The organism is Amycolatopsis acididurans (assembly GCF_012328925.1).
Lineage (GTDB): Bacteria > Actinomycetota > Actinomycetes > Mycobacteriales > Pseudonocardiaceae > Amycolatopsis_E > Amycolatopsis_E acididurans.
The window spans coordinates 55,216-107,054 of sequence record NZ_JAAXLS010000022.1; the positions used below are offsets into that span (position 1 = coordinate 55,216).

Sequence of the window (51,839 nt, forward strand, 5' to 3'; positions counted from 1 at the left end):
AGCACGTGCTCGCGGGTCTGCGGCATCGGGCCGTCGGTCGCGGCGACCACCAGGATCGCGCCGTCCATCTGGGCGGCACCGGTGATCATGTTCTTGATGTAGTCCGCGTGACCGGGGGCGTCCACGTGCGCGTAGTGACGCTTCTCGGTCTGGTACTCGACGTGCGAGATGTTGATCGTGATGCCGCGCTGCTTCTCTTCCGGCGCGTTGTCGATCTGGTCGAACGCCCGGGACTCGTTCAGCTCCGGCCACTTGTCGTGCAGAACCTTGGTGATCGCCGCGGTCAGAGTGGTCTTCCCGTGGTCGACGTGACCGATGGTTCCGATGTTGACGTGCGGCTTGCTCCGCTCGAACTTCGCCTTCGCCACTGGAATGTCCTCCTGGACTCTTGCTTGCTCACCGGCCGACGTGGCTCAAAGTCGGACAGCGACTGATCTGGTTCGTTGTGCGGACCTTAGGGGAGTCCCCTGTCGGCGCCCGCGTTGGGTGCTTAAGGGATTACTCCCCCGTCGCCTTCGCGATGATCTCCTTCGCGACGTTCGCCGGAACCTCGGCGTAGGAGTCGAACTGCATGGAGTAGTTCGCCCGGCCCTGGGTACGAGACCGCAGGTCACCGACGTAGCCGAACATCTCCGAGAGCGGAACCAGCGCCTTCACGACGCGGGTGCCCGCCCGCTCCTCCATGGCCTGGATCTGGCCACGGCGGGAGTTGAGGTCGCCGATGACGTCACCCATGTAGTCCTCGGGCGTGGTCACCTCGACCGCCATCATCGGCTCCAGCAGTACCGGGCTCGCCTTCCTCGCGGCTTCCTTGAGCGCCATCGAACCGGCGACCTTGAACGCCATTTCCGAAGAGTCGACCTCGTGGTACGCACCGTCCAACAGGGTCACCTTCAGACCGACGAGCGGGTAGCCCGCCAGCACGCCGTACTGCATGGCGTCCTGAGCGCCCGCGTCCACCGAAGGGATGTACTCCCGGGGGATACGGCCACCGGTGACCTTGTTGTCGAACTCGTAGAGAGCACCGTCCGTAGTCGCGAGCGGCTCCAGCTGGATGATCACCTTGGCGAACTGACCGGAGCCACCGGTCTGCTTCTTGTGCGTGTACTCGTGCTTCTCGACCGTCTTGCGGATCGTCTCGCGGTAGGCGACCTGCGGCTTACCGATGTTCGCCTCGACCTTGTAGTCGGACTTCATGCGGTTCACCAGCACCTCGAGGTGCAGCTCGCCCATGCCCGCGATGATCGTCTGACCGGTCTCCTCGTCGAGCTGGACCTGGAAGGTCGGGTCCTCCTCGGCGAGCTTCTGGATCGCGGTCGACAGCTTCTCCTGGTCGGCCTTCGTCTTCGGCTCGATCGCCACGCGGATGACCGGCTCGGGGAAGGTCATCGACTCGAGCACGATCGGGTGCTGCGGGTCGCACAAGGTGTCACCGGTGGTGGTGTCCTTCAGGCCGATCACCGCGTAGATGTGCCCGGCCTGGGCGTCGTCCATCGGATTTTCCTTGTTGGAGTGCATCTGGAAGATCTTCCCGATGCGCTCCTTGCGCTCCTTGGTGGAGTTGATGACCTGAGCGCCGGAAGCGACCTTGCCCGAGTACACCCGGATGTAGGTCAGCTTGCCGAAGAACGGGTGAGCGGCGATCTTGAACGCCAGTGCCGAGAACGGCTCGTCGGTGGAGGCCTTGCGCGAAGCGGGAGTCTCACCATCGGGCAGGAGGCCCTCGACCGGCGGAACGTCCAGCGGCGAGGGCAGGTAGTCGATCACCGCGTCGAGCATGGGCTGCACGCCCTTGTTCTTGAACGCGGAGCCGGCCAGCACCGGGAACGCCTCGCGGGTGACGACCAGCTTGCGGATACCCGACTTGATCTCGTCCTGGGTCAGCTCCTCGCCCTCGAGGAACTTCTCCATCAGGGTGTCGTCGGTCTCGGCGACGGCCTCGATGAGCGCCTCGCGGTACTCCGCGGCCTTCTCGGCGAGCTCGGCCGGGATGTCCTCGACCGCGTAGTCCTCGCCCTTCTTGACCTCACCGCGCCAGACCAGAGCCTTCATCCGGACCAGGTCGACGACGCCCTCGAAGTCGCTCTCGGCGCCGATCGGCAGCTGGATGGGCAGCGGGCGGACACCGAGACGCTCGGAGATGGTCTTCACCGTGTAGTAGAAGTCCGCACCCAGCTTGTCCATCTTGTTGACGAAGCAGATGCGCGGGACCTCGTACTTGTCGGCCTGGCGCCAGACCTGCTCGGACTGGGGCTCGACACCCTCCTTGCCGTCGAACACCGCGACGGCACCGTCGAGCACGCGCAGGTTGCGCTCCACCTCGACGGTGAAGTCGACGTGACCCGGCGTGTCGATCAGGTTGATCTGGTAGTCGCCCCAGAAGGTGGTGGTAGCAGCCGAGGTGATGGTGATACCCCGCTTCTGCTCCTCCTCCATCCAGTCCATCGTCGCGGCGCCGTCGTGCACCTCGCCGATCTTGTAGTTGATCCCGGTGTAGAACAGGATCCGCTCGGTCGTCGTGGTTTTACCGGCGTCGATGTGGGCCATGATGCCGATGTTGCGGACCTTGTTCAGGTCGGTCAGCACGTCGCGTGCCACAGCAATGTTCCCCTGTCTAGAAGCGTGGGGCCCGGCCTGGCTTGTCTCGGCAGCCGGGCTACGTTCACCACCGGTAGTGGGCGAACGCCTTGTTCGATTCGGCCATCTTGTGGGTGTCCTCGCGGCGCTTCACGCTCGCCCCGAGGCCGTTGCTCGCATCGAGCAGCTCGTTCTGCAGACGCTCGATCATGGTCTTCTCGCGGCGCTGCTGCGCGAAGCTGACGATCCAGCGGAGCGCAAGGGTGGTCGAGCGGCCGGGCTTGACCTCGATCGGGACCTGATAGGTGGCACCACCGACGCGGCGGCTCTTCACCTCGATCGTGGGCTTGACGTTGTCCAGCGCACGCTTGAGGGTGACGACCGGGTCGGTGCCCGTCTTCTCCCGGGCGCCTTCCAACGCGCCGTAGACGATGCGCTCGGCCAGGGAGCGCTTGCCGTCCTTGAGCACCTTGTTCACCAGCTGGGTGACCAGCGGCGAGGCATAGACCGGGTCGGAGATCAGCGGCCGCTTCGGGGCCGGACCCTTGCGGGGCATTAGCTCTTCTCCTTCTTCGCGCCGTACCGGCTGCGCGCCTGCTTGCGGTTCTTCACACCCTGGGTGTCCAGCGAACCGCGGATGATCTTGTAGCGAACGCCGGGCAGGTCCTTAACACGACCACCACGCACGAGCACCATCGAGTGCTCCTGCAGGTTGTGGCCCTCGCCCGGAATGTAGGCGGTGACCTCGATGCCGCTGGTCAGCTTCACACGCGCGACCTTGCGCAGCGCCGAGTTCGGCTTCTTGGGAGTGGTGGTGTACACGCGGGTGCACACGCCACGGCGCTGCGGGCTCCCCTTGAGCGCCGCGGTCTTCTGCTTGGCAGCCTTGTCCTGGCGGCCCTTGCGGACCAGCTGCTGGATCGTGGGCAATGGACCAGCTTTCTGTCGCGTCTTGCTTGTTCGTCTCTTCTGTCCCCGGCCCCCGAGGTCGGGCGTGTCGGCCCGCGTCTAGGCCTCTCGGCCGGTAACGTTCCCTCGGATTTTCCGCGGAGCTCCGCCTCGCCGGGGCGGCTAGCCGGAGTGTCGAAACACCCTGACGAGGCCTGACGGCGCGCAGAGCGGCCCAGCATGTGCCGGGCACAGTCGTCAAAGATACCCGCCCACTCCGGAACCGGTCACAGCGGGGGTGGCTTCGGGGTGCGTGCGCGGGCACGGATGCTCGTCGTCCCACCTTAGCCGATCCACCAAGGAAGTGGAGGCGGTCGATGATCATGGACGGCGTTCACCCGCATCAGCTACAACGCACCGCCCTCCGTTCTGATTCCCCACGTCGTTGCCCGCTCGGGTGACCTCTATGGTCATTTCGGCCGAACCGCCCATCAGCGTCGATCTTTCGGTCATCATTGACGAGCGCCTGCGGCGCCGGGCGTGTCGCCAACAGTTCCACATCTCGGGGAGGTCCAGACGTGTCGGCCGAGTTCGATCAGCTCGTCGCTCAGTTCGAGCAGTTCCAGTCCAGGCTCAAGCGGGTCGATGAACAGTTCGCCAACATTGGCCAGATGCAGCAGGAACTGGCGGAGATGGAGGCCGTGGCCGTCTCCCCCGACCGTTCCGTGACCGTCGTCGCGGGCCCGTCCGGAGCCATCAAGGACATCCGGCTCACCGACCTCGCCATGCGGCAGTCCCCGCAGGCGCTGTCCTCGGCACTGATGAACACCGTGCGGCAGGCCGTCGCCGAGGCCGCACGCCGGCAGGCGGGGATCGTGGAGAACGCGGTCGGCGACGACATGCACCTCACCGACCAGGTGCTGGAGACGCAGGCACAGCTGTTCGGCACCACGCCCGAGGAGCTGCGCGCAACCATGGAGCAGCAGGACGACCAGCCGCCATCGGCTCCGCCGCCGATGGCGCCGCCTCCGGCGGGCCCCGGCCCGCACCCGCCGATGCCACCCGCCGGCGGTCCTCGGCCCCCGATGCCTCCGGCTCCCTCGTCCGGCCCGGTTCGCAGGCCCGCCCCGCCGCGGCGCCCCACGCAGGAGGAGCCGGACGACTTCTCGCAGGAGAACTTCCTGCGCGGTGACCAGCGGCCGACCGCTCCCCCGCCACGCCCGCAGCAGCAACGCCGCGACGAGGGCAACTACCTCAACCTCTACAACGACGAGGACCAGTGATGGGCGCCAAGGACGGCTACGCGGTCGACATCCCGGCGCTGACGAAGTACTCCGACGACCTGAAGGCCAACAAGGAATCGGTCTCCCAGGTCACCGGCAAGGTCGCCGAGGCCGACGTCGGCGACAAGTCGTGGGGCATCGTCGGGCTGTTCGTGAAGCAGAAGTACACGGACATGCTCAATGACCTCAAGGAGCTGCTGAAGGAGATGGAAAACGGCCTCGGCTCGGCTTCGGAGAAGATCGGCGGCGCGGCGAAGGCCTACAAGGACAAGGACGACGAGCACAAGCAGAAGCTCGCCGACATCGTCAAGCAACTCGACGACGTCGTCGTCCGCGATCTGAACGCCTGAGGGGGCAGACGTGTCGGACCCGTTGGGATCCATCGAAATCGAGGGTGAGAAGAGCTACGGCGAGAAGGTCGTAGAAGCCATCCCGTTCGCCGGCGACGCCAAGAAGGTGTTCGACGCGGGCCAGAAAGCGCTGTCCGACGGCAGCGTCGGCTTCGACGACATCCGCAGCGTCGCGGCCGAGGGCGGCAGCCTGGTGCAGGACTGCATGGATGTCACCGACATCGCCAGCGACCCGATCGGCTGGCTGGTCGGCAAGGGCCTGGACTTCCTGCTCGCGATCTGTCAGCCGTTGCAGGACGCCATCCAGTTCGTCAGCGGCGACGGGGAGGCACTGGGCACCGCCGCGGACAACTTCAGCGCGATCGGCCAGGGCATCTCCGATTTCGGCGAGCAGTTCGGTCAGCACGCCCAGGACGCGCTGGCCAAGTGGGAGGGCCAGGCCGCCGAGACCGCCGCGGACAAGCTCGGCCAGTTCGCGGGAGGCATCGGCCAGGTCGCCGGGAAAGCGGGCGACATCTCGCAGTTGCTGCAGATCTCCAGCATGGTCATGACGGTCATCGAGGAGTTCATCAAGGGACTGCTCACCGAGTTGATCACCTGGCTGATCATGATCTGGATCCCGGCGCTGGCGGCCGCGGTTCCCAGTTGCGGGGCCTCGACCGCCGCGGCGGGCACGGCGACGGGCGTCCGCGCCGCGCAGACCGGTTCGCGGGCGACTCGCACGGTCAGCAAGCTGCAGAAGCTGCTGGACAAGATCCGCGAGGTGCTGGCGAAGATGAAGAACTTCATGAAGGACCTGCGCACCAACGTCAGCCGGGTCATGGACACCAAGAAGATGCAGTCGGGCCTGGCAGATCTCGAGATCGACGCGGGCACAGCGACCAAGCGCATGCGGATGTACGGCTCGGAGGACGGCCTGATCGGCAAGCGGGTCAGCGACGGCCTCGGCGAGTCGCTCAAGGGCAACGTCAAGGACACCTTCGACGACCAGGTCAAGATGACCAAGGTGCCGGAGTACTTCGACAAGGTGAGCAAGATCGTCGAGGCCGGCGACACCGGCGAGGACGGAACGACCGAGGACACCAAAGAGAAGCTGGACTTCTAGCAGATGAACTGGGATGCCAGCGGGATCACCAGCTTTGTCGTGGTGGTCGCGGTGCTGGGGTGGTTGTGCTGGGCCGGGCTGTACCCGGTGCTGTTCCGGCTTTTCCTGCTGCCTTCGATCGGGCGGCGGCGCGGCTGGCGTGCGCGTGGTTCGCTGGTGCCGTCCGAGAGCTACGACGATCTGCCGGGCGACGGCAGCCAGGGCTGGGACACTCCCCTGCCCGGCATGGTGTGCGAGTTCGTCGGGACCTACAACGGCCGTCCCGTGCACGGCGTCGAAGTGTCGATCACGCATTGGCGCAGGCGCATTCCGGGGCACACGCCTCGGAAGTACCACCGGTACTACACGGTGCTGACCGTGGCGACCTCCGACCGTCCTTTCGCGAACTTCAACGCCGGGCGCCGGGGTGCGGTGGTCAACGGCGATCCGATGGCGTTCTACCCCGATTTCGTGGAGTGGGCACGGAACCGGAGGCTGCACGACTCCAAGCACGTGCTGCAGGAGGACCACGGGATGCGGTCGATCAGCTGGTTCGGGCACCTGACCCGTGGGCGGCTGTTCCGGTCGCTGGATCGCCTCACGCAGGATCCGCGATGAGCGTGCTCGACCACTTCCTCGTCGCGGTCGTCGGCTACGTGCTGGCCGCGGTGCTCCAGACCGCCGGAATCCAGCTCTCGCACGGAGAAACGCGCCCGCGCCGGCGCACCGGGGTTGGGCTGCGCATCGCCGCCGGGGTGGTCACCACCGTCGTCACCACGTCGTGGCTGCTGCCTGCCTCGCTCTCCGGTGGCGTGATCGGCGGCGTGTTCATGTTCGTCTTCCTGTTCATGTTCGTGCCGTTCGTGGTGATCTACGTCGGCCAGCTGCTGGGGCGGATGCGGCAGCGCCGTGGCGCGGCTCCGATCTGGCCCGCCGTGCTTATCGGCGCGTTCGCCCTCGTCTGCCTGGTCCCGGGCACGAAGGTGGCCGCGGATGGGCTGATGCACCTGACGGGCCTCGCGCAACCGGTCGAGCTGCACGTCACCAAGGTCGTCGACCGCAATGTGCGGCCAGGCAAACGCGCCTTCCTCGACGACGTCAGCGGCGACTACGTGCTCGACGGCCGCGGCGAGCACGTCCAGGATTCCGTCTGGTTGTCGTGGCACCAGCTACCGAAGGAGGGCGCCACCATCCCGGTCACGATCTCGCGTCTGTGGCCCTCGATGATGATCGAGGACGACGCTGCGGCGTGGTGGCTGGCCGGGCTGGGCGGCTTCGGCATCGCCGCCGGAGGGGTGCTGATGGCTTGGGCCGTGCGCGAGAAGACGGCCGAGCAAGAGGAAACAGCAGGGCCCTGAACCAAGCGGTCCAGGGCCCATGCGAACTATTCGTCGTCCGGCTTCGCGTGATCCGGCTTTCCGGGGTTGGGGTCTCGTGAGAGGTCGATCGCCGGGTGCCGGGGCGCCCCCTCGGGTGCCGCGTGCCGGCCCGACGACTGAGCTTCCTGCTCGTTGGTGTTCTCTTCGGCGTTCACAGCGCCCTCCTCGTTCCGCATCGTGTGAACCGCTCGACACGCTACCTACCGTCGATCCGGCGCCAACTTTGGGCAGGTGTCAAGACGACGAAGCCCCCGGCTCCGAGAAAGGAGCCGGGGGCTTCGTGGGACTACCGGATCAGCGGAAGTCGCGACCGAAGTCGTAGTCGTCCAGCGGGACGGCGGCACCGGTGCCCGTACCGAACACATCCGGCGTGTAGTAGCCGTCGTCGTAGGACGGGATCGCGTACGCCGCCACCCGCGCCTCCTCGGTCGGCTGGACCTGGATGTTGCGGTACCGGTTGATGCCCGTACCGGCCGGGATCAGCTTACCGATGATCACGTTCTCCTTGAGGCCCACGAGCTTGTCGCTGCGGCCGTTGATCGCCGCGTCGGTCAGGACACGCGTGGTCTCCTGGAACGACGCCGCCGACAGCCACGAGTCCGTGGTCAGCGAGGCCTTCGTGATACCCATCAGCACCGGGCGACCCGAAGCCGGCTCGCCGCCCTCGGCCACCGACGCGCGGTTCGTCGCCTCGAACTTGGTGCGCTCGGGGAGCTCACCAGGCAGGAAGTCGGTCGAACCGGAGTCGATGATCGTGACCCGGCGCAGCATCTGCCGGACGATGACCTCGATGTGCTTGTCGTGGATCGACACACCCTGCGCCCGGTACACCTTCTGGACCTCGTCCACCAGGTGCATCTGCGCCTCGCGCGGGCCCATGACACGCAGCACCTCGTGCGGGTCCGGCGTGCCCTCGAGCAGCAGCTGGCCGACGGACACGTGGTCGCCGTCCTGCAGCGGCCCGGTCGGCGTGTTGGCCAGGCGCTGACGCTTCGACAGCTTGTCGAAGACGATCTCCTCGCCACCGTCGTCCGGGGTGAGCGTGATCTTCCAGAACCGCTCGCTCTCCTCGATGCGCACGCGGCCATCGACGTCGGCGATCGGCGCCTTGCCCTTCGGGACACGGGCCTCGAACAGCTCCGTGACACGCGGCAGACCCGTGGTGATGTCGTCACCGGCGACACCACCCTGGTGGAAGGTACGCATCGTCAGCTGCGTGCCGGGCTCACCGATGGACTGGGCGGCGACGATGCCGACGGCCTCGCCGACGTCCACCAGCTTGCCGGTCGCCATCGAGCGGCCGTAGCACATCGCGCAGACACCGACCGCGGACTCACAGGTCAGGACGCTGCGGACCTTGACCTTGGTGATGCCGCTGGTGATCAGCTTCTCGATGGCCGGGTCGCCGAGGTCGTCGCCGGCGTTGAGCAGCACGTTGCCCTCGCTGTCGGTGACCTCGGAGGCCAGGGTGCGGGCGTAGGCGGCGGTCTCGACGTGCTGCGTGCGCACGACCCGGCCGTCACCGAGGTCCTCACCGATGACCATGTTGATGCCGCGGCTGGTGCCACAGTCGGTCTCGCGGACGATGACGTCCTGGGAGACGTCCACCAGACGACGGGTCAGGTAACCCGAGTCGGCGGTACGCAGCGCGGTGTCGGCCAGCCCCTTCCGGGCACCGTGGGTGGCGATGAAGTACTCGGCCACCGACAGGCCCTCGCGGAAGTTCGCCTTGATCGGGCGCGGGATGTACTCACCCTTCGGGTTCGACACCAGACCACGCATACCGGCCAGCGACCGCACCTGGGTCATGTTGCCCGCCGCCCCGGACTTCACGATCATCGAGATCGGGTTGTCGTCGGGGAAGTGGTCCTCCATGACCTTGGCGACGTCGTCCGTCGCCTGGCTCCACACCTTGACCAGCTCGTTGTTGCGCTCGGCGTGCGAGAGCTGACCGCGCTGGTAGCGCTTCTCGACCTGGTCGGCCTTGGCCTCGTAGCGGTCGAGGATCTCCTTCTTCTCCGGCGGCACGACCACGTCGGAGATCGACACGGTCACCCCGGAACGGGTCGCCCAGTAGAAACCGGCGTCCTTGAGCCGGTCCAGCACCTGCGCGACCTGCGTCATCGAGTACCGCTCGGCGAGGTCGTTCACGATCGCGGCCTGCCGCTTCTTCGGCATCGGCTCGTTCACGAACGGGTAGTCCGCGGGGAGCAGGTCGTTGAACATGACCCGGCCCAGCGTGGTCTCGCCCAGCCACGGCTGACCCGGCTCCCAGCCGTTCTCGGCCAGCTTCGCCGCGTCGGCCCGGTTCGGCTGACGGTCGTTGATGCGGATCTTGATCGGGGCGTGCAGGCTCAGCGCCTTGCGGTCGAAGGCCATGATCGCCTCGGCAGGCGAGGAGTACGCCTGCCCGTGGCCGACCGCGTCCTCGACCACGCGGGTCAGGTGGAACAGGCCCGTGACCATGTCCAGACGCGGCATCGCCAGCGGACGACCCGAGGCCGGCGAGAGGATGTTGTTCGCCGACAGCATCAGGATCCGGGCCTCGGCCTGCGCCTCGGCCGACAGCGGCAGGTGCACCGCCATCTGGTCACCGTCGAAGTCCGCGTTGAACGCCTCGCAGACCAGCGGGTGCAGCTGGATGGCCTTGCCTTCCACCAGCTGCGGCTCGAAGGCCTGGATACCGAGGCGGTGCAGCGTCGGCGCGCGGTTCAGCAGCACGGGGTGACCGGTGATGACCTCTTCCAGCACGTCCCACACCTGCGGGCGGGCCCGCTCCACCATCCGCTTGGCGGACTTGATGTTCTGCGCGTGGTTGAGGTCGACCAGCCGCTTCATCACGAACGGCTTGAACAGCTCCAGCGCCATGTCCTTGGGCAGACCGCACTGGTGCAGCTTCAGCTGCGGGCCGACGATGATGACCGAACGGCCCGAGTAGTCGACACGCTTGCCGAGCAGGTTCTGGCGGAACCGGCCCTGCTTGCCCTTGAGCAGGTCGGACAGCGACTTCAGCGGGCGGTTACCGGGGCCGGTGACCGGCCGGCCGCGGCGGCCGTTGTCGAACAGCGCGTCGACGGCCTCCTGCAGCATCCGCTTCTCGTTGTTGACGATGATCTCGGGCGCGCCGAGGTCGATCAGTCGCTTGAGGCGGTTGTTCCGGTTGATGACCCGGCGGTACAGGTCGTTGAGGTCGGAGGTGGCGAAGCGGCCACCGTCGAGCTGCACCATCGGGCGCAGGTCCGGCGGGATGACCGGGACGGCGTCGAGCACCATGCCGCGCGGGTCGTTGCCGGTGGCCTGGAACGCCGCGACGACCTTCAGTCGCTTGAGCGCGCGGAGCTTCTTCTGCCCCTTGCCGTTGCGGATGGTGTCGCGCAGGTTGTCGGCCTCGGCGGCGACGTCGAACTCGGTGGCCAGCTTCTGGATGGCCTCCGCGCCCATGCCGCCGGTGAAGTACTCGCCGTAGCGGTCGTACAGCTCGCGGTAGAGCGTCTCGTCCGCGATCAGCTGACGCGGCTCGAGCTTGGTGAAGGTGGTCCAGATCTCCTCGAGCCGGTCCAGCTCACGCTGGGCACGGTCGCGGAGCTGGCGCATCTCGCGCTCGCCGCCCTCCTTGACCTTGCGGCGGGCGTCGGACTTGGCGCCCTCGGCCTCCAGCTGGGCCAGGTCGGCCTCGAGCTTCTGCGCTCGGGCCTCGATGTCGGCGTCGCGCTTGGTCTCGATGTTCTTGCGCTCGACGCCGATCTCGTTCTCCAGCGTCGGCTGGTCGTTGTGCCGCAGCTCGGTGTTCACCCCGGTGATCACGTAGGCCGCGAAGTAGATGATCTTCTCGAGGTCCTTCGGGGCCAGGTCGAGCAGGTAACCCAGCCGCGAGGGCACGCCCTTGAAGTACCAGATGTGGGTGACCGGGGCGGCCAGCTCGATGTGGCCCATCCGCTCACGGCGCACCTTGGCACGGGTCACCTCGACGCCACAGCGCTCGCAGATGATGCCCTTGAAGCGGACCCGCTTGTACTTGCCGCAGTAGCACTCCCAGTCCCGGGTCGGGCCGAAGATCTTCTCGCAGAAGAGGCCGTCCTTCTCGGGCTTGAGCGTGCGGTAGTTGATGGTCTCCGGCTTCTTCACCTCGCCGAAGGACCACTGACGGATGTCGTCGGCGGTGGCCAGGCCGATCCGGAGCTCATCGAAGAAATTGACGTCCAGCACGACTAGTCCGCCTCCCCGGCATTTTGACGTACTTGCGTTGCGAAAGAACGGTTACGAAACATCGTTTCCTTTGGTCGCCCGCCGTCACGGTCCCCTTAGGTACCGTGACGGCAGGGCCGGCGTTTCGATAGAGGCGGATAGTTACTGCGCGATGTCATCCACGGAGGGCGACTCGTTGCGGGACAGGTTGATGCCGAGGTTGGCGGCGGCGCGCTCGAGGTCCTCGTCGTCGGAGTCGCGCATCTCGATCGCCGCACCGTCGGAGGAGAGGACCTCCACGTTGAGGCAGAGCGACTGCAACTCCTTGAGCAGAACCTTGAACGACTCCGGGATGCCCGGGTCGGGGATGTTCTCGCCCTTGACGATGGCCTCGTACACCTTCACACGGCCAACCACGTCGTCCGACTTGATCGTCAGCAGCTCCTGCAGCGTGTACGCCGCGCCGTAGGCCTGCATCGCCCAGCACTCCATCTCACCGAAGCGCTGGCCACCGAACTGCGCCTTACCACCGAGCGGCTGCTGGGTGATCATCGAGTACGGGCCGGTGGAGCGGGCGTGAATCTTGTCGTCCACCAGGTGGTGCAGCTTGAGGATGTACATGTAGCCGACCGCCACCGGGTACGGGAACGGCTCGCCGGAACGGCCGTCCAGCAGCACCGCCTTGCCGTCGGGCTGCACGAGACGCTCGCCGTCGCGGTTCGGCTTGGTCGAGGCCAGCAGGCCGGTGAGCTCCTCCTCCTTGGCACCGTCGAACACCGGGGTCGCGGTGTTCGTGCCGGAGTCGACGTCGTAGAGCTCGGTGGGCAGGCTCTTCGCCCAGTCCGGGTTGCCCTCGACCTTCCAGCCCTGCGAGGCCAGCCAGCCCAGGTGCAGTTCGAGGATCTGGCCGATGTTCATCCGTCGCGGCACACCGTGGGTGTTCAGCACGATGTCGACCGGGGTGCCGTCCTCCATGAACGGCATGTCCTCGGCGGGCAGGATCTTGCCGATGACGCCCTTGTTGCCGTGCCGGCCGGCGAGCTTGTCGCCCGGCTGGATCTTCCTCTTCTGGGCCACGTAGACGCGGACCAGCTCGTTGACGCCCGGGGGCAGCTCGTCGTCGTCCTCGCGGGAGAACACCCGGATGCCGATGACCTTGCCGGTCTCGCCGTGCGGCACCTTCAGCGAGGTGTCGCGGACTTCGCGGGCCTTCTCACCGAAGATCGCGCGGAGCAGGCGCTCCTCCGGGGTCAGCTCGGTCTCGCCCTTCGGCGTGACCTTGCCGACCAGGATGTCGCCGTCGCGGACCTCGGCACCGATCCGGATGATGCCGCGCTCGTCCAGGTCGGCCAGCACCTCTTCGGAGACGTTCGGGATGTCCCGGGTGATCTCCTCGGCACCGAGCTTGGTGTCCCGCGCGTCGATCTCGTGCTCCTCGATGTGGATCGAGGTGAGCACGTCGTCCTGCACGAGCCGCTCGGAGAGGATGATCGCGTCCTCGTAGTTGTGGCCTTCCCACGGCATGACCGCGACGAGCAGGTTCTTGCCCAGCGCCATCTCGCCGTTCTCGGTGGACGGCCCGTCCGCGATCACCTGGCCCGCCTCGACCCGGTCACCCTCGTTGACGATCGGGCGGTGGTTGAAGCAGGTGCCGTGGTTGGTGCGGCGGAACTTGTACAGTCCGTAGCTCTTCCGCGTGCCGTCGTCGTGCATGATCGTGACCAGGTCGGCCGAGAGCTCCTCGACCACACCGGCCTGCTCGGCGACGAGCACGTCACCGGCGTCGATCGCGGCCCGCAGCTCCATGCCGGTGCCGACCAGCGGCGAGGAGTTGCGCAGCAGCGGCACCGCCTGGCGCTGCATGTTGGCACCCATCAGCGCACGGTTGGCGTCGTCGTGCTCGAGGAACGGGATCATCGCCGTGGCGACCGACACCATCTGGCGCGGCGACACGTCCATGTAGTCCACGTCCATCGGGTCGATCAGCTCGACCTCGCCGCCCTTCCGGCGGACCAGCACCCGGTCCTCGGCGAAGTGCTGGTCGTCGGTCAGCGGGGCGTTGGCCTGCGCCTTGACGTAGCGGTCTTCCTCGTCCGCGGTCAGGTAGTCGATCTGGTCGGTGACCCGGCCCTCGACGACCTTGCGGTACGGCGTCTCGATGAAGCCGAACGGGTTGACCCGCGCGTAGGAGCACAGTGAGCCGATGAGGCCGATGTTCGGGCCTTCCGGCGTCTCGATCGGGCACATCCGGCCGTAGTGCGACGGGTGGACGTCGCGGACCTCCATGCCGGCGCGCTCACGGGACAGACCACCGGGGCCCAGCGCCGAGAGGCGGCGCTTGTGGGTCAGGCCCGACAGCGGGTTGTTCTGGTCCATGAACTGCGACAGCTGCGAAGTCCCGAAGAACTCCTTGATCGCGGCCACGACGGGACGGATGTTGATCAGCGTCTGCGGCGTGATCGCCTCGACGTCCTGGGTGGTCATCCGCTCCTTGACCACGCGCTCCATGCGGGAGAGGCCGACCCGGATCTGGTTCTGGATCAGCTCGCCGACGGTGCGCAGGCGGCGGTTACCGAAGTGGTCGATGTCGTCGACCTCGACCGGCACCGTCTGGCCGTTCATCTCCATCTTCTCCTCGCCGGCGTGCAGCCGGACGAGGTACTCGATGGTGGTGACGATGTCCTCTTCGGTGAGCGTGCCGGTCTCGTACGGCAGCTCCAGGCCCAGCTTCTTGTTGACCTTGTAGCGGCCGACCTTGGCCAGGTCGTAGCGCTTGTCCTTGAAGAACAGGTTCTCCAGGAGGGTCTGCGCGCTCTCCTTCGTGGGCGGCTCGCCGGGACGCAGCTTGCGGTAGATGTCCAGCAGGGCCTCGTCGGTGCCCGCGGTGTGGTCCTTCTCGAGCGTCGCGAGCAGCGTCTCGGAGAAGGAGAAGCGCTCGCGGATCTGCTCGGTGGTCCAGCCAAGGGCCTTCAGCAGCACGGTGACCGGCTGGCGGCGCTTGCGGTCGATGCGCACGCCGACGGTGTCGCGCTTGTCGACGTCGAACTCGAGCCAGGCGCCCCGGCTCGGGATGATCTTGACGCTGAAGACGTCCTTGTCGGTGGTCTTGTCGATCGCCTGGTCGAAGTAGACACCGGGCGAGCGGACCAGCTGGGACACCACGACACGCTCGGTGCCGTTGATGATGAAGGTGCCCTTGTCGGTCATCACCGGGAAGTCACCCATGAAGACCGTCTGGCTCTTGATCTCGCCGGTCTCGTTGTTGATGAACTCCGCGGTGACGAACAGGGGCGCCGCGTAGGTCATGTCCTTGTCCTTGCACTCCTCGACGGAGTACTTGACCTCGTCGAAGCGAGGGTCGGAGAAGGACAGGGACATTTTGCCTGCGAAGTCCTCGATCGGGGAGATCTCGTTGAGGACCTCTTCCAGGCCGCCGGTGGGGTTCTCTTCGCCTTCTTCGACGCGGCGCTCGAACCACTTCTCGTCGCCGGTGAACCATTCGAAGGACCTGATCTGCACGTCCAGCAGATTCGGCGTGGTCAGCGGTTCGCGGATCTTCGCGAAGGAGACCCGTTTGGGGGCTCCGGGGATTCCCGTGTTGTTCGAGGCAGATACAGCAGAGGTGGTCGCAGCAGTGGCCTGGTTCGCGGGAGAGACTGCCAAGATGCGTCCTTCCGGGGACAATGAGCGGTGAGCAGCCGCGTTAGCAACTACTAATGCGACTGTCAAGGGTGCCGTGGTGCCCACTATCCTAACTGCCGTGCCCGGGCAGCCTGAAAGAGGGCAGCGCAAAGAAGCAGTCTAGCCCGAACGACGCGTCTTGTCGAGGGGCACTCCAGACGGGGCCCAGACCTCGATCACTGCGTCTTCAGGTATGCCTCCAGGCTCGCCCTCCCGCAGGGCGTTGCCGTCGCCAGTAAGCGTGACCGCAAGGCGGCTTCCAGTCAAGATGCCACGCCATCGAACCGCCGGTTGGCGCAACCCGGTCGCGGTGCGTACTCAGCCGCCGCCACCCACTCCTACCTGCGGGTTCATCGCGTTCGCGGATCACGGCCGGCACGCTGCCGAGGGTGGCTGATCTTTGCCGGGTGCCGCTTTCCACAGCGCGGCCGACGACGTTTCCGGCGCGAAAGAACACCGGGGCCGCCCCCTTGCGGAGACGGCCCCGGGTGTGGTGTCAGCGGTCAGCGGCTGGGCTTCGTGGACGCCCCCGCGGGCGGTGCCGACGAGGCGGGCGCCGGGGCCTGGCTCGGCTTGGCGACCTGGTCGTCATACGTGCCGAGGTCGGTCAGCTTCCACTTGCCGTCGACCTCCTGCATGTTCACGTACAGCTGTGCGCTGCCGCTGGAGGTCTGGTTCTGGTCGGTACGGGTCGAGGTCTGGTCGACGAAGAGCAGCACCCGTGCGCGGTCGCCGTCGAGCATGATCACCGCGCTGCGGCTGACCTTGACCGTGACCACCATCTTCTGCTGCGGGGCCAGCCGCTGGACCTCGCCCATCAGGCTGTCGTACTTCGCCTTGACCGCATCGTTGTTCAACAGGTCCTTGGCGGCGTTCTGGGTCTTGGCGATGTCGTTGAAGTCGTAGGAGAACAGCGTCTCGACCGCGCTCGTCGCGGCCTGATTGACCTGCGAGGTGCGCGCGACGTCCAGCAGCGCGGTGTTGGACGTGGCCGCCGAGAGCTTGTTGTCCTCGATCTTGAACCAGACGGCGAGACCGGCCAGCACGAGCGCGACGCCGAACAGGACGCCGGCGAGCAGGAACGGGTTGCGGCGCTTGCGGGGCCGCTCCTCGCCGTGCTCGGCCGTGTCCGCGTAGGCCACGGCGGACTCGGCCTCGGAGTAGTCGAACGGCTTGAGCGTGCCCGCGTCACGGCTCTTGCGGCGTGGGCTGAGCCGCCCGCTCTCCGTGGCGTACTGGTCCTCGAAGGCCGGCTCCGGCGCCGCCGCGGCAGGCTCGAACGCCGTGCCCGCGGATCCGTAGGCGTCCTCGGCAGACGCGCCGTAGGCCTCCTCGGTGTCCTGCGGATCCATGTCCTGCGGCTCGGAACGCGGACGCGGCGACGGACGGCGAAGGCCCGCCACCTTGGGGCGCCGGGCCGGTTGCGGTGGGCGGCGTGGCGAACTGGATGGCACGAGAAAACTCCCTACGTCGCGCTTTAGCTTCCGGCCACCGTCGGCACCGAGCCGATCGAGGACAGCTTCCAGGCGTCACCGACCTTGGTGAGCTGGAGCTCGAGGCGCTGCATCTTCGGCGCCGGCTGCTGCCCGTCGCGGTTGACCACGTAGCTGACCGCGGCCAGTGCGTTGGCCTTACCGTCGTGCGTGTTCAGCTCTTCGACCCCGACGTCCATCACGTTGACGTCGGTGACCTTGGTCTTCGCGTCGATGATCGCCTGACGGTAGTTCTGCTGGTTGCCCTTGAGCTGGCCGGCCAGATCGTTGTCCGAGATGGCCAGCTGCTGCTGGAAGTACTGGTCCACGTTGGTGTAGTCCACGGCGATGAAGGCCCGGACGGCCTGCGCGGTCGTCTTCGACACGTCGTCGCGGTTCTGCGCGAGCGAGAGGTTGCCGTTGCCGGAGGAGACCCACCACTGGATCCCGAAGATCGCCGCCACGATCAGCGCGGCGATCGCCAGCGTCGCGGAGCCCAGCAGCACGTAGCGGCCGGTGTTCGGCTCCTTGCCGGGCACGTCCTCGGCCGGCGCGGGCATGACCGCCGTCTCGTCCGAACTCATAACACTCCAGAGTAGATAAACGCTTGTCAGCTCCCGGTCAGCCGGGCAGTCCCAGCAGACCGGACAGGCTGGTGATGGACACGGAGGGAGAGCCGACGACCCCGGGCGTGCCGCGCATCTCCGCGAGTTGCTGTTCGTCCCGGTTGGAATTCTGGGCGACCTGCTGCTGCGTCGGCTGCACGGGCACGCCGTTGTACGGCGCGTTCTGCGCACCACGCACGTCGACCGGGCTGCCGGTCGGCTCGGCGCAGTAGGCGTTCCAGTCCGGCTGCCGCGCCGAGGTGTCGGTACCCGGCCGGTACTGCTCCGGCTTCTGGTAACCCTTCGTGCACGGGGGCGGGTCGAACAGGTTGAGCGCCAGGCCGAGGTGCGCCGTGCCGTCGCCGGGTGCGACGCTGCGGGCGCCGATCGAGAGCAGCGGGTAGCTCACCAGCACCTGCTCGATGCCGTCCTGCCTGGTCAGCAACAGGTTCGACGTGGTGAGCAGGTTCGCGAACAGCTCGGACAGGCCCGGCCCCACGTCGGTGACCATCTGGTTGATGACCGAGGCCGCCTGCGGGGTCACCTGGATCAGGCGCCGCAGATCCCCGTCGGAGTTCTTCAGCGTCGCGGACAGCTGGTTCAGGTTCTTGCTGAACTCGGCCATGTTCGACGCTTCCGCGTTCTGGGTCTTGAGCACGGTGTTGCCCGAGTCCAGCAGCTGCACCGTCTGCGGCAGGTACTGCTGCGCCGAGGCGGTGAAGTCCCGCACGGTGTTCAGCAGCACCTGCAGGTCCTGCCCGGTCCCGTTGAACGCGTTGTAGGACTCGTCCACGACCGTGCGCAGCGCGTTCGTCGGCACCGACTTGGCGAGCCCGTCGAGATCGGAGACCACCTGCTCGGTGCTGACCGGCGTCTGCGTCTTGGTGACCGGGATGACCGAGCCGCCGCCCAGGTACGGGCCGCTCTCGGTGACCGGGCGCAGGTCGACGAACTGCTCGCCGACCGCGGACCGGTTGGCGATCACGGCGGTGAGGTTCTGCGGCACCTGCGGGGTCTTCGGGTCGATGTCGAGCTCGGCCTCCAGCCCCTGCGCGGTCAGCCGCAGCGGCCCGACCCTGCCGATGTTGAACCCGCGGTAGGTGACCTCGGCGCCGGTGAAGATGCCACCGGAGTTGGCCAGTTCGAGTTTGACCGTGTACCCGGTCTGCCCGAAAACCTGCCCGAGCCCGGCGAACCGGATCAGCGCGTACACGATCGCGACCACCGAGATCACGAGGAACGCGATCAGCTGGATCTTCGTCCTGCGAACGAGCATCAGGAACCTCCCGCCAGCAGTCCGAAGATTCCGGCGACGCCGGTCTGTTGCGGCTGGGCCGCGTTCTGGCCGCCGCTCGTCCCCTGGGTGGGGAGGTTGAGCGGCAGCGGCGGTGTCGAGTTCGCCTGCGTGCCCGAGGGGCTGCCGCCGGTGAGCCCGAGGCTGTCGGGCAGCACCCCGGCCAGCGGGTTGTCCCTGCTGCGGCCGAGGTTCTGCAGCACCGTCTGCAGGTTCAGGTCGATGTTGACGTAGAGGTTGAAGTAGTCGCCCTTCACCCCGTTGACCGCCTGGTCGCTGAAGGGGTAGGTGAGCAGCAGTTCGAGCGACTTCGGCAGGTTCGCACCCGCCTCGCCGAGCTTCTGCAGCGTCGGCAGCAGCGCCTTGAGGTCGGCGACCACGTCGGCCTGGCTCTTGTTGATCGTGTCGACGGTGACGCCGGAAAGGTTCTGCAGCGCCTGCAGCATCGTCACCAGCTGACCGCGCTGCTGTTCGAGCACGCCGAGACCGGGGGCCAGGGAGTCGATCGCGCCCGCGATCTTGTCCTTCTGGTTGGACAGCGTGAACGACAGCCGGTTCAGCCCGTCCAGCGCCCGCGTGATGTCGGCCGACTGTTTGTCCAGAGTGGACACCAGGTCGTTGGCGCTGGAGAGCAGGTTCCTGATGTCGGGCTCGCGGCCCTGCGTCGCGGAGTTGAGCTCCTTGGTGATCGTGTTGAGCTGCTCGACCCCACCGCCGTTGAGCAGCATCGACAGTGCACCGAGCACCTCCTCCACGTCCACGCTGCGGTTGGTGCGCTCCAGCGGGATCTCGGCGTTGTTGACGAGCGTGCCCTGCGCCAGATCGGCGCCGGGCGAGGTCAGCTCGACGTACTTCTCGCCGAGCAGGCTGGACTGGCGGATGTTGGCGAGCGCGTTCGCGGGCAGCTTCACGCCGCCGTTGATCTCCATGGTGACCTCGGCGTGCCAGCCGTCCGGGGTCAGCCCGATCGACTCGACCCGGCCGACCGGGACCTCGTTGACCTTGACCCCGGACTTGGGCACCAGGTCGAGCACGTCGCGGAACTGCGCCTTGACCGTGTACGGGTGATCGCCGACATCGGCGCCGCCCGGGAGCGGGACGCTGTAGATACCACCGAAACCGCAGCTGGTCAGTGTCAGCGCGGCCGCGACACCGGCGGCGGCGAGCGCGAAGCGTTTCACTGCGACGCCCCCGTTCCGTAGAGGTCGGTGAACGGCAGCGGCAGCGGCGGCAGTTGCCCGCTCTGCAGCGCGTGCACGGTCTGCGCGACCGAGGGCAGCTTGACCGTTCCGTCGAGGACCCCGGCAACCGAATCGCACGCGTTGCCGAGCAGGTTCAGCTTGCCCGCCTGTTTGAGCAGCCCGCAGATCATCACGATCGGCGGCTGGGTGAGCTCGTTGAGGTTCGCCCGCGCGTCGAGCGTGCCCGCGGACCCGTTGTAGGCGTTGATCACGTTGTTGAGGCCGACCGGCGCGACGTCGAGGATCTCGGCGAGCGCGCTGCGCTGGTCGACCAGCACCTTGGTCACACTGGCCAGCTTGTCCACATTGGAGCGCAGCCGGTCGTGGTGCTTGTTGATGAAGTCCTGTACCAGCGCCAGCGTCGTGCCCAGCTGCTGAACGGTGGCCGCGAGGTTGTCCTTCTCCCCCGCCAGATACCCGCTGACACCGGCGAGCTGCGATTCGAACTGCCGCACCTGGCCGTCGCTGTTGGCCAGCATGGTGGTGAAGTTCGCGAGGTTCTGGATGGTCGCGAACAAGTCGTCCTTGTTGCCGGACAACGTCGACGAGGCCTGGCTGAGCTTGGTGATCGTGTCGTGCAGCGCCTGTCCGTTGCCGTTCATGTTCTGCGCGAGCGTGGTCAGCAGATCGGCCAGTGAACCGTTCTTGTTGACCCCGTTCGGGCCGAGCGACTGGCTGATCTGGTCCAGGCTCGAGTAGAGCTGGTCGACCTCCAGCGGCACCGCGGTGCGGTTGACCGGGATGCTCGCACCGTCGTCCATCACCTTGCCGCCGGTGTAGGCGGGCGCGAACTGCACGTACCGGTCGCTCACCAGCGACGGGGCCACGATCGCGGCCTGCGCGTCGGCGGGCAGCGACACCGACCGGTCGTAGGTCATCTCGACCTTGACCTGCTTGCCCATCGGCTCCACCGCGGTCACGGTGCCCATTTCGACGCCGAGCACGCGCACGCTGTTGCCCGCGTAGAGCCCGATCGCGCTGGGGAAGTAGGCGGTCACGTGCTTCTTGCCGGCGTCCTTGAGCGTCCACGACAGCACGCCGGCCACCACGAGCCCGAGCACGCAGGCGATCGCGACGCCACGCGCCACTGTCTGTCCGAATCGGGTGTCGGTCATCGCTGATTACACCCCTGATCGTTGAGCACGCCGGCCACGGACGGCAGGACCAAACCACAGATGTAGTTGTCGAACCAGTGCCCGTTGCCGACCGTGTTGGTGAACACCCGGATGAACGGCGCGAACCGCTGGATGCCCTGTGCGAGCGAGTCCTGGTTGCGCTGCAGCATCGCGGTCAGCTGATCCAGCGACTTCAGCACCGGCTCCAGCTGCGCGTCGTTGTCGTTGACCAGCCCCTGCAGCTGCGTCGACAGCGTCTGGGCCCCGGTCAGCAGGGTCGAGATCGCCTGCTCCCGCTTGGAGATCTCGTCCAGCAGCTGGTTGCCGTCGGTCAGCAGTTTGTTCAGCTCGGCGTCGCGGTCGGCGAGCGTCTGGCTGATCTGCTTGGTGTTCGACAGCAGCTGCGAGAGCTGGGTGTCCCGCTTGGCGATCGTGTCCGACAGCTGCGACAGACCGGACAACGCACCCTTCACCTCGTCCGGCGTGCCGGACAACGTCTGGGAGATCGTGTCGAAGCTCTGCGCGAGCTGCTTCGTGTCGATTTGGTCCACTGTGGACGACAGATCGCGGAAGGCGTCCAGCACGTCGTAGGGCGCGAGCGTGCGCTCCTTGGGGATCGTCGTGCCGGGGTTGAGCGTCTTGTCGCCGACCGGGTCCAGCGAGAGGTACTTCTGGCCGAGCAGCGTCTTGATCTTGATGACGGCGTTGGTCTTGTCGCCGAGCCAGGCGTCCTTGACCTTGAACGACACCTTCACCTGCGCGCCGTCGAGCTCGACGTCGGTCACCTTGCCGACCTTGACGCCCGCGATGCGCACCTCGTCGTCGGCCTTGAGCCCGCCCGCCTCGGTGAAGTCGGCGGTGTAGGTGGTGCCGGCGCCGATGATCGGCAGGCTGTCGGCGTTGAGCGCGACGATGAAGCCCAGCACCATCACGACGAGACCGGCGACGGCGATGGGAATCGGGTTGCGGGACTGGAAGCTTTTCACGAGCCGCACCTCGCCTGGCTCTGGGGCTGGATCGGCACGTCGATGGGCATCACGACGGGCGGCAGCGCCACCGTGCCCTTGGTGGAGCAGAGGAAGAAGTTGAACCACGAGCCGTAGTCCGCGGTCCGGGCCAGCGTCGTCACCTTCTGCGGCAGGAACTGGATGAAGTGCTCCACCAGTGGCTCGGAATCGTTGAGGTTGTTGGACAGTACGCCCAGGGCCGCGATGTCGTTCTTCAACGGCTCACGGGCCTGTTCGAGCAGTCCGCTCGTGGTCTTGGCCAGCCCGCCGAGCGCGTCGATCGCGTCACCGATCGGCTTGCGGTCGGCGGCCAGCCCCGACACGAGCTGCTGCAGTTTCACGATCAGGTCGGACAGCTGCGGGGTACGCGCGTTGACCGTGTCGAGCAGGCTGTTGAGGTTGTCGATGACCTGCCCGATCACCTGGTCCTTCTGGGCGATCGTCGTGGTCAGCGACGCGGTGTGCGCGAGCAGGCTGTCGATCGTGCCGCCCTCGCCCTGCAGGACCTGGATGATCTCGTAGGAGAGCTTGTTGACATCGTCCGGGTTCAACGCGGTGAACAGCGGTTTGAACCCGTTGAACAGCTCGTCCAGATCCAGCGCGGGCTTGGTCTGGCTGATCGGGATCGTCGCGCCCGGTTTGAGCGCCTGCCTCGGATCACCGGTGCCCTGGTCCAGCGAGATGTAGCGCTGGCCGACCAGGTTGCGGTACTTGATCGTCGCCCGCACCCCGGCGGGCAGCGTGCGGTTGGAGTCCACCTCGAAGTCGATCTGCGCCTGACGGCGGTCCACGATCTTGACGTCGGTGACCTGCCCGACCTTCACGCCCGCGATCCGCACCTCGTCACCGGGGAGCACGAGTGTCGCGTCGGAGAACCGCGCGCTGTAGCCCTTGGTGTCGCTGGTGTTGATGTTGGCGATGCTGATGCCGAGGACCGCGGTGAACAGCACGGTGACGACGATGAAGATCGTCAGCTTGATCAGCGGTGCGACGAGTCCCCTCACTTGACCGTCACCTCCGCGCCCCGGTACAGCGGGCCCACGAGCAGGCTGCCCCAGTCGGGCATGTCGGCCGGGTCCATGCCGACCTGCGGACCCACCAGCTGCGCGAGCAGGTCGTTCTCGGCGGGACTGTTGGCCGGGTTACCCGCGGTCGTGCCGCTGCCGCCGTTGTATCCGCCCGCGGTCGCGGTCGTGTTGGCGGGCTGCAGCCCGTCGTTGGCGGTGCGCGAGGCCGGGGTCGGCTGGCTGCCGTCCTTGATCGGACCGTCCGGCGGGTACTGCGGGAACGGCTGCGGGAAGTCCTTCACGTTGTAGCAGCGCGGCCCGCGCTTGTCCTCGAACTTCGGCTCGTCCCGGCCGGCCTTGTAGGGCCCGCGGTTGACCACGACCTCCACCGTGGCGTGCAGGCCGGGCTGGTTGGTGCCCTTGCCCAGCGCCTGGTCCACAATCGGCACCAGGTCGGCCATGTTGCCGAGCAGGCACGGGTACTCGGGCGCGTACTTGGCCAGCAGTTCGGCCGTCGGGCGCGAATTCGCGGCCAGGCTGATGAGGTTGCTCGCGTTGCCCCGCACGAACGATTCGAGCGTCTGCGAGCTCTGGGTCACGTTGGCGTAGAGCGCCTGGAGGTTCTGCTGTTCGTCCACAATGGTCTTGCTGGTGGTCGAGAGGTTGTCCAGCGCCTGCACCAGGTCCGGCGCGGACGCGTTGAGGTTGTCGGAGAACTTCGCCAGCTGCTGCAGGTTCTGCCGCAGCGCGGGCAGGTGCGGATTGAGGTCGCTGAGGTAGTTGCCCAGCTGCGACAACGTCTGGCCGAGCTGGTCGCCGCGGCCTTGCAGAGCCGTGGAGATCGCGGTCAGCGTCGTGGACAGCTTCTCCGGCTGCACGGCCTGCAGCACCGGCAGCAGGTCGTCCAGCGCCGCGGACAGCTGCACGGCGTCCTGGGTGCGGTCCTCCGGGATCACGTCGCCACTGCGCAAAGTGGACGAGGACGCGTTCTGCGGGATCTCCAGCGAAACGAAGCGCTCGCCGAACAGCGTCTTCGGCAGGAAGCGGGCCGAGACGTTGGCCGGGATCATCTTGGCCGAGGCCGGATCCAGCGCCAGCGTGAGCTCCGCGCCGTCCGACCGCGCCGTGATCGACTTGACCGACCCGACGATGAGCCCGCGCACCTTCACGTCGGACTGCTCGAGCAGCTGGTTGCCGATGTCGCCGGCCTCCAGCTTGACGTCCACCGTGTCGGTGAACGCCTTGTTGTACATGGCGATGGAGAGGGTGATCCCGCCGACGAGAACAGCGATCAGCACCAGCCCCAGCAGCCTGCGGCGCAGTGTCGTCATCCCGCGATCCTCACCGTGGTCGTCGTGCCCCAGATCGCGAAACCGATGAAGAAGTTGATGATCGCGACGGTCACGATGGAGAGCCGCACGGCGCGGCCCACGGCGACGCCCACACCCGCGGGGCCGCCGGAGGCACGGTAGCCGAAGTAACAGTGCGTCAAGATGATCACCACGCTGAAGATGAGGACCTTGACGAACGAATAGAAGACGTCCTGCGGAGGTAAGAACAGGTCGAAGTAGTGGTCATAGGTTCCCGCCGATTGTTTGTAGATGTAGATGACGACAAGGCGGGACGCCAGGTATGACGACAACAGGCCGATGATGTACAGCGGGATGACCGCGACGAACCCGGCGATGATGCGCGTGGTCACCAGGTACGGCAGGCTCGGCACGCCCATGACCTCGAGCGCGTCGATCTCCTCGGAGATCCGCATCGCGCCCAGCTGCGCGGTGAAGCCCGCGCCGACGGTCGCCGACAGCGCGAGACCGGCCACCAGCGGCGCGATCTCGCGGGTGTTGAAGAACGCCGTCAGGAAGCCGGTGAACGCCGAGGTGCCGATCGAGTTCAGCGCCGAGTAGCCCTGCAGACCGACGAGCACACCGGTGAACAGGGTCAGGCCGATCATGACGCCGACCGTGCCGCCGATGACGGCGAGCGAACCCGAGCCGAAGCTGACCTCGGCGAGCAGGCGCAGCACTTCCTTGGTGTAGCGGCGGATCGTCCGCGGGGTCCACGCCAGCGCCCTGGCGTAGAACGACATCTGGTCACCGAAGTTGTCGAGAACCTCGAGTGGCCGGTTCGCGATCCGTTTCGCGCTCTGGCCGAACGTAGCCATGATCAGCTCAACTTTCCGGGCACGATCTGCAGGTACACCAGGGTGATCACGAAGTTGACCACGAACAGCAGCAGGAACGTGATGACCACCGACTGGTTCACCGCGTCGCCCACCCCCTTCGGACCACCGGACGGGTGGAGCCCGCGGTAGGCCGCCACCACGGCGGCGATGAACCCGAAGATGAGCGCCTTGAGCTCACCGACCCACAGGTCGGGCAGCTGCGCCAGCGCCGAGAAGCTGGCCAGGTACGCACCTGGGGTACCGCCCTGGAGCACGACGTTGAAGAAGTAGCCGCCGAGCACGCCGATGACGCTGACCATGCCGTTGAGCAGCAACGCCACCAGCATCGACGCGAGCACGCGCGGCACGATCAGCCGCTGCACCGCGGAGACGCCGAGCACCTCCATCGCGTCGATCTCCTCGCGGATGGTGCGGGCGCCGATGTCGGCGCAGATCGCGCTGCCGCCCGCACCGGCGACCAGCAACGCGGTCACCAGCGGGCTGGCCTGCTGCACGGTCGCGAGCACGCTGCCCGCGCCGGTGTAGGACTGCGCGCCCAGCTGGCGGGCGAGCGAGCCGAACTGCAGGGAGATCACCGCGCCGAAGGGGATGGCGACCAGCGCGGTCGGCAGGATGGTGACGCTGGCGATGAACCAGGACTGCTGAATGAACTCGCGGAGCTGGAAGGGTCGCTGGAAGAACCCGCGAATGATGTCCAGCCCGAGAGCGAACAGTTTCCCGGTCTCTCGCAGCATCCCCGCGCCGGGGATCTTGGCCCGAGAGGCCGTAGTGCTCATGGGAGGTCTCGCTCCCCTCGTCCCTCGGTACGCGAGAACTCCCGCGAGGCACGAGTGCGCTGTGTCAATTCGAGGGATTCCTCCCTCTGGTCGTCATCCCTCATGCCCCACCCGGTCCTTGATCAGAGCGGCGGCGGCCGCCGGTTCTCGGCAACTGAGCGATCTGGTCCTGCGGCAACTGGCCGTGGTGGCCGGTCACCGGGGCGGTCTCGACAGTCTGGTCCCACGTGGGCTGCTGATCGCGGCGCCGGGGGTGCACGCCGTAGCGCGCCTGCTCCTCCGGGCTCAGCGAGTCGATGATCCCTTGCTGCGCCGCGGGCGGCAGCGTGTGCAGGATCTGCATCACGCGGTCCTTGCGGCGGATCGCGCCCTGGCGCACGGGCATGCCGGGGGCGGGCTGCATCTGCGGCGGGATGCCCTCGATCTCCTCGACACCACCGGCGTGGTGCCCGGCCTCGAACATCGCGCGCTCGGCGGCAATCGTCGCGGAGTCCTTCTCCTCGGACATGCCGATCGGGCCGTCCATGCGGCCGTTGAGGAACTGCTTGACCACCGGCTCCTCGGACGTCAGCAGCACCTCGCGCGGCCCGAACATGACCAGTTCCTTGCGGAAGAGCATGCCCAGGTTGTCCGGCACCGTACGGGCCAGGTTGATGTTGTGCGTGACGATCAGGAACGTCGCGTCGATCTGGGTGTTGACGTCCAGGAACAGCTGCGAGATGTAGGTGGTGCGGACCGGGTCCAGACCGGAGTCCGGCTCGTCCACCAGGATGATCTCGGGGTCCAGCACCAGCGCTCGGGCCAGGCCCGCGCGCTTGCGCATACCACCGGAGATCTCACCGGGCAGCTTCTTCTCCGCGCCCGCCAGACCCGTCATTTCGAGCTTTTCCAGCACGATCCGGCGGATCTCGGTCTCCGACTTCTTCGTGTGCTCCCGCAGCGGGAACGCGACGTTGTCGTAGAGGTTCATCGAACCGAACAACGCGCCGTCCTGAAACAGCACACCGAACAGTTTCCGCGTCTCGTACAGCCTGTGCTCGCTGCAGCGGACGATGTCCACACCATTGATGACGCACTTGCCACGATCGGGCTTGAGCAAGCCGATCATGGACTTCAAGAAAACCGATTTCCCGGTCCCCGACGGACCCAGCATCACTGATACCTCGCCTGGAGGCAAAGTGAGCGTCACGTCCCGCCAGATGGTCTGCCGGCCGAACGACTTCGTCAGACCCTCGATGACCACCTCGGCACCCATCGCACCTCCTGGAGCTCCTACGGTGACGGCTCACACACCCTAGACAGGTCGCGCACGGTGAGCACGTCCGCGTCTTCCGGGTGCAACGAGTTGAGCGCCGTGGAGGTTACTCACGAGTTTGGCAATACACAATCCAGGTGAACAGAAAGGCGGGCACCCACGAAGGGTGCCCGCCTCTCGAAATTCCGTAATACGGAACTTACTTCACGCTGACCTTGGCGCCGGCCTCTTCCAGCTTGGTCTTGGCGGCCTCGGCGGCGTCCTTGTCGACCTTCTCCAGGATCGCCTTCGGGGCGCCCTCGACGAGCTCCTTGGCCTCCTTCAGGCCCAGGCCCGAGACGACCTCGCGGACGACCTTGATGACCTGGATCTTCTTCTCGCCGGCACCCTCGAGGATGACGTCGAACTCGTCCTTCTCCTCCTCGGCCGGGGCGGCGGCACCCGCGGCACCCGGGGCGGCGGCCACGACGGCAGCCGGGGCGGCCGCGGTCACGTCGAAGGTCTCCTCGAACTTCTTCACGAAGTCCGAGAGCTCGAGCAGGGTCAGCTCCTTGAAAGCGTCGAGCAGTTCTTCGGTGCTCAGCTTCGCCATGGTGGCGTTCCTTTCTTATCGGGGTGGTTCTGGGGGGTGATCTCAGCTCTCGGCTGGTGCCTCGTCCTTGCGCTTCTCTTCCAGCGCGGCCGCCAGGCGGGCCACCTGGGACGCCGGCGCCTGGAACAGCGCGGCGGCCTGGGACAGCTTCGCCTTGAAGGCACCCGCGGCCTTGGAGAGCAGCACCTCACGGCTGTCGAGGTCGGCGATCTGCGTGACCTCGTCGACCGTGAGCGGGCGGCCATCCATGTAGCCGCCCTTGATGACCAGGTTGCTGTGGTCCTTCGCGAAATCGCGGAGGGCCTTCGCGGCGTCGACCGGCTCACCCTCGATGAAGGCGATGGCGGTCGGGCCGACGAACAGCTCCTCGAGGCCGTCGATCCCGGCGTCCTGCGCGGCGCGCTTGACGAGGGTGTTCTTCGCGACCCGGTACTTGGCACTGGTGCCGAGAGCGCGGCGCAGCTGACTCAGCTGGGACACGGAGAGGCCGTTGTACTCGGTGACGACGGTGGCCGAGCTGGTGCGGAACCGGTCCGCGATCTCGGCGACTGCCTCCACCTTGTCGGGCTTCGCCATTCCTCGCCTCCTCTCTTGGCTGGTAGACCACCGGCCTTGACGAAAGGAGCCCGAAACGACGAAAACGCCCCAACGCAACAGGCGCGGGGCGTCATGGGATGCGCGCACGTGCAAGCGCGGCAATCTGCCTCGTTCCTCCTGCGCGGGCCGCCCGGCGATGCGGGACCTTCGTTCTCCGTGCACAGGGACACGGAGAAAACCAGCGGTCTTCGGTAGAACCGTCGTCCAGGATACACGGACCCTCCCGGTGGTCAGCGGCGGGAGGCGCCGGGCATCATGGGCGGGTGGTTGGACAGCGACCTGGCGACGAGCCCGACGACCGAGGCGAGCTGGAACCCCGGCGTCCCGCTCCCCCATCGGAAGGGGCGTCCTCGGAGCCGGAACCGATCCAGCCGCCGCAGCTGGATCCCGAGCAACTGCGGCAGTTCGAGCAATTCCAGCAGTTCCAGGACTACCTGCGATTCACCGAGTCGCAGCAACAGGGCCGGATGGTGCCCGCGACCCAGCAGGGCTCGCCCCCGGTGCCGCCACCGCCGCACGGCGGGCAGGTCCAGCTCGCGCCTCCGCCGCCCCCGCCCGGCCCGAAGATCAAGGTGCCGCGCTGGGTCAAACGCCTCGCCTGGAAGCTCCTGTCGGCACTGCTGATCCTGATCGTGCTGATCATCGCGGGCAAGCTGGCCTACGACCACTTCTTCCCCGACAACAGCAACGACAACCGCCCGGCGTCGGAGACCGGGGGCGGGAAGTACCACGCGCACACCGAGCTGTCTACGGCGCCCTACGAGGCCGTGCGGTCGGTGTACGACGCGATCGCACAGAACGCGGTTCCGATGGCGTGCGGCCGCTTCCGCGACGACGTGCAGCAGAAGTTCGCCGACGACCTCGGCTTCGCGGACTGCAAGGTCGCCGCCGAGACGTTGCACACCCAGGTGACGAACGTCAACGACTACGCGGAATCCATCTTCCCGAGCCAGTACGACCCCGACGCCACGAGCATCACGATCGACTCGTGTGCGTTCACGATCAAGGGCGGGCCCGCACTCGGCACGTTCGTGGTCACCAAGATCGAACGCAACCAGTGGCTCATCACCGACCACCGGCCGGGCCCGAAGACCTGCGCCCCCACCACGGCGCCCAGCAGCCGCTGAGAAAGCGGATGGCCGCCTCCCCGCGAAAGGGAAAGGCGGCCATCCGGCAGTACTGAGAACCTCAGGCGTTGGCGTCCTCGGCCAGCAGGTTCCGGGTGCGGCCCGGGTCGACCGGGATGCCGGGGCCCATGGTGGTGGAGAAGGTGATCTTCTTCAGGTAACGGCCCTTCGCCGCGGACGGCTTGGCCCGCAGGATCTCGTCCAGGGCGGCCGCGTAGTTCTCCACGAGCTTGTCGGCGTCGAAGGAGGACTTGCCGATCACCAGGTGCAGGTTGGCCTGCTTGTCGACGCGGAAGCTGATCTTGCCGCCCTTGATGTCGGTGACGGCCTTCGCGACGTCCGGCGTGACGGTGCCGGTCTTCGGGTTCGGCATGAGACCACGCGGGCCGAGGATGCGGGCGATGCGCCCGACCTTCGCCATCTGGTCCGGCGTAGCGATCGCGGCGTCGAAGTCGAGCCAGCCACCCTGGATGCGCTCGATCAGCTCGTCGCTGCCGACCGCGTCGGCACCGGCGGCCTCGGCCTGGGTGGCCTTGTCGCCGACGGCGAAAACGATGACGCGGACGGTCTTACCAGTACCGTGCGGCAGGTTCACGGTGCCGCGGACCATCTGGTCGGCCTTGCGGGGGTCGACCCCGAGACGCACGGCCACCTCAACCGTGGCGTCCATCTTGACCTTGGAGGTTTCTTTCGCGAGCTTCGCGGCCTCGAGCGGTGCGTACAGCCGCTCGCGGTCGATCAGCTCGGCGGCCTGACGGTAGGCCTTGCTGCGCTTAGCCATGCTCTGTCCTTCGGATCAGTGTGGTGACGGGCCAGCGCGTGGCCCTCCCACGAAATGATGTGACGTCGGGTGGGGCTTATTCGACGGTGATGCCCATGGAGCGGGCGGTGCCGGCGATGATCTTGGCCGCCTGGTCGATGTCGTGGGCGTTGAGGTCGCTCTTCTTGGTCTCGGCGATCTCGCGCACCTGGTCCCAGGTCACCTTGGCGACCTTGGTCTTGTGCGGCTCGCCGGAGCCCTTCTCGACACCCGCGGCCTTCAGCAGCAGCTTCGCGGCCGGCGGCGTCTTCAGCTTGAAGTCGAACGAGCGGTCTTCGTAGACGGAGATCTCGACCGGCACCACGTTGCCGCGCTGCGATTCGGTCGCGGCGTTGTAGGCCTTGCAGAACTCCATGATGTTCACGCCGTGCTGACCCAGTGCGGGGCCGACCGGCGGAGCCGGGTTCGCGGCACCCGCCTGAATCTGCAGCTTGATGATCGCTGCAAGCTTCTTCTTCTTGGGTGGCATTCCTGATTCCTATTCACTACCGAGTCCCTCGCGCGCCTGCCTGCACGCAAGGGCCAACAACCCAGTGTACGGGCCGTCAGATCTTGGAGACCTGGTTGAACGACAGCTCGACCGGCGTCTCGCGGCCGAAGATCGACACCAGCACCTTCAGCTTCTGCGCGTCCGCGTTGACCTCGCTGATCGTCGCGGGCAGCGTCGCGAACGGGCCGTCCATGACGGTGACCGACTCGCCCACCTCGAAGTCCACCTCGACCGGCGCGGACACGCTGGTCTCGGCCGCGGCGGCCTCGCCCTTGGCCTTGGCCGGGGCGGCCTTCTCGACCTTCGGCGCGAGGAACTTCAGCACCTCGTCGATGGTCAGCGGCGACGGCTTGGAGGTGGCGCCGACGAACCCCGTGACGCCGGGGGTGTTGCGCACCGCGCTCCACGACGCGTCGTTGAGCTCCATCCGGACCAGGATGTAGCCGGGCAGCACCTTGCGCTGCACCTGCTTGCGCTGGCCGTTCTTGATCTCGGTGACCTCTTCGGTCGGCACCTCGATCTGGAAGATGTAGTCCTCGACGTCCAGGGTCTGCGTCCGGGTCTCGAGGTTGTTCTTGACCTTGTTCTCGTACCCGGCGTACGAGTGCACCACGTACCAGTCGCCGGGCAGGGACTTCAGCTCGGCGCGGAGCTTGGCGACGGGGTCCTCCTCGTCGCTCTCCGGCTCGACGGCCGCGGGTTCGTCGGCTTCCGGCTCGACGGCCTCGGCGGCTTCGGTGTCACTGGCGGCGGTCGCGTCGAGGTCGGCCTGCGCCTCGGCGGCATCCTCAGCCGACGTGCCAACCGGCCCGTCGAACTCGTCGCCGGCTGCTTCGCCGTTCTCGGAGGTCACTTTCCGTCCTCTCACTTGATCGCTTGTCGTGCCCGTGCCGGCCCACGCACCTGGCGCGCTCAGCCGAACAGCCAGAACACGCCCTTGCGGAACACGAAGTCCAGCAAGTAGACCAACGCGACCATGAAAGCCACGAAGACCAGCACCACGGTGGTGTAGGTGACCATCTGCTTGCGCGTCGGCCAGATGACCTTGCGCAGCTCCGCCCACACCTCGCGGACGAACCGCATGAGCCTCGCCAGCAGCGAGGGCTTCTTGTCCTTGCGAACCCGCTTGGGGGTCGCACGGCCCTTCTTGGCCTCGGCCGCCTTGCCCGTGCCCTCCGTGGAGGACCCCGCCTTGGCAGCCGGACGAGCCTTGTCCTGGTCCTTGGCCGTGGCCTTACCCGCGGGGCGCGCGGAAGCGCGACGTTCGCGCCGAGCCGCGGCGGTGACCGGACGAGAAGCCCGCTTGGACTCCTGTTCCTTCTCGCCGCCGGCGTCGCTGTCGCTCACGACCACTCCTCGGGTTGGACCACCTATGCCGAAGCAGGGGCGACAGGACTCGAACCTGCGACCTGCGGTTTTGGAGACCGCTGCTCTACCAACTGAGCTACACCCCTTCGAGCACCTTCATCCGCTCGCCGGACACTCCTCGCCGGCCTCGCAACCCGCACGAGGCCTCGCTACCGAGGTTCCGAGTTCAGAAGTCTACGGCAAGCCATTCGGGCACTCTCAACCGAGCCTCCCCTGTGCCTCGCGGGACACCCGCACCCGGTCGGCATCGATGGCCGGCTCCGCCATTACCGGCCATCGAGGCCTCCTGAGTGTTCGATCACAGCCCCACCGTGCCACCATGTAGGCCATGACCTCATCCGAAACCATCACCCGCCCGCGCGTCTCGGCCCGCATCTCCAGCATCACGCCCTCGGCCACGCTGGCCGTGGACGCGAAGGTGAAGGCGCTGAAGGCCGAGGGCCGCCCGGTGATCGGTTTTGGCGCGGGACAGCCCGACTTCCCCACCCCGGACTACGTCGTCGAGGCGGCCGCGGCCGCCGTGCGCGACCGCGCCAACCACGGCTACACCGCCGCCGCCGGTCTTCCCGAGCTGCGCGAGGCACTGGCCGCGAAGACCCTGCGGGACTCCGGTTTCGAGCTGCCCGCTTCGCAGTTCCTGGTGACCAACGGCGGCAAGCAGGCGGTGTACTCCGCGTTCGCCACGCTGTGCGACCCGGGCGACGAGGTGCTGCTGCTGGCCCCGTACTGGACCACCTACCCGGAGTCGATCAAGCTCGCGGGCGGCGTTCCGGTGCAGGTCACCGCGGACGAGACCACGGACTACCTGGTCACCGTCGACCAGCTCGAGGCGGCGCGCACCGACCGCACGAAGGTGCTGCTGTTCAACTCGCCGTCCAACCCGACCGGCTCGGTCTACCCGCGTGAGCAGATCGAGGCGATCGGCCGCTGGGCCTACGAGCACGGCATCTGGGTCGTGACCGACGAGATCTACGAACACCTCGTCTACGACGATGCGGTCAACCACTCGCTCCCGGTCGTGGTGCCCGAGATGGTCGACCAGACGCTGGTGCTCAACGGCGTCGCGAAGACGTACTCGATGACCGGCTGGCGCGTCGGCTGGATCGCGGGCCCGCAGGACGTGATCAAGGCGGCGACGAGCTACCAGACGCACCTGTGCGGCAACGTGTCCAATGTGGCCCAGCGCGCGGCGCTGGCCGCGGTGGCGGGGCCGCTGGACATCGTGCACGAGATGCGCGCCGCGTTCGACGTGCGCCGCAAGAAGATCGTGTCGATGCTCTCGGCCATCCCCGGGGTCACCTGCCCGACGCCGAAGGGCGCCTTCTACGCGTACCCGTCGGTCAAGGACGTGCTGGGCAAGGAGATTCGCGGCGAACGCCCGAAGGACACGCTGGAGCTGGCGGACCTGATCCTGCGCGAGGCCGAGGTGGCCGTCGTGCCGGGTGAGGCGTTCGGCACACCGGGCTACTTCCGTTTCTCCTACGCGCTGGCGGAATCCGACCTCGTCGAGGGTGTCGAGCGCGTCGGCAACCTGCTCTCCGAGGCCAAGTAGCCTGCTGCCTCCCGCGGGATGACGTACAACGGGAGGCGTGGCCAAGAAGAGCGGTTTCGGTCTGATCGCCCTTGTCATCGTGGGCTGCCTGGCCGGATTCGGGTACTACAAGGCACAGCAGGGTTCGTCGGCGGCGCCGCCCGCGGGCACGCCGACCACCCCTGGCACCGGTCGCTACGTCGCACTCGGCGACTCGTACACCTCGGCGCCCCAGACGGGCGCGCAGGTGGGCGAGCCGCCGGGGTGCGCACGGTCGGACAACAACTATCCGCACCTCGTCGCGGCCGAGATCAGGCCCGCGACGTTCGTGGACGCCAGCTGCAGCGGGGCCACCACCGCGAACCTCACCGGTAGCCAGACCACGAGCAACGGGACGAACCCGCCGCAGCTGGACGTGGTGACGGCGGACACGACGCTGGTCACGCTCGGCATCGGCGGTAACGACGTCGGATTCATCGGGCTGGCCAGGGAATGCGCGACGAACGACAAGAACGTCTCGCCGTGCAAGCAGAAACTCGCGGCCGGCGGCAAGGATCAGCTCGCGGAGCGGATCGACGCCACCGCACCGAAGATCGCGGACGCGCTCCAGCTGATCCACAAGAAGGCCCCGCGGGCGCGGGTGGTGGTCGTCGGTTACCCGACCGCGTTGCCGGACGGGACGGGCTGCTGGCCGTTCCTGCCGCTGGGCGCGCAGGACGTGGCGTACCTGCGGGACGCGGCGACGAAGCTCAACGCGATGCTGGCCGCGCAGGCGAAGGCGAACCAGGCGGGCTACGCCGACACGGCGACGCCGACCAAGGGCCACGACATGTGCCAGAAGGCGGCCACCAAGTGGGTCGAGGACCTCGTGCCGTCCTCCCCCGCGCTGGCCCTGCACCCCAACGCCAAGGGCGAACGCGCGATGGCGGACGTGGTGCTGAAGCTGGTGCGTTGAGGCCCCACCTCACCGGACGACCGCGACCGCCTTGCCCAGGACCGTTCTGCCGTCGAACTTGGCTGTGATGTCGACGCGGGCGGTGCCGTCCTCGCGGACCTCGCCGATCTTGCCGGTGAACTCCACGAGCGCACCCTTCTCGTCGTCCGGCACGACGACGGGGCGGGTGAAGCGGCAGCTGTAGTCCACGAGCTTGCCGGGGTCGCCGAGCCACTCGGTGACGAGCCGTCCGCCCAGCGCCATGGTGAGCATGCCGTGCGCGATGACGTCCGGCAGCCCGACCTGCTTGGCGAAGCGCTCGTTCCAGTGGATCGGGTTGAAGTCCAGCGACGCGCCCGCGTAGCGCACCAGGCGGTCACGGGTGACCTGGACGTTCAGCGGCGGCAGTTCCTGTCCGACGGTGTAAGTCACGAGCACCCCTCGCTACGCTCCTCGCGCCCGTGACCGGGCGCCGCTGTGTTGGTCGGCTCGCTCACTATGCCTCCCCGCGCACGACGAGCTGGGCCTTGGTGGTGCACACGATCGCCCCGTCGGCGTCGGCGATCTCGGCGCGCACCGTCAGGAAGTCGTTGCCGGCGCGGGTCATGATGTCGTCGACGAACGTGGTCAGCCGGAGCCGGTCCCCGGCGTGCACCGGCCGTTCGTGGTGGAAGCTCTGGTCGCCGTGGACCATGCGCGAGTAGTCCAGGCCGAGCTCGGGATCGTTCGCGATGACGTTGATCGCGGCGAGGTTGATCACCGTGAGGAACGTCGGGGGCGCGATCACGTCCGGATATCCGGCCGCGCGGGCCGCCTCGGGGTCGCGGTAGAGCGGGCTGTCGTCGCCGATCGCGTCGGCGAACTCCCTGATCTTCTCGCGCCCCACCTCGTAGGTGCTCGACGGCGGATAGCTGCGCCCGATGAACGACTGGTCCAATGCCACGCAAGCAGGTTACCCAGCGCGGATGGCCGCGCCGGAGGGCGGGCCGGGCACGCGAAAAAGCCGCCCCGGTGAGGAACCGGAGCGGCCTTCGCGAACCTGAAGCGGCTTAGCGGGTTTCCTTGTGCACTCGGTGCGTACCGCAGTTCGGGCAGAACTTCTTCATCTCCAAGCGGTCCGGGTCGTTGCGCCGGTTCTTCTTGGTGATGTAGTTGCGGTGTTTGCACTCCTCGCACGCCAGCGTGATCTTCGGTCGCACGTCGGTGGCAGCCACGGCTATGCCTTTCTCTACAAAACTTCGAAATCCCCTGGCGGGGTTTGGTAGCGGTGGCCGGACTTGAACCGGCGACACAGCGATTATGAGCCGCTTGCTCTACCGACTGAGCTACACCGCCCTGTTCGTGCCCGCCACAACCCCCGGGTGGGGGTCCAGGGAGCAAGCCCCCTGGGGGCTCTGGAGCTTCACCCCAGAGGACACTGCGAAGCGCAGCCTGGCCCACGCTTTCGGTGGACAGACTACACCTGCTCGCGAGCCCCTTTACGGAATCGAACCGTAGACCTTCTCCTTACCATGGAGACGCTCTGCCGACTGAGCTAAAGGGGCGTGCTCAACGTTGAAGCCTCGAAGAGATTACACAATGACGGAGGGGGCCTGCGCACGGGGGTCCCTTAAGTAAGCAGCGTCAGGACCGTCTCGGTGTGGCGGCCCGCCGAGCGCGCCGTGCGGGCCTGGAGCCAGGCCTCCAGGCGGTCCTCGGCCAGCGGGCGGGAGATCAGGTACCCCTGCGCGACGTCGCAGCCCATCGCCTCGAGCTGGTCGCGGGCGATGTCCTCTTCGACGCCCTCGGCGACGACGGTCAGCCCCAGCGAATGCCCCAGCTCGACGATCGAGCGCACCACCGCGAGGTCGCCGAGATCGGTGCCCATGCCCAGCACGAAGCTCTTGTCGATCTTGACCTCGTCCACCGGCAGCTGCCGCAGGTAGGCCAGCGACGAGTACCCGGTGCCGAAGTCGTCGACCGCGAGCACGATGCCCAGCGCGTGCAGTTCGCGCAGGATCGGCAGCGCCTTCTGCGGATCGGCCATCACGCCGGACTCGGTCAGCTCGAACGTCAGCAGCTCCGGCGGCACCTCGAAGCGGTCCAAGGCCTGCCTGACCTTGGCGGGGAAATCCTCGTCGGCCAGGTTGCGCACGGACAGGTTCACCGCGACCGAGACGCGCAGCCCTTCGTCCATCCACTTGCGAGCCCTGGCCAGCGACTGGTCGAGCACGAAACCGGTGAGCACGCCGATCAGCCCGGCGGCCTCCACGGCGGGCACGAACTCGTCGGGGTCGAGCTTGCCGAACTCCGGATGCACCCACCGCACGAGCGCCTCGACACCGACGACCTGCTTGCTCGGCAGCGACACCTTCGGCTGGTAGTGGACGCTGACCTGGCCCTCTTCCAGCGCCTGCCGGAACTGGGTGACCATCTGGAAGCGGCGCAGGAACATCTGGCCCATGCTCGGCACGTAGCCGCGCACCTCTTCGCCGCCTCGGGTGGCCCGCACGGCGACGTCGGCGCGTTGCAGCAGCGCGTCGACGTCCATGTCCTCGTCGCTGTCCTCGGCCACCGGCGAGGCGTAACCCACCATCGCGTTGGCCTCGACGGTGATCCGGTCCACCGGGTAGGGCTCGGACAGCTGGGCACGCAGCCGTTCGGCGGCTTCCTGCACGCGCGCGCCCTGGCAGCCGACGAGCAGCGCCGCGAACGAGGCGCCCTCCAGCCGGGCCAGCGGCACGTCCGGGCCGAGCGCCTCACGGATGCGCCGTCCCGCCGCGATCACCATCCGGTCGGCCCACACGTAGCCCAGCGCGTCGCTGACGGTGGAGAACACGTCGAGGTCGACCCGGAGCACGGCGGCGTCGGTGCGGTCACGCAGCGGTTCGCGCGCCACCTGCCGGAAGCCGGGGCGGTTCAGCAGGCCGGTGAGCGGATCGTGGTAGGCGTCGTGGCGCAGGGTCGCGAGCAGGCGCCGGTTGTCCAGCGCCGTCGCGAGGTGGCTGGCCATCGTGCCCAGCAGCTGCACGTCGTACTTGCCGAACCCGCGCCACCGGGAAAGCCGGTCGTGCGCTTCGACCACACCCAGCAGCTGGTTGGCGCTGCGCAGCGGAACGACGAGAACCTCCTGCGCGCCGCGGTCGAGCAGCGCCGAGGCGATGTCGGGGTTGGACTCGTTGATCCGGAAGTGGCGGACGTGCGAGCCGGGCAGCCGCATCAGCGCGTCGTCGCCGGGCACCTCGTGGCCGGGTAGCGGCTCACCGGCCATGACGGTGCGCATCGCCGCCGTCGGTTCCAGGCGCAGCCGGAGCACCACCCGGCCCGCCGCGAGCTGATCCTTGATCCGCTCGGCGATGGTGGCCCATTCACTGACGTTGACCCCGGCGGCGAGATCGTCCGCGCGGCTGGCCGGACGGGCGGCGGCCTGCTGGCCCGACCGCGCCACCATCAGGCTCACGTCGGAAAGCGCTTCCATGTCGCGCTGCTCGCGGAGCAGATCCGAGTAGGCCCAGTACAGCGCGGAAAGTCCGAGGAAGACCGCGAGCACGAGCGGCCACGCGTGGCTGGTGCCGTCGATGACGAGGTAGCCGCTCAACCCGACCGAGGCGTTGACGAAACCGACGACCAGGATCCGGCCGGTCAGCCGCAGCGCGGTGCCGATGCGCATGCGGCGGCGCAGCACGCGGACCGCGGCCAGTGCCAGCAGGGTGCTGGCCAGCGGCGCGGTCAGCGTGCCGGCGAGCGCGGCCGGCCAGGTCATCTCCGTGCTGCCCATCAGCCGTTCGACGAGACCCGCGACCGCGAACGCGCTGGTGATCTCCAGCAGGAAGGCGCCCGCGTTGTAGAGGACACGGCCGGAGACCCTGCGAACCAGGAGTGTGCTGATGCCCGCGACCAGGTGCGCGGCCAGCACGACTTCGAACGGGGCCACGAAGAAGCCGATGACCAGCGGGATCTCGGTGAAGGAGATGGTCCAGGAGATACCGCTGCGGACGTCGACGTTGATGCCGAGCTGCTCGGCGAGCAGGAACGACAGCGCCAGCACCGGGCCGATCCACCAGAGATCGGTGCCACCGTTGAACGGCAGCCAGAGCGATACGGCGGCGGCGGCGAGCAGGCCGCAGGTGAGCACGGTCAGTGTGTAGATCCGGAACCTGCGTTCATCGCCGCGTGCCTCGCCGGATGGCCGGTGGATATCGGCTGCCGCCGGAACAGGATCGCTGGACGTGCCACTAGTGCCCGGCATGCAACCTCCTTCCTGACCTTTCCGCCCCATCTGCCCGCGCCCAGTTCCACCCACCGGAAGATCTCGATCTCCGGTTGAATGAGGAGATCACTGTACCCCGGAGGGCGTACTTCAGCCTCTTTCCGGCTGCTATGACATCACCTCATAGTTAACAATGCGCCAACTCCCCTGACCTGCGGCGACTACCGGGTGAAACTGGAGCGCGGTTCGCCTTTTTTCGATTGCTTGCGGTAACCGACCCTGCTTACCCGCCGAGCTATGCGGAGGTCTTCAATACGCGCATGAACGCCGACGCGCTTGCGACGGAGCACGCCGCCAGGCTGGGCAGGATGGACCCGCTCCTGCCCTCGTCAGACCCGTTCGCCGGACGCGGGAACGAGGCCGAGATCCTCATCGCGGAAGACGGCGAATCGTGGGCGAGCGGGGTTCCGTTCCGCAGTGAAGTAGCTGCAGATTCAAGTGACTCTCTGTGGCGCGCACTTGTCGAGTACCGGCTGATCGTGCGGCTCGCGGGCCCCCATCCGGGCAGGCCCCTCACAGAAATCCTCACCCAGTGGGATGAATATCTCAGAAGGGTTGCGATTCCGGGCGAGTGGGATACCGCGGCGGTCGTCCCCCGGCCGAGCCGCGACACGGCGGGTTCGGCGGAGCTGCTGCGGCAGGGTTTCAGCGCGACCCGGGTGCTCGCCGTGCGCCCGGCGGACCGCTTGGCCAATCCGGGCCCGCCCGCCGAACCGGGGGTGCGGATCCGCCCCGCCGAGCCCGGCGATCTGGGCACCGCCGTCGAGCTGTTCACCGAGCTGCAGCAGTACGACTCGCAATTCGGCATGGTCACGCTGCGGGCGAACGCGGGCGATCTGCTCACCTCGGATCTGGAGAGCCAGCTCGACCGCACCGATCCGACGGTGTGGATCGCGGAACTGTACGGACGGCCGCTGGGACTGCTGCGGATCCAGTACCCGGCGGAGGCGTCCTGGGTCGCGCCGTACGTCTCGGCCGAGCGCGTCGGATACCTGTCGACGCTGCACGTGGCCGAGGCCGCCCGGTCCTCGGGTGTCGGCAGCGCGCTGGCGGCGCACGCGCATCAGCTCTTCGACGAGGCCGACGTGGACGCCGTGCTGTTGCATCACGCGCTCGCCAGCCCGCGGTCCACGCCCTTCTGGTACTCGCGGGGCTACCGGCCGCTGTGGACCTACTGGTACCGCCGCCCGGCTACGCTCTGAGCCCCCTCCTTATTCCCGAAACGCGGCTCGCTGTGAGCGAACCACCTGCGGAAACAAATCGGCGCCCGGCGAAGTTGAGTGAAGCAGACTCAACTACAGAAGGAGCGCCCCGATGACTGAGATCAGGCTCCTGCCCCTGCTGCCCGTCGATGACGACGTCGTGCTGCCCGGCATGATCGTCCCGATCGAACTCGAAGACCCCGACACCCGCGCCGCGGTGGAATCCGCGCAGGCCAAGACCCCGAGCACCTCGTCGTTCCCCGGCATCCGCTCGCTTCCCACGATCAAGGCCGAGGTCCTGATCGTGCCTCGCCTGGACGGTGAGTACGCCGAACTCGGCACCGTCGCCACGATCGAACGCGTCGGCAAGCTGCCCGGCGGCAAGTCCGCGGTGCTGCTGCGCGGCACGCGCCGGGCTCGCGTCGGCGAACCTGGTGAAGGCCCCGGCGAGGCACGCTGGGTGCACGCCGAGGAGCTGACCGAGACGACCGACGAGCGGTCCCGCGCGCTGGCGGACGAGTTCAAGGAGCTCGTGATCGCCACGCTGCGCGAACGCGGCGGCGAGCAGATGGCCGAGACCATCGGGCAGCTGGACGACCCGTCGGCGATCGCCGACCTGGCGGGCAACCAGCCCGATCTGCCCCTGGAGCGCAAGCTCGAACTGCTGCGCACGCTGGAGGTCACCCTTCGCCTGGAGCGCGCGCTGGAGTGGAGCCGCGAGTACATGGCCGAGCTGGAGGTCACCGACACGATCCGCAAGGACGTGGCCGAGGGCATGGAAAAGCAGCAGAAGGAGTTCCTGCTGCGCCGTCAGCTCGACGCGATCCGCAAGGAGCTCGGCGAGCTGGACGGCAGCGCCGAGGAGGACGACTACCGCACCCGCGTCGAGAAGGCCGAGCTGCCCGAGCACGTCCGCAAGGCGGCGCTGTCCGAAGTGGACAAGCTGGAGCGGACCTCGGACCAGTCGCCGGAGGGCGGCTGGATCCGGACGTGGCTGGACACGGTGCTGGACCTGCCGTGGAACACCAGGACCACCGACGTGCACGACATCGCCGGAGCGCGTGCGGTGCTCGACGCCGACCACGCGGGCCTGGACGACGTGAAGGAACGCATCATCGAGTACCTGGCCGTGCGCGCCCGGCGCCAGGAGTCCGAGGTGGGCGGCCGGCACAACGGGGCCGTGCTCGCCCTGGTCGGTCCTCCGGGCGTGGGCAAGACCTCGCTCGGCCAGTCGGTCGCGAAGGCGATGGGCCGCGAGTTCGTGCGGGTCGCGCTCGGCGGTGTGCGGGACGAGGCGGAGATCCGCGGTCACCGGCGCACCTACGTCGGCGCGCTGCCCGGCCGCATCGTCCGCGCGATCAAGGAGGCCGGGTCGATGAACCCGGTGGTCCTGCTGGACGAGGTGGACAAGGTCGGCGCCGACTACCGGGGCGACCCGACCGCGGCGCTGCTGGAGGTGCTGGACCCGGAGCAGAACCACACGTTCCGCGACCACTACCTCGAGGTCGAGCTGGACCTGTCCGACGTGGTCTTCCTGGCCACGGCCAATGCGCTCGACACGATCCCCGGCCCGCTGCTGGACCGGATGGAGCTGGTCACGCTCGACGGCTACACCGAACGCGAGAAGGTGATCATCGGCCGCGACCACCTGCTGCCGAAGGAGCTGGAGCGGGCCGGGATGAGCCAGGGTGACGTGGTGTTCACCGAGGACGCGCTGGCCAGGATCGCCGCCGAGTACACGCGCGAGGCCGGCGTCCGCGACGCCGACCGGACCATCGCGAAGGTGCTGCGCAAGATCGCGACCAGGGTCGCGCTCGACGAGGCGGCGCTGCCGATCACGGTGACGGCCGAGGACCTGCAGGGCTACCTGGGCAGGCCACGGCACCTGCCGGAGTCGTCGCTGCCGGCCTCGACGCAGCGCACCGCGACGCCGGGTGTGGCGACCGGGCTGGCCGTGACGGGTGCCGGTGGTGACGTGCTCTATGTCGAGGCGTCGCTGGCCGATCCGGAGTCGGGCGCTTCGGGGCTGGCCTTGACCGGTCAGCTGGGCGACGTGATGAAGGAGTCGGCGCAGATCGCGCTGTCGTACCTGCGCTCGCACGGTGCGGAGCTGGAGCTGCCGGTCGGCGACCTGAAGGAGCGTGGCATCCACGTGCACGTGCCCGCGGGTGCGGTACCCAAGGACGGCCCGTCGGCCGGGGTCACCATGACCACGGCGCTGGCGTCGCTGCTGTCGGGCCGCGTGGTCCGGGCGGACGTGGCGATGACCGGTGAGGTGTCGCTGACCGGCCGGGTGCTGCCCATCGGCGGGGTGAAGCAGAAGCTGCTCGCCGCGCACCGGGCGGGCCTGCGCACGATCATCATCCCGCAGCGCAACGAGCCGGACCTGGACGACGTGCCCGCCGATGTCCTGGCGGAGCTGGACGTGCACCCGGTCTCGAACGTCCGGGAGGTGCTGGAGCTGGCGCTGGCCCCGGCTTCGACGCCGGTCGCCCGGGCCGCCTGAGCCGCCTGAGCCGCACGACGACAACCACATAACGACAACGGCAACGCCGGCGACCACCAGGCAGTGGAGGACGCCGGCGTTGTCGTGCGCTCGCCGGTACGTGACCTTCGTTCCGCACCTGGCCGTTTCCTTGCCTTGGTAGGTTAGGCTTGCTTTACTTTGATCACTTTCACCGGTCCCTCGAAAGGGTGTTGCCATGTTCGGCAGGAAAAGAGTCCGCGCGCTGCTGACGACAGCGGCCGCGGGCGCGCTGTGCCTGGGGCTCGTCGCCTGCGGTGACGTTCAGGACGCGTCGACGCAGACCTCCGGGCCCGCGGCCTCGAACGCGGCGGATTCCTTCCCGGTGACGATCAACCACAAGTTCGGCACGACGACGATCGACAAGGCACCCTCGCGCGTCGTGGTGGTCGGCACCTCCAGCGACGATCTCGACGCGGCGCTCGCGCTGGGCGTCACCCCAATCGCGTTCTTCGACAAGTCCGGCAACTCCGGCGCCCCCGAATACCTGCAGGGCAAGATCGACACGAGCAAGACGAAGATCGTCAACGCCGCAAACGGGGTCAACGCCGAGGAGGTCGGCGCCCTCACGCCGGACCTGATCCTCGCCACCGCGGACTACGGCCTCGATCAGGAGTACGCCAACCTGGCGAAGATCGCGCCCACGATCGGGTACGCGACCGAGTGGGGCGCGCAGTCCTGGCAGGAGCACGTGCAGGTCGCGGCCAAGGCGCTGGGCAGGCAAGCTCAGGCCCAGGGCGTGCTCGACAGCACGCAGGCCGCGATCGACAAGGTCAAGTCGGAGTATCCGAAGGCCGCGGGCAAGACGTTCACCGCGTCGGTCGGCAACACACCCGGCAAGATGTTCACGCTCGTCTCGCCGCAGGACTTCGCCGTGCAGTTGCTCCAGTCTGCAGGCCTGAAGCTCAGCCCGGCCGTCGCGGACGCGACGAAGAACGAGGCAGGCAGCCCTACCGGAACGCTCACCCCGGAGCAGTACGACAAGCTCGCCGCCGATCTCGTAGTGGTCGCGTTCACCTCGACGGACAACCAGAAGGCCTTCGAGGACAACCAGCTCGTCGCGAACATCAAGTCCGGCAACTACCTCGTCACGGACATGGCGACGATCTCCGCGCTGCGTTATCCCACGGTCTACGGCATCCCCTGGGTGCTGGACAAGCTCAAGCCCGGGTTCGCGAAGTTCTGACCTCCAGCTGACAGCACGGCCCGCGTCCACTGTGGACGCGGGCCGTTCTCGCTTGTCAGGACAGTTCGGCGTCGAGGTCCTCTTCGGACAGCGCGTCGACCTCGAGGTAGATCTCGGCCACCTGTGCGAGCCGTCCCGGCACGGCCTCGTCGGCGGTCAGCCGCGCGGCCATGGCGCCGACGGTAAGCGACGAGAACAGCGTTCGCACCGAAACCTCGGTGGTGTCGAGGGCTTCGCGCAGCCGTCCGACGATCATGGTGGCGAGCACGGAGTCGCCACCGAGCGCGAAGAACGGGTCCGAGACGCCGACACGCTCGACGTCGAGCACGTCGGCCCACACCTTCGCCAGCACCTTTTCCAGCGGAGTGCTCGGCGCGACGTACTCGTCCGTCTCCGCGGCCCACCGCGTCGCGACGGCGCGCCGGTCGACCTTTCCGTTCGCGGTCAGCGGCATCTCGTCGAGCACCACGACCCGCGCGGGCACCATGTGCGGCGGCAGCATGGTGCGCACGAACTCGCGCACCTCGTCGCCCTGTACCGCGCCCGCGACCGCGGCGACGAGCTGGTTCCCGGCGACGCCCGCGACGCCCCGGCGCACGGCGGGGTGTTCGGCGAGCGCGGCCTCGACCTCGCCGAGTTCGATGCGCACACCGCGCACCTTGACCTGGTGGTCCCGGCGCCCGAGGAACTCCAGCGTCCCGTCCGGCCAGTAGCGCGCCAGGTCGCCGGTGCGGTACCAGTGGCGGCCCTGGTACTCCACGAACCGGTCGGCGGTGCGCTCGGGATCGGCGCGGTAGCCGCGCGCGACGCCGTCGCCGCCGATCCACAGCTCGCCACCGACCCAGTCCGGGCAGTCGCGGCCACGCGCGTCCACCACGCGGCACACGACGTTGCGCAGCGGCGTCCCGTACGGCACCGACCGCCACGAGGACGGGACGCCGTGCACCTCGCACACCGTCGAGTGGATCGCGGTCTCGGTGGTGCCGCCGAGACCGGCGAACCGGCAGCGCGGGGCGTGTTCGGCGACGCGGCCGGGCAGGTCCGTGCCGACCCAGTCGCCGCCGAGCAGCACGGTGCGTAGCCCGGCCAGTTCCCCCGGCCGTGCCGAGACGAGCAGCATGTCCAGCAGTGCGGGCACGCAGTTGACCAGCGTCACGCCGCGCTCGGCGACCAGCGAGGCCCAGGTGCGCGCGTCGCGGCGGTCGTCCTCCTCGACCAGCACCACCGCGCCGCCCGCGCCGAGCAGGCCGAAGACGTCGTACACCGAAAGGTCGAAGTCCAATGCGGACACGGCGAGGCAACGGTCCTTTCCGGACACGTCGAATCGCTCGTTGAGGTCGTCGATGGTGTTCATCGCCGCGCGGTGCGGAACCTCGACGCCCTTGGGCTCGCCGGTCGATCCGGACGTGAACAGTACGTACGCCGGCGATTCCTCGTCCACGCGCACCGGTTCGGGCAGGGGCTGGTCGGCGCCGGTGGCGTCGGTGAGCACGGTGCGCAGGTTCCCGACGCGCCGGATCCGCTCGGCGCGGGCGGGCGGCTGGTCGACGCCGATGGGCACGTAGGCCGCGCCCGCGGCGAGCACGCCGAGCACGGCGGCGATCTGGTCCGGGCCCTTCGGCATGCTCACACCGACGGCCTCGCCGGGTTCGACGTCGAGCGAGGCGGCGATCCGCAGGGCGCGGTCGGCGAGCTCGCCGTAGGTCATCGTGCCGGCACCGCCCCACAGCAGGGCCGGCGCCTCGGGCTGCCGTGTCGCCTGCTCGAAGAAGCCCTCGTGGAGCAGCTTTCCGCTGCGCGGGCCCGCGGTGTCGTTCGCACGCTCGCGCGCGGCCGTCCGCGCGAAGCCGCCGACCGGCCGCTCCCACGCCTCCTCCGACTGGCCGAGCCGCGTGACCAGGCCGTGGAAGGCGGCGAACATGTCGTCGATCATCCCGGCGGGGAAAGCGTTTTCCCGCACGTCCCAGTTGATCAGCAGGCCCTCGTTGACCTCGGTGACCTGCGCGTCCAGCAGCACCTGAGGACCCTGGGAGATGATCCACACCGGTTCGCCGAAGCGCCGGCGCACGTTATCGTCGAACAGCTCACCGAGGTTCAGCGCGCTGGTGAACACGACCGGCGCCAGGACCTGCTCGCCCTGGTGCCGCGAAAGGTCGCGCAGCACCTCGACGCCGGAGTACTCGGCGTGCGCGGCGTCGGCGTGCATGCGGTCCTGCAACGCCTTCGCGTGCTCCACAAAGGACGCTTCGGCGGAGAGATCCACGTCCAGCAGCACCGACCCGGTGAAGTCGCCGATGAGCTTGTCGACGTCGGGATGCGTGCCGGCGCGGTCGAACATCGGTACGTTCAGCAGGAACCGCGGCTGCGCGCTCCACGACGCGAGCGTTTCCGCGAACGCGGTCGCCACCACCATCGCCGGGGTGAGGCCGTGCTCGTGCGCGCGCGAGGCGATGCGCTTGCGGTCCTCCGGCGTCAGCCAGTGGTGCCGCCGCGTGGCGCGGGTGAGGTCACCGCCGTCCTGGGCGAGCGGCAGGTCCGGCGCACCCGGCAGCTCCGGAATCCGTTGCTGCCACCACTGCCTGGCCCGCTCGCGGTCGGTCTTGCGCGCCGGTTCGCGTTCGGCGAGGTAGCGCGGGTAGCTGTAGCCGATGGGCTCGAACGACGGGTCGTCGTAGAAGCGGGCGAGGTCGGCCAGCAGCACGCGGTAGCTGAGGGCGTCCGCGGCGAGCATGTCGACGTCGACGTGCAGCCGGGTGCGGCCGTCGGGCAGGCGGCTGAGCTGGATGGAGAACACCTCGCCCTCGGCCACGTCGAGCCGCGCGTGCGACGCGGCGTCCCGGATCCGGTCCAGCTCCTGCTCGTCGGTGATGTCGTGCACGACGAGGGCGGGCCGGCGGCGGTCAGGCAGGATCTGCTGCTTGCCGTCGTCGGTGAACTTCGCGCGCAGCATGCCGTGCCGGGCGACGAGCGCGCGCACGGCGCGTTCGAGCCGCTCGGGGTCGACGCCGGTGCCGTCGAACTCGACGTAGAGGTGCGCGGCCACCGAACCGAGGGTGGTTTCCTCGTCGCGGCCGATCCAGTACGCGTGCTGCATCAGCGCGAGCGGGAACGGCTCGGTCTCGTCGATCTCGACCGTGATCTCGAGTTCGGGCGCGACCCCGGCCGCCGCGGCGAGCACCTCGCGCCAGCCTGCGAGTGTCGGGTCTTTCGCGAGCTGCGCGAAGCCGACCTTGATGCCGCGCCGCCGCCACTTGTTCGCGACCTGCATGAGCTGGATGGAGTCGAGGCCCCATTCGATGAGACTGTCGTTTTCGGACAGTTCGGCGGCCTCCGGTCCGAGCAGGTCGGTGACCTCGCGAAGCAGCTCACCCGCTGTCGGTTGACTCACCACGTGTCCAGCTCCTCTTCGAATTCTTCGATGTCGTCCTGGCTTACGTCCACGAGGGACACCTCGACGGCGGCCTCGGTCTCGTTCAGCGCGGTGCGCAGCTTGGGAACCAGGTCCGTGACGTCGTGTTGTGAAATCAGGCTCACGTGCAGCCGGGAGCCGACCGCGACCGCGTTGATTTCCAGCGCCCAGTGCGGCTGTGTTCGCGGCGGGACGCGCAGCATCGGCGCTTCGGGTGCGACCGACCATGGTGCGCCATCGCTGTGCTCGATCCGGCCGAGGTAGTTGACGACCATCGTCGGTTCCGGCAGGCCGTGTGGACGCTGCAACCCGTAACCAAGGCCGTTGTCCGGCAGGTCGTCGAGCTTTCCGTTGAGCCGTATCGGAAAGACGGTGGTGAACCAGCCGACCGTCGCGGACAGGTCCACGCCGGGTGCGATCTGCTCCTCGCGGCCGTGCCCTTCCAGTGCGACGACGGCGTCCGGCGAACCGGACCAGTCGGCGATCCCGTTCAGCAGGGCCTGGCGCATGTCACCGTCCGGCAGTGGCACGGCGAATTCCGTGAGCTTCGGTTCCTGGCCGGTCAGCGGTAGGACGGTGTCGGCGCCGGCGAGGATGCCGCGCCACAGATCCCATTCGCCGCCGCGGTGCCCTTCGGTGAGCAGTTCGCTCCACCGGCGGAACGACGTGCCGGACCTGCACAGCTGGTTTCCCTGCCAGGCCTCGGCGAGGTCCTCGGTGAGGATGCGCCAGGAGACGCCGTCCACGACGAGGTGGTCGGCGACGATCAGCACCCGGCCGGGCTTGAACCACACGACCTGGAGCAGGCGGTCCGGGGTGATCCGGTCGCGCGCGGCGAGCAGTTCGTCGTCCAGCGAGCCCGTCGCGGAGGTGAAGATCTCCCTGGCGGGAAACGATTCCTCGGGCACGAACAGGCCGTCGCCGTCGAGCCGCGCGCGCAGGATGTCGTGCCGCTCCAGCACGGCTCGCAGCGTGGCCAGCAGCCGGTCTTCGGTCAGGTCGGGCGGCGCGACCAGCAGCATCGCCTGATAGAGCCCGCGGTAGCGCATGATCGGTGTGGGTTCGACGCGACCGTGTGGCACGTCGGCCTCGGCGACGAAGTCACCGGCGAGCGCGAGACCGGCCGGGGTGCGGTGCTCGAAGATCTGTCGCGGCGTCAGTGAGATACCGGCCTTGCGGGCGTGGCTGACGAGCTGGACGGAGAGGATGCTGTCGCCGCCGAGTTCGAAGAAGCTGTCGTGCACGCCGACGGCCGGCAGGCCCAGGGTTTCGGCGAACAGGCCGCACAACCGGGATTCGCGCTCGTCACGGGGTTGCGCGTCCGTGGTGAGCGCGGCGAAGTCGGGGTCGGGAAGCGCTTTCCGGTCGAGCTTTCCGCTCGGCCCGAGCGGCAGTTCGTCCAGTTCCACGACCGCGGCCGGGACCATGTGCTCGGGCAGGGAACGTGCGACCGTGCCGCGCACGTCGCCGGCCTTGCCCACCACGTAGGCGATGAGCCGCTGGTCACGGGCGACGACGGCGGCCCGCGAGACATCGGGCACCCGTTCGACGGCTGCCTCGATTTCGCCGAGTTCGATGCGGAACCCGCGGATCTTCACCTGGTCGTCGGCGCGGCCGAGGTAGTCGAGCACCCCGTCGCCGTCGCGTTTGACCAGGTCACCGGTCCGGTAGAGGCGCCGGCCGGGCAGGAACGGGCTGGCGACGAACCTGGCGGCGGTCAGGCCCGGCCGGTTCGCATACCCCCGGGCGAGCTGCACGCCCCCGAGGTACAGCTCGCCCGGGACGCCAGGCGCGACCGGCCGGAGGTAGCGGTCCAGCACGTAGGTCTGGGTGTTCCACACCGGACGGCCGATCTTCACGTCGTCCTCGACCCGGTGATACGTGACGTCGACAGCGGCCTCGGTCGGCCCGTAGAGGTTGTGCATCCCCGGCCTCGCGATGTCCTCGGAAAGCGCTTCCCCACTGCAGATCACGCGCTCCGGCAGCGGCCGGCCACCGTAGGCCCGCAGCATCGACGGAACAAAGTGGACGGTGGTGACCTTCTCGCGCTCGATCACCTCCGCCAGGTAGTCGGGGTCCTTGTGGCCGCCCGGCTTCGCGACCACCAACGTCGCGCCGGTGATGAGCGGCCAGAAAAACTCCCACACGGAAACGTCGAAGCTCGATGGAGTCTTCTGCAAGACCCGATCCTCCGCGGCGAGGCCGTACTCGTGCTGCATCCACAACAGACGGTTCACGATCGCCCGGTGCGAGACCATCACACCCTTCGGACGCCCGGTCGAGCCCGAGGTGTAGATCAGGTATGCCGGGTTGTCGGGTGTCGGCGGTGTGACCGGTCGCGATCCGTCGAGTGCGGCCGGAAGGACCACCACCGGCCGCGCGTCCTCGATCATGAAGTCGAGGCGCTTAGCCGGATACGACGGATCGAGCGGCAGGTAGGCGCCGCCCGCCTTCAGGATCCCCAGCAGCGAGACCACCAGCTCCAGCGAGCGGTCCTGCCGCACACCGACGACCGACTCCGGGCCCACCCCGGCCGCGGCCAGCCGACCGGCGAGTTCGGTGGCGCGGGCGCCGAGTTCGCGATACGTGAGCCGGTCGCCCTCGAAGATCACCGCCGTCGCGTCGGGTGTGCGGGCGGCCTGCGCGTCGATCAGTTCCGCGAGGGTCGTGTCCGGCACAGGCGTGGCCTCGAAGATCGGCGGCGCTACCCCGATGCTCGTCGCGGACAACGGCTGGTCCAGCTCCAGCGACTCGACCAGCCGCACGAACCGCTGCGCGAGATCCTCCACAGTGGACTTGTCGAAAAGGTCCTTGCTGTAGACGAGCCAGCCCTCGGCGCCGAACAGGTGGAACGACAGGTCGACGCGGGCGGCGTAGAACTCGACGTGCTCGCGCCGCAGCGGAGGCGGCGGCTCGCTCTGCTGTTCCTGATAGGCGAGCATCACCTGGAACAGTGGGTGCCTGCCGAGCGACCGCACGGGGTTCAGCTCGTCGACCAGTCGCTCGAACGGCAGGTCCTGGTGCGCGAACGCTTCCAGGTCCGTCTGCCGCACCCGTTCGAGGATCTGCCGGAATGTCGGGTTTCCACTGAGGTCCGTGCGCAGCACGAGGGTGTTGACGAAGCAGCCGACCAGGTCATCGAGGGCGGTGTCGGTGCGGCCGGCGACCGGCGTGCCGAGCGGGATGTCCTCGCCCCCGCCGAGGTGATGCAGCAGGACGGCGAGCGCGGCCTGCACCGTCATGAAGACGGTCGCGCCGGTCTTGCGTGCCAGGGCGTTCAGCGCCTCGGGATCGAGCCGGAAACGCACCGCGTCACCTTCGAAGCTCGGCGTCGCGGGACGCGGCCGGTCCACCGGCAGGGTCAGTTCCTCGGGCAGCCCGGCGAGCCGGTCACGCCAGTATTCGAGCTGCTCGTCGGCGGTCTCGGCGAGCAGCTCCCGTTGCCAGAGGGCATAGTCCGCGTACTGAACCGGCAGCGGTGTCCAATTCGGACCGCTTCTGGCCTTGCGTTCGTGATAGGCCGTGACCAGATCGCCGAGCAGGCGGTCCTCGGACCATCCGTCGCCGGCGATGTGGTGCGTCAGCAGGGACAGCACCTGGCCGTCGAGGAGCCGGGCCTCGAACGGCGGTTCCTTGTCCAGGGCGAAGGCGCGGCGCGCGGCTTCGGCGAGGGTGCCGCCCTCGCGCAAGGTCGGTGTCCAGTCGATGACCTGCTGGTAGGGCCTGCCCTCGAATTCGGGGTAGATGGTGCGCAGCACCTCGTGCCGCTTGACCACATCGGACAGTGCGGCACGCAGGGCGCCGACGTCGAGCGGCCCTTCGATGCGCACCGCGAGTGGGATGTTGTAGGTGGGGCTGGCCCCTTCGAGGCGGTAGAGGAACCACAACCGCTGCTGCGCGAAGGACAGTGGCACCCGGCGCGGGCGCGGCATGGGCCTGAGCGGCGGGCGTTTCTCCCCGCTCGCGTCGAGCGCGGCGGCGAGGCGAGCGACCGTGCGGGCGTCGAAGACCGTGCCGATCGCGAGTTCGGCGCCGAGTTCGTGGCGGACGCGGCTGACGAGTTTGGTCGCGAGCAGCGAGTGTCCGCCGAGCGCGAAGAAGTCGTCGTCACGGCCGACGCGTTCGACCTCCAGCAGGTCGGCGAAGATCTGCGCCAGCGCCTGTTCGCGATCGGTCTCCGGTTCGGCCGAGGACGCCGTGACCCGCGGTTCGGGCAGCGCCTTGCGGTCGACCTTCCCGCTCGGGGTCAGGGGTAGTTCGTCGAGCCGGACCGTGATCGACGGGATCATGTGCTCAGGCAGGTTGGGCGGTTCGGCCTTGCCGACGACGTAGGCGATGAGCTGTTGACGCTCGGCCTGCACCGTGACGGCCGCCGCCTGTACGCCGGGCTGTGCGGTGAGGGCGGCTTCGATCTCGCCCAGTT

At 68.0% G+C, this 51,839-nt stretch carries 41 protein-coding genes and 3 tRNA genes (1 of these 44 running past the window's edge); 11 read left to right on the plus strand and 33 right to left on the minus strand.

All coding sequences use genetic code 11. From position 1 onward, the window contains the following. From tuf to rpsL, 4 genes are all read right to left on the minus strand, one after another. Window positions 1-368, minus strand: partial view of an elongation factor Tu gene (gene tuf / locus HFP15_RS26180; RefSeq protein ID WP_168519408.1) — the 5' end (the start) only. Its footprint begins 826 nt before the window's first position; 368 of the gene's 1,194 nt are visible here — the first part of the coding sequence; it begins with the start codon at window positions 366-368; its stop codon lies off the left edge, out of view. Window positions 369-498: 130 nt separating this feature from the next. After that, window positions 499-2,598, minus strand: a complete 2,100-nt coding sequence (fusA, locus tag HFP15_RS26185; RefSeq protein WP_168519409.1) for an elongation factor G — start codon at window positions 2,596-2,598, stop codon at window positions 499-501. A gap of 64 nt (window positions 2,599-2,662) precedes the next feature. Next, window positions 2,663-3,133, minus strand: coding sequence for a 30S ribosomal protein S7 (gene rpsG / locus HFP15_RS26190; protein WP_168519410.1), 471 nt, complete (start codon window positions 3,131-3,133; stop codon window positions 2,663-2,665). Then, the gene (gene rpsL, locus HFP15_RS26195; protein ID WP_003102113.1) at window positions 3,133-3,507 is read right to left on the minus strand and encodes a 30S ribosomal protein S12; all 375 of its coding nucleotides are present in this window, start codon (window positions 3,505-3,507) and stop codon (window positions 3,133-3,135) included. The genes rpsG and rpsL overlap by 1 nt, the downstream gene beginning before the upstream one ends. A 536-nt stretch (window positions 3,508-4,043) precedes the next feature. Between rpsL and HFP15_RS26200 the strand changes: the two genes are divergently transcribed. The 5 genes from HFP15_RS26200 to HFP15_RS26220 are packed head-to-tail and all read left to right on the plus strand — an operon-like array spanning window position 4,044 to window position 7,540. Continuing rightward, complete coding sequence (locus HFP15_RS26200; protein ID WP_168519411.1) at window positions 4,044-4,748, plus strand: YbaB/EbfC family nucleoid-associated protein; 705 nt, start codon at window positions 4,044-4,046, stop codon at window positions 4,746-4,748. Beyond that, window positions 4,748-5,098 (plus strand): hypothetical protein, encoded by a 351-nt coding sequence (locus HFP15_RS26205; RefSeq protein ID WP_168519412.1) that lies wholly within the window; start codon window positions 4,748-4,750, stop codon window positions 5,096-5,098. Before HFP15_RS26200 ends, HFP15_RS26205 begins: the two co-directional genes overlap by 1 nt. 10 nt (window positions 5,099-5,108) lie before the next feature. Continuing rightward, window positions 5,109-6,203 (plus strand): WXG100 family type VII secretion target, encoded by a 1,095-nt coding sequence (locus HFP15_RS26210; RefSeq protein ID WP_168519413.1) that lies wholly within the window; start codon window positions 5,109-5,111, stop codon window positions 6,201-6,203. A gap of 3 nt (window positions 6,204-6,206) precedes the next feature. Continuing rightward, window positions 6,207-6,800, plus strand: a complete 594-nt coding sequence (locus HFP15_RS26215) for a hypothetical protein (protein WP_168519414.1) — start codon at window positions 6,207-6,209, stop codon at window positions 6,798-6,800. Further along, window positions 6,797-7,540, plus strand: coding sequence for a hypothetical protein (locus HFP15_RS26220; protein ID WP_168519415.1), 744 nt, complete (start codon window positions 6,797-6,799; stop codon window positions 7,538-7,540). Before HFP15_RS26215 ends, HFP15_RS26220 begins: the two co-directional genes overlap by 4 nt. A 26-nt stretch (window positions 7,541-7,566) precedes the next feature. Here HFP15_RS26220 and HFP15_RS26225 read toward each other — a convergent pair whose 3' ends face one another. From HFP15_RS26225 to rplJ, 16 genes are all read right to left on the minus strand, one after another. Next, window positions 7,567-7,716, minus strand: a complete 150-nt coding sequence (locus tag HFP15_RS26225; protein WP_168519358.1) for a hypothetical protein — start codon at window positions 7,714-7,716, stop codon at window positions 7,567-7,569. A 139-nt stretch (window positions 7,717-7,855) separates the two neighbouring features. Continuing rightward, window positions 7,856-11,767 (minus strand): DNA-directed RNA polymerase subunit beta', encoded by a 3,912-nt coding sequence (locus tag HFP15_RS26230; protein ID WP_168519416.1) that lies wholly within the window; start codon window positions 11,765-11,767, stop codon window positions 7,856-7,858. A gap of 141 nt (window positions 11,768-11,908) precedes the next feature. Then, entirely contained in the window at window positions 11,909-15,409 is a 3,501-nt protein-coding gene (rpoB, locus tag HFP15_RS26235) for a DNA-directed RNA polymerase subunit beta (protein ID WP_168519417.1), read from the minus strand. A 521-nt stretch (window positions 15,410-15,930) separates the two neighbouring features. Next, window positions 15,931-16,779, minus strand: coding sequence for a hypothetical protein (locus HFP15_RS26240; protein ID WP_246272041.1), 849 nt, complete (start codon window positions 16,777-16,779; stop codon window positions 15,931-15,933). Window positions 16,780-16,904: 125 nt separating this feature from the next. Continuing rightward, complete coding sequence (locus tag HFP15_RS26245) at window positions 16,905-17,483, minus strand: hypothetical protein (RefSeq protein ID WP_168519419.1); 579 nt, start codon at window positions 17,481-17,483, stop codon at window positions 16,905-16,907. Window positions 17,484-17,520: 37 nt separating this feature from the next. Continuing rightward, entirely contained in the window at window positions 17,521-18,780 is a 1,260-nt protein-coding gene (locus HFP15_RS26250; protein ID WP_168519420.1) for an MCE family protein, read from the minus strand. Next, window positions 18,780-19,979, minus strand: a complete 1,200-nt coding sequence (locus HFP15_RS26255) for an MCE family protein (RefSeq protein WP_168519421.1) — start codon at window positions 19,977-19,979, stop codon at window positions 18,780-18,782. The genes HFP15_RS26250 and HFP15_RS26255 overlap by 1 nt, the downstream gene beginning before the upstream one ends. Then, on the minus strand, window positions 19,976-21,154 hold the full coding sequence (locus tag HFP15_RS26260; RefSeq protein ID WP_168519422.1) for an MCE family protein: 1,179 nt from the start codon (window positions 21,152-21,154) through the stop codon (window positions 19,976-19,978). Before HFP15_RS26260 ends, HFP15_RS26255 begins: the two co-directional genes overlap by 4 nt. Next, window positions 21,151-22,140, minus strand: a complete 990-nt coding sequence (locus tag HFP15_RS26265; RefSeq protein WP_168519423.1) for an MCE family protein — start codon at window positions 22,138-22,140, stop codon at window positions 21,151-21,153. The genes HFP15_RS26260 and HFP15_RS26265 overlap by 4 nt, the downstream gene beginning before the upstream one ends. After that, on the minus strand, window positions 22,137-23,165 hold the full coding sequence (locus HFP15_RS26270) for an MCE family protein (protein WP_168519424.1): 1,029 nt from the start codon (window positions 23,163-23,165) through the stop codon (window positions 22,137-22,139). The genes HFP15_RS26265 and HFP15_RS26270 overlap by 4 nt, the downstream gene beginning before the upstream one ends. Beyond that, the gene (locus HFP15_RS26275) at window positions 23,162-24,499 is read right to left on the minus strand and encodes an MCE family protein (RefSeq protein WP_168519425.1); all 1,338 of its coding nucleotides are present in this window, start codon (window positions 24,497-24,499) and stop codon (window positions 23,162-23,164) included. Before HFP15_RS26275 ends, HFP15_RS26270 begins: the two co-directional genes overlap by 4 nt. Beyond that, on the minus strand, window positions 24,496-25,335 hold the full coding sequence (locus HFP15_RS26280; RefSeq protein WP_168519426.1) for an MlaE family ABC transporter permease: 840 nt from the start codon (window positions 25,333-25,335) through the stop codon (window positions 24,496-24,498). Before HFP15_RS26280 ends, HFP15_RS26275 begins: the two co-directional genes overlap by 4 nt. Before the next feature lie 2 nt (window positions 25,336-25,337). Beyond that, window positions 25,338-26,132, minus strand: a complete 795-nt coding sequence (locus HFP15_RS26285) for an MlaE family ABC transporter permease (RefSeq protein ID WP_168519427.1) — start codon at window positions 26,130-26,132, stop codon at window positions 25,338-25,340. 100 nt (window positions 26,133-26,232) lie between these two features. Then, window positions 26,233-27,387 (minus strand): ABC transporter ATP-binding protein, encoded by a 1,155-nt coding sequence (locus tag HFP15_RS26290; RefSeq protein WP_168519428.1) that lies wholly within the window; start codon window positions 27,385-27,387, stop codon window positions 26,233-26,235. Window positions 27,388-27,586: 199 nt separating this feature from the next. After that, window positions 27,587-27,979, minus strand: coding sequence for a 50S ribosomal protein L7/L12 (gene rplL, locus HFP15_RS26295; RefSeq protein WP_168519429.1), 393 nt, complete (start codon window positions 27,977-27,979; stop codon window positions 27,587-27,589). A gap of 42 nt (window positions 27,980-28,021) precedes the next feature. Beyond that, complete coding sequence (gene rplJ / locus HFP15_RS26300; RefSeq protein WP_168519430.1) at window positions 28,022-28,555, minus strand: 50S ribosomal protein L10; 534 nt, start codon at window positions 28,553-28,555, stop codon at window positions 28,022-28,024. Between the two features lie 284 nt (window positions 28,556-28,839). On the opposite strand from rplJ, the gene HFP15_RS26305 reads away from it, so the two are divergent. Beyond that, window positions 28,840-29,703 carry a hypothetical protein gene (locus HFP15_RS26305; RefSeq protein WP_312871748.1) on the plus strand — a complete coding sequence of 288 codons (864 nt, stop codon included), beginning with the start codon at window positions 28,840-28,842 and terminating at the stop codon, window positions 29,701-29,703. Between the two features lie 61 nt (window positions 29,704-29,764). On the opposite strand, the gene rplA is transcribed toward HFP15_RS26305, so the two are convergent. The 5 genes from rplA to HFP15_RS26330 all read right to left on the minus strand — a co-directional run bounded on the left by rplA (window position 29,765) and on the right by HFP15_RS26330 (window position 32,467). Then, entirely contained in the window at window positions 29,765-30,484 is a 720-nt protein-coding gene (rplA, locus tag HFP15_RS26310) for a 50S ribosomal protein L1 (RefSeq protein WP_168519431.1), read from the minus strand. A gap of 76 nt (window positions 30,485-30,560) precedes the next feature. After that, entirely contained in the window at window positions 30,561-30,992 is a 432-nt protein-coding gene (rplK, locus tag HFP15_RS26315; protein ID WP_139095431.1) for a 50S ribosomal protein L11, read from the minus strand. A gap of 76 nt (window positions 30,993-31,068) precedes the next feature. Continuing rightward, on the minus strand, window positions 31,069-31,866 hold the full coding sequence (nusG, locus tag HFP15_RS26320; RefSeq protein WP_168519432.1) for a transcription termination/antitermination protein NusG: 798 nt from the start codon (window positions 31,864-31,866) through the stop codon (window positions 31,069-31,071). Window positions 31,867-31,925: 59 nt separating this feature from the next. Continuing rightward, entirely contained in the window at window positions 31,926-32,360 is a 435-nt protein-coding gene (gene secE / locus HFP15_RS43960) for a preprotein translocase subunit SecE (RefSeq protein WP_168519433.1), read from the minus strand. A gap of 34 nt (window positions 32,361-32,394) precedes the next feature. Further along, window positions 32,395-32,467, minus strand: a tRNA-Trp gene (locus HFP15_RS26330). A gap of 242 nt (window positions 32,468-32,709) precedes the next feature. Here HFP15_RS26330 and HFP15_RS26335 point away from each other — a divergent pair. Both HFP15_RS26335 and HFP15_RS26340 read left to right on the plus strand, forming a co-directional pair. Next, entirely contained in the window at window positions 32,710-33,933 is a 1,224-nt protein-coding gene (locus tag HFP15_RS26335) for a pyridoxal phosphate-dependent aminotransferase (RefSeq protein ID WP_168519434.1), read from the plus strand. 37 nt (window positions 33,934-33,970) lie between these two features. Then, window positions 33,971-34,867 carry an SGNH/GDSL hydrolase family protein gene (locus HFP15_RS26340; RefSeq protein WP_168519435.1) on the plus strand — a complete coding sequence of 299 codons (897 nt, stop codon included), beginning with the start codon at window positions 33,971-33,973 and terminating at the stop codon, window positions 34,865-34,867. A 9-nt stretch (window positions 34,868-34,876) separates the two neighbouring features. Here the strand turns inward: HFP15_RS26340 and HFP15_RS26345 are convergent, their stop codons facing one another. The 6 genes from HFP15_RS26345 to HFP15_RS26370 all read right to left on the minus strand — a co-directional run bounded on the left by HFP15_RS26345 (window position 34,877) and on the right by HFP15_RS26370 (window position 39,074). Next, the gene (locus HFP15_RS26345; protein ID WP_168519436.1) at window positions 34,877-35,278 is read right to left on the minus strand and encodes a MaoC family dehydratase; all 402 of its coding nucleotides are present in this window, start codon (window positions 35,276-35,278) and stop codon (window positions 34,877-34,879) included. 64 nt (window positions 35,279-35,342) lie between these two features. Beyond that, complete coding sequence (locus HFP15_RS26350) at window positions 35,343-35,789, minus strand: MaoC family dehydratase N-terminal domain-containing protein (protein ID WP_168519437.1); 447 nt, start codon at window positions 35,787-35,789, stop codon at window positions 35,343-35,345. A gap of 106 nt (window positions 35,790-35,895) precedes the next feature. Further along, a complete protein-coding gene (rpmG, locus tag HFP15_RS26355; RefSeq protein WP_091505072.1) occupies window positions 35,896-36,060 on the minus strand; it encodes a 50S ribosomal protein L33 in 165 nt (54 codons plus the stop codon). A gap of 45 nt (window positions 36,061-36,105) precedes the next feature. Continuing rightward, a tRNA-Met gene (locus HFP15_RS26360) sits at window positions 36,106-36,181 on the minus strand. A 136-nt stretch (window positions 36,182-36,317) separates the two neighbouring features. Continuing rightward, window positions 36,318-36,390: transfer RNA gene (locus HFP15_RS26365), tRNA-Thr, on the minus strand. A gap of 65 nt (window positions 36,391-36,455) precedes the next feature. Further along, a complete protein-coding gene (locus HFP15_RS26370; RefSeq protein ID WP_168519438.1) occupies window positions 36,456-39,074 on the minus strand; it encodes a putative bifunctional diguanylate cyclase/phosphodiesterase in 2,619 nt (872 codons plus the stop codon). 281 nt (window positions 39,075-39,355) lie between these two features. Between HFP15_RS26370 and HFP15_RS26375 the strand changes: the two genes are divergently transcribed. The 3 genes from HFP15_RS26375 to HFP15_RS26385 all read left to right on the plus strand — a co-directional run bounded on the left by HFP15_RS26375 (window position 39,356) and on the right by HFP15_RS26385 (window position 44,007). Beyond that, window positions 39,356-40,297, plus strand: a complete 942-nt coding sequence (locus tag HFP15_RS26375; RefSeq protein WP_168519439.1) for a GNAT family N-acetyltransferase — start codon at window positions 39,356-39,358, stop codon at window positions 40,295-40,297. 112 nt (window positions 40,298-40,409) lie between these two features. After that, entirely contained in the window at window positions 40,410-42,803 is a 2,394-nt protein-coding gene (gene lon / locus HFP15_RS26380; RefSeq protein WP_168519440.1) for an endopeptidase La, read from the plus strand. Window positions 42,804-42,999: 196 nt separating this feature from the next. Further along, complete coding sequence (locus HFP15_RS26385; RefSeq protein ID WP_246272042.1) at window positions 43,000-44,007, plus strand: ABC transporter substrate-binding protein; 1,008 nt, start codon at window positions 43,000-43,002, stop codon at window positions 44,005-44,007. 55 nt (window positions 44,008-44,062) lie between these two features. Here the strand turns inward: HFP15_RS26385 and HFP15_RS26390 are convergent, their stop codons facing one another. Then, complete coding sequence (locus tag HFP15_RS26390) at window positions 44,063-47,398, minus strand: non-ribosomal peptide synthetase (RefSeq protein ID WP_376768894.1); 3,336 nt, start codon at window positions 47,396-47,398, stop codon at window positions 44,063-44,065. Further along, on the minus strand, window positions 47,392-51,839 hold a 4,448-nt coding region (locus tag HFP15_RS26395), incomplete at its 5' end, for a non-ribosomal peptide synthetase (RefSeq protein ID WP_168519442.1). The genes HFP15_RS26390 and HFP15_RS26395, both read right to left, overlap by 7 nt.

Coding starts and splice junctions, on each gene's coding strand:
- rpsG (WP_168519410.1), bottom strand. CDS start 3,133: ATGCCCCGCAAGGGTCCGGCCCCGAAGCGGCCGCTGATCTCCGACCCG.
- HFP15_RS26205 (WP_168519412.1), top strand. CDS start 4,748: ATGGGCGCCAAGGACGGCTACGCGGTCGACATCCCGGCGCTGACGAAG.
- HFP15_RS26215 (WP_168519414.1), top strand. CDS start 6,207: ATGAACTGGGATGCCAGCGGGATCACCAGCTTTGTCGTGGTGGTCGCG.
- HFP15_RS26220 (WP_168519415.1), top strand. CDS start 6,797: ATGAGCGTGCTCGACCACTTCCTCGTCGCGGTCGTCGGCTACGTGCTG.
- HFP15_RS26240 (WP_246272041.1), bottom strand. CDS start 16,779: ATGGATCCGCAGGACACCGAGGAGGCCTACGGCGCGTCTGCCGAGGAC.
- HFP15_RS26245 (WP_168519419.1), bottom strand. CDS start 17,483: ATGAGTTCGGACGAGACGGCGGTCATGCCCGCGCCGGCCGAGGACGTG.
- HFP15_RS26250 (WP_168519420.1), bottom strand. CDS start 18,780: ATGCTCGTTCGCAGGACGAAGATCCAGCTGATCGCGTTCCTCGTGATC.
- HFP15_RS26260 (WP_168519422.1), bottom strand. CDS start 21,154: ATGACCGACACCCGATTCGGACAGACAGTGGCGCGTGGCGTCGCGATC.
- HFP15_RS26275 (WP_168519425.1), bottom strand. CDS start 24,499: ATGACGACACTGCGCCGCAGGCTGCTGGGGCTGGTGCTGATCGCTGTT.
- HFP15_RS26280 (WP_168519426.1), bottom strand. CDS start 25,335: ATGGCTACGTTCGGCCAGAGCGCGAAACGGATCGCGAACCGGCCACTC.
- HFP15_RS26285 (WP_168519427.1), bottom strand. CDS start 26,132: ATGAGCACTACGGCCTCTCGGGCCAAGATCCCCGGCGCGGGGATGCTG.
- HFP15_RS26290 (WP_168519428.1), bottom strand. CDS start 27,387: ATGGGTGCCGAGGTGGTCATCGAGGGTCTGACGAAGTCGTTCGGCCGG.
- rplL (WP_168519429.1), bottom strand. CDS start 27,979: ATGGCGAAGCTGAGCACCGAAGAACTGCTCGACGCTTTCAAGGAGCTG.
- rplJ (WP_168519430.1), bottom strand. CDS start 28,555: ATGGCGAAGCCCGACAAGGTGGAGGCAGTCGCCGAGATCGCGGACCGG.
- rplA (WP_168519431.1), bottom strand. CDS start 30,484: ATGGCTAAGCGCAGCAAGGCCTACCGTCAGGCCGCCGAGCTGATCGAC.
- rplK (WP_139095431.1), bottom strand. CDS start 30,992: ATGCCACCCAAGAAGAAGAAGCTTGCAGCGATCATCAAGCTGCAGATT.
- HFP15_RS26335 (WP_168519434.1), top strand. CDS start 32,710: ATGACCTCATCCGAAACCATCACCCGCCCGCGCGTCTCGGCCCGCATC.
- HFP15_RS26370 (WP_168519438.1), bottom strand. CDS start 39,074: ATGCCGGGCACTAGTGGCACGTCCAGCGATCCTGTTCCGGCGGCAGCC.
- HFP15_RS26375 (WP_168519439.1), top strand. CDS start 39,356: ATGAACGCCGACGCGCTTGCGACGGAGCACGCCGCCAGGCTGGGCAGG.
- lon (WP_168519440.1), top strand. CDS start 40,410: ATGACTGAGATCAGGCTCCTGCCCCTGCTGCCCGTCGATGACGACGTC.
- HFP15_RS26385 (WP_246272042.1), top strand. CDS start 43,000: ATGTTCGGCAGGAAAAGAGTCCGCGCGCTGCTGACGACAGCGGCCGCG.